Genomic DNA, 57,671 nt, shown 5'->3' with positions numbered 1-57,671 from the left:
ACTCCCTTCTTTCCTAAATGTAGAATACGGAATACTTCCTTTATTTTGCGTTTCAATAACATAAGCCTTAGCTTGATCATAGTATATATAATCACATACCGATGCAACCAATCGACCACTACCATGAGTTTTCTCAGGATTAGCTTCTAGCCACAAAAGAAATTCATTTACATTGTCCAATTTTCCATCAGATGTAAAAGTAGCTCTAAAAGGAATTTCAAGTTCTACATCAGTAACAGCACTTCTTACTCTACCTTTCCCGGGAGGAGTTATATATCTCCCAAAATCATAATACTCTGCAATACCAGTTTTATTCTCAATGAGCACAAAAGCTGCATGACCCGCCTTAATAATTCCGCCTTTTCCCAAGCCAAAAAACTGTAACACACCAGTAGATTTTTTTTCTTCGTCAGAAAAACGAACAAAGGTATCTGGAAAAGCTAGGGAAATTATTTTGCCCGTGTAATTCATCACACGTTTAAAATTTTAATTATACTTATTTTCAAAATGCAATTTAGATAACTTCAACTAAACGGTTATAGCCTCAAAAGCAACAATATTTACTTCTATATTCTGAAGATCCTCATATCGCATTGTAGACTCCTCATCATTTTTAACAATCTGAGTAATACTTCTTGTTTTTAAAAAACCTCTGTCAATCTGCAGATCTACATCCTTATCACCAATTCCGGCATTCTTATGAAAATCCAAAAGTGCATCTGAAGTTAATACATTTTCTTGCTCGAATGCACCAAACCAATCCTCTCTTGTCTTTTTCATCTTATTCGTATACAACGTAGACGAAGACCAAATATGAGTTTCTTTTTCTAAAACTTTAAAATGTTTTTGTTTACCATCCCAAACCAACTCAAAAAACTCAAGATCAGATTGCCAATGCGCAGCAACTATTGTAAAAGGTTCGATTCCTTTATAATCATATTCCAAAATTGCTTTTTGTAAATCATCTGCGGCTAAAAGATCTTTTACCACCACTCCTCTACTTTGTCTATATGACACAAGTCTTTCATGGATTTCAAAACCTCCATTAAGCAAACAAATCATAGTATTTTTATCGCTAAGCCCTATCCAAGTTCCTCCTGCAACAGCATCTTTTGGAAACAACATCCTAGTTTTATCCACCTGATAAAACTCAGGAACCAGGGTTTTTCGATTTATAGCCTCATCACGATTAGAGGTCAATATAAAACCGTTTTCTTGGGTGGGGATCAAAGTTACTGTACACATAGATTTTTGGGTCGGATAAATTTCGCACAACTTACAAAAAAAAATACACACTATACATGTTTATAAAAGGTTAAAATAAACATTGCCCTACATAATTTCCTATCTTTGCCGCTTGAAGTATTCTAACAAATCTTACAAATTAAACTAAATACACAAGATCATGGGAAAAGGTTTTTTTCAAGTTCCAACAGCAATAAATGAGCCTGTAAAATCATATGCTCCAGGAACTCCTGAAAGAGAAGAAGTTCTGGCGACATATAAATCTATGTATAATTCATCTGTTGATGTTCCTTTATTTATAAACGGAGAAGAAATCAGAACTGGAGATACTGGAACAATGTCACCTCCACACGACCATAAACATCTTTTAGGAACCTATCACAAAGCTGAGAAACAACATATTCAGAAGGCTATAGACACTGCTATTGAAGCACGTGGAAAATGGGCAGATCTAGCTTGGGAACAACGTGCAGCTATTTTCTTAAAAGCTGCAGAACTAATTGCTGGACCTTATAGAGCTAAGATTAATGCAGCTACAATGCTAGCACAATCTAAAAACATATATCAGGCAGAGATTGATGCTGCTTGTGAATTCATTGACTTCCTACGTTTTAATGTAGAGTTTATGACTCAGATTTATGAAGATCAACCAGATTCTACTTCTGGCGCTTGGAATAGACTAGAGTATAGACCATTAGAAGGTTTTGTTTACGCGATCACTCCATTTAACTTTACTGCAATTGCAGGAAACCTACCAGCTAGTGCTGCTTTGATGGGGAACACAGTAGTTTGGAAACCTAGTGATAGTCAGATCTATTCTGCAAAAGTAATCGTAGACATTTTTAAAGAAGCTGGTGTACCAGATGGAGTTATCAATGTAGTATACGGAGATCCAGTTATGATTACCGACACAGTATTAGCAAGTCCTGATTTTGCTGGAATTCACTTTACTGGTAGTACTCACGTATTTAAAGACATTTGGGCTAAAATTGGTGCAAACATCCATAATTACAAAACTTATCCAAGAATCGTAGGTGAAACAGGAGGAAAAGATTTTATTGTAGCGCATCCTAGCGCAAATGCTAAGCAAGTAGCTACAGGAATTTCTCGTGGAGCTTTTGAATTCCAAGGACAAAAATGTAGTGCTGCATCTAGAGCATATATCCCTAAAAGCTTATGGGCTGATGTTGAAAAATTCTTAAAAGCAGATATCAAATCCTTCAAAATGGGATCCCCTGAGGATATGGGTAATTTTATTACTGCTGTAATCCACGAAGGTTCTTTTGATAAACTTGCCAAATTCATTGATCAAGCAAAAGAAGATAATGGAGCTACTATTATTGCTGGTGGTGGACATGACAAATCTAAAGGATATTTCATCGAACCAACAGTAATTCTAGCAGAAGATCCTAAATACACTACAATGTGCACGGAGCTTTTTGGACCTGTTATCACTATCTATGTTTATGATGACAACAAATGGGAAGAAACATTAGCTTTAGTTGATGAGACTAGTGAGTATGCATTAACTGGTGCAATTTTCTCAACTGACAGATATGCTGCTGCTGAAGCTACCAAAGCATTACAAAATGCTGCTGGTAACTTCTATATCAATGATAAACCAACTGGTGCAGTTGTAGGACAACAACCGTTTGGTGGTGCTAGAGCATCTGGAACTAATGATAAAGCTGGATCATACCTTAACTTACTACGTTGGGTATCTCCTCGTACGATCAAAGAAACTTTTGTTACTCCAGCAGATTATAGATATCCTTTCTTAGGAGAGTAGTTTTTATAAAACCTATTAAAAAAAGCGCCAATTGGCGCTTTTTTTTGTTTGATTTGAAAAATAAAAACAACTAAATTCACACTAAAATATATACGAACACAAAAAATGAAGAAAATCTTAATTGTAGGAGGAGGAATAGCTGGGCTTACTTTACTAAGGCTCCTGCAAAACAAGGGGCATCACATACAACTCATTGAAAAACAACCAGCCTGGCAAATTTCTGGAACAGGTTTGTATATGCCATCTAACGGTGTAGTCGCTTTAGACAAAATAGGATTAGGAGATATTGTAAGACAAAAAGGATTCATAGTCAGTTCTCGACATATCATGAATGCTAAAGGAACCATGATATTAGATCTAGATCTGGAAAAAATATGGAATCGAAAAAAACCGTGTTTAGGAATTAACAGAAAAACACTTCATAACATTCTTCTTGAAGGCATAGACTCTAAAAATATTTCTTTAGGAGTAACAATTGACCAACTAAAAACGAATCCTGAACAGGTAGCTGTTACTTTTTCTGATGGAACTGCAGACAACTTCGATATAGTTATTGGCGCAGATGGATTACACTCTAAAACCAGAAAACTTACCTTAGGAGACATTCCTTTAAGAAAAGTTACGGCACAAGTATGTCGTTTCATTATCAAAAAGCCTGACCAAATTAATTCTTGGTCATTATTTATGAATTCGACAGGGCAATTTCTCATAATTCCAATGAACGCTGAAGAGGCCTATTGCTATGTCAATAGAAAAACAAAAGGTTTTAAAACATTCGACAAAGAGGAGTATATGAAGCCTTTTAAAAAATTCGCTTCACCCCTTCCAGAAATTTTGCGAAATTGGGATCCCGAAACTTCTCATTGGGATGATCTAGAAGAACTTGCTCCTCTATCAATAATGGGCAAAGATCGTATCGTTCTAATCGGAGATGCCGCTCACGGAATGCCTCCTTTTATGGCACAAGGTGGTGCACTTGCATTAGAAGATGCAATTATATTGTCAAAATTATTAGAAAATGAAGATTGGAACACTATAGCCACGAAGTTTTCCAAACACAGAATACACCGAGTAGAATGGACAAGAGCACGTAATCAAAACCGTGAAAAACTATCCAAACTACCCTTTTGGATCGCTAAACTTGGATTAAAAAAAGTAGGAGAAAAAAATTGGATCGAAGATTACAGACCACTAGCCGAGACTCCTGACTGGTGATTTTAAATTAATTATTAAAAACTCAAAACAATGATCATACGTTCTGCAACAATTGAAGATCTACCAACGCTACTTGATTTTGAACAAAAAATCATAGAAACAGAGATCCCTATGGATCCGACATTAATCACTTCAGAGAAAATAAACTACTATGATCTTGGTGACTACATAAAATCTGATCATACAGAAGTTATCGTAGCTGAAATCGATGGAAAAGTTGTAGGCAGCGGTTATGGTCAAATAAGAGATCGCAAAGAGTTTTTTAAACAAAGTAAGATGGGATATATTGGTTTTATGTATGTGATGCAAGAATACAGAGGCCAAGGAATCAGTCAGCAAATAATTCAGTATTTATCCGATTGGTTTGTAGCAAAGGATATCTACGAAGCACAACTTGATGTGTATGATCAAAACCCTAGAGCCATTAAAGCCTATGAAAAAGCAGGTTTTGAAAAATACTTGGTTCGCATGCGAATTGACCTAAAAGATAAGTCTTAATAACCTGAGTTGGATATAATAAAAGGTATAGATAAAGTCTAACTTCATATAATTATCGCTCTTATGTTTCCTCTCCTTCTGGGAGAGAATTAAGGTGAGGGTTTTTATTACGAAAACTCCTCATCCTAACTCCAACGCTCCTTCTCGTACATCGCTAAGCGTTGTCATCCAAGGAAAAGAAATCCTTTAGATTGTAAAACATTAAATAATAGCACCTTTTATATCTAACTCAGGTTAATAGCGTCTTGATCATATAGTCATCTTTCTTTATCCTATTTCTTTACTTACAATTCCGAATTCGCTACAATTGAAGCTCTTTTTTACTTTTATCTTTATTTTGGATTCCAGCCTACGCTGGAATGACAAAAAATGCCAAACCTTGTAATTCCGACGTAGGTCGGAATCTATTTTCTCAATACATAGAAGTATTCATTTTATTTCAAAAACAATTACAAACACTATCTTTAGACAAGTATTCGCATGCTTATGCGTAAAATATAATCCTATAAAACTCCATGAATCAAAAAAAAGCTCCCTGGTACTTTCTATTATTACTTATTTTGGCTGGAGAATCTGTATTTATTCTTCCCTTTGTACTCGCTAGGGTCTTTAGACCTACAGTGTTAGAAGCATTTGGTTTAGACAATCTTCAATTAGGACTTTGTTTTTCTGTTTATGGTATTGTTGCGTTACTATCATATCTCTTCGGAGGACCTATTGCGGATAAATTTCCTCCAAGGAAATTGATAGCCGCAGCATTATGGATGACCGCTTTAGGTGGATTGGTGTATGCTACATTTCCTGATTACACAGTATTGAAAATATTATATGGGTATTGGGGATTTACGACCATTTTTTTATTCTGGGCACCAATGATCAAGGCTACGCGGATATGGGGAGGATCTACATCACAAGGTAAGGCATTTGGATTTTTAGACGGCGGACGCGGATTAGTAGGTGCTCTGTTTGGTGCTATGGGTGTGTTCATTTTTTCATTATTTATAACTTCCGATATTACAGAAGCTACGGTCTTAGAAAGTAGAGCAGCTTTTAAGCAAGTGATACTCGTATCAGCTGGTATAGTAACATTGGTGGGACTATTGGTGTGGTTTTTCATGAAACTTGATAAGGAAACAGAACAAGAAATCATTTTAGAAAAAATCACAATATCACAAATCAAAGAAGTGTTGCGTTTACCATCTGTATGGTTACTGATGATCATAATTCTATGTGCGTATGTAGGGTACAAAATCACCGATGTATTTTCATTATACGCGCAAGAAGTGATGTTATATGATCAAGTAGAATCTGCGCAAGTAGGTACTTTTTTGTTATTTGTTCGCCCAGTTATTGGTATCCTAATCGGAGTATTGGCAGACCGCACGCAAACTACATTCTGGTTGGTTGTTAGTTTTGTAGTGTCATTTCTGGGAGCATTATTATTTGCTCTTGGTATTATTTCGGATTCAGCAACAGTCTTATTTTTTATCTCGATATTGGTTGTAGCAACGGGAGTTTATGCCGCACGTTCATTGTACTTTGCAGTAATGCAGAGAGGTCAAATCCCATTGATACTTACGGGAACTGCGGTTGGGCTTATTTCTTTAATCGGGTATACGCCAGATATATTTGCAGGTCCGGCGATGGGATATCTCTTAGAGAATTCGCCTGGTATCACAGGACATCAACACGTATTCTGGATGTTAGCATTATTTTCTTTTATAGGTGGTATTGCTGCGTGGTATTATTATCGATTGTACAACAAGAAAAAGCAAACCTGATTTTTTAATATCCAAACCAAAAACTACACATTCCTGCTTTCTTATTTTTTGAATTAAAGGGAAATTTATGTTTCTTTATGTCATAGTCGTTTATTATACATTTACACATACAAACGCTTATAAACGGATATATGGTTACTTTTAGTGACTATACACGCATGTTAGGCATTATTCGAAAAAGAATGACTGAAATTATATTAAATCTACTTTCAAAAAGGACAATAATCGATGGTATGGATTACCTTATCCCTCCTGAAAAAGGTTTAAAAAGGAAAATTTTCAATTTCTTTTCAAGGAAACTTTATGAAAAAAGAAATAAGCACATAGAAAAACTTGAAATTTATGAATTAAAAAACACATTAAGTCAGGCAATCGATTTATTTAAGGAAAAAAATTACTTATTTCAAATAGACATTAACCATAGTGATTGGGTTGAAATACAAATAGTTCATCCTCATATGGTTCAAGAAAAATTGACTGAAAATCATAAAGATTTTGGCTTTGTTGTTCATTGGGTTTTTGATTCTATGAAAGAGACGAATACAGAACTTGTGGAAAAAATGGACAACCTCTTTAAAACCTTTAATTACGTTCACTTTAAAAATGGGAAAACAATTGATTGTTTTGCTTTTTTTTGCGGAGAAAATATAGAAATGACATATAAAATAACTAAAACGATATTATATGAAATTTGTGGGTATAAAAACGGAGAAAAATACAGATTTTCAATATCTGACAATGGAAAAATTGAAGAAAACAATGCCTAACAAAGGCTATAATTAATACGGGGTTTGGTACTTAACCCAAAGTATAGGAACATTTACGAAGTCCGCCAAATCTTTTTGATTTGGCTTTATAAAGAAAAAGAGAAAACAAAATAAAAAGTTTTGGCTAAGTGCCTAATCGAAAGTTCACTACTTTTAATTCCCGCACTAATCATAGCCGAGACGTTGTAACCAATTCGAATGAATCTACCTAAATTTCATATATATAAGCTAATTAAGACTGAAAAGTCAGTATCTGAGTTAGCCGATTCTCTTAAAAAGTTTGATTGTAAAAAAATAGAACTGGAAAATAACAAAATACTGATTTTCGGAAAGGCTTTTTATGACTTTACTTGTGACCTAAATATTTCTGAAGTGAAACTGACTGTTAAACCGAAAAAAGTTATTCTGATTTTAGTATTGTTTTTTTTAACTATATGGACAATCGGATTTATATATGAGAACGGAATTTTATTTGGACTTCTTTCATCATTTTTATTTATAGTTTTTGGAGGATTTGTTCATAAAAAAATGATGGAATTAAATCTTGAAGAAATCTCTGAATTGATTAAAAAGTAAAATAGAACTGGTTACAACAAGATATATGAAATCAGAGTAAAGTTTAGTCCCAAATCGCAAAGTTATTTCCTTTTTGCTAAGGCGCTAGATTTTTATAAATTAACAAGAAATAAAAATGCGCAGATAGATCAATTGGTTAAGGCTTGTTTACCTTGCTTCGATTCATATATTTGGCGTTAGCACCAATTAAATAAAATGGACAACGAATTTCAAATAAAGGAAAACGGATTTGCGGAAATCAAAAAAACAATGATACTGAGAGCCATTCCAGTAGTAGTTCTAGCTGCTGGAACTGGATTAGCAATCAGTCATTTTAACTCCAATGGACAATCGAGTGATGTGAATGTACTTCCGTTTGTAATTCCAATCATAATTGGTGCAGTAGCTTTTGGTTTATTTAAAGGAATAAATAGACAAAAAGGATTATTTGAAAGTTACAGACTGATTATAAATGAAAACGAAATAATAAGAGAGCAATTAAATACTCAAAGAATTTCTATTCCGCATAATGAAATAAAATCAATAATTAGAAATCCGAAAGGAATTTTAACCATAATTGGAAATTCTACCACAGAAATTATTGGAATACCTTCTCAAATAAAAAACCCTGAAAAACTTGAACAGTTGTTAACCCAAATTCACCCTATTACTGAATCTGATAAAAAACCTCTAATCGAAAAATACAGAATAGTGTTTATTTTGATAGTGTTAGCAATGATGGTTTCTGTTTATATCTCGAATAATAAAATGATCGTAGGAATATCGGGAGCAATTTTGATTTTATTTTTAGGTTATTCTTTTTATGAAGTTCGCAGAAATAAGAATATAGACAAGAAAACCAAAAATGGAATGTGGTTATTGATTTTTGTTCTTTTTTCCGTGATTGGTACTATGTATTTAAAACTAACAGGTAAAATATAAAAGGTACTAACAATTTGCCCCTTCGGGAAGCAAACGCAACATACAATAAACGTTAGATACAATTATGAAAAAACTTAGCTTCATCATTTTTGGGTTACTTGTTGTCCTAAGCTGTTCCAAAGAAAAGAAATCAACAAATAAAGTATTCAACCCTTTCAAGGTGATTGAAAATAGTCAAAATCAAATCTTCAATATAGACACCATCCAATTTAAAAAAATAACTGGAAAATACGGTACAGAGATTTATTTTAACCGAGATTCGTTCGATGTTGATTCAGCCGACAAAATTTCCCTGGAACTAAAAGAATTTTATGACATTTCTGATTTAATAAAAAATAATATACCGACTATTACAAAGGATAATAAATTACTTGAATCATCTGGAGTTATTTTTTTGAATTTCAAAAAAAATGGAAAAAAAATTAATTTAAAAGATAGCTCTAGTATTACAATAAAATTCCCTGTTCATTTATCAGGGCAAGACAAAATATTTAATGGAGAAGTGGACTCCATTGGACAACTATCTTGGTCAAAAACAGATTCTTATTTCAGTATAATACGTTTTAATAAAAAAATTCACATAGATGAGCCATACGATATAACACTAGACTCTTTATCCTATTATCAAGATTTATGGAGAAAAAGAGATAGCATTTATGAATTAACAGCTAGTGATCAAGAAAAGATAGAATCTAGAGTTATCTCTAATTTATTAATAAACAAACTTGGATGGATAAATATTGACAGGTTTATCGAAGAGTCTATTAAAAAGGACTTTTCTGTTATGAATGACAAAGCATTAGATGGAATAATTTTTTATACTATATATGAAAACCTAAATTCTTTCACTAGCTATTACCCTGCCGAGACAGAAAATATACTTTTAACTGACATACCTATATTAGAAAATACTTTTTTAATCGCTGTTGGAATTAAAGATGGTGAGTTATTTGCTCAAAAAATACTGATGAATGACAAAAAATCAATTAAGCTATCTTTAAAAGCAATAAATCAGAACGAACTAAATGAATTATTAAAAAAATAACTATTTATAACACTATACATCATTAAGACGAAACTTTTTCTGAAACAAAGTAAAATATGAGAACAATTTTTCGTTCGATTCTGCCTTCAATAATTATGATTCCTTCTATCTTTTTTGGAATCTTCACAATGTATCATAATAACGTTTCCTCCAACTTATGGCTACAAAATTTTGCAGTATTATTATTAGTAAGTGCATCCTCATACCTAATCATTTCTCGAAAAATATTTTTAAAATTAAATAGCTTAATAATTATTATTGTTGGTATTCTATTATTACTCCTAACATTTACTGATAATGGTTTAAGTAATGTTTATAGGTGGCTATCAATCGGCATTATCAATTTAAATATTGGTAGTATTGTATTACCTCTATTATTAATTGAATTAGAAAAAAATCTGAATTTTAAAAATTGGTGGCTTATAACATTACTAGCATTTGGAATTATTGCAATATTATCATTTCAACCAGACGCCTCTAAAGCAACCGCATTTGCACTTGCATCACTTTTTTTTACACAAAAATATGTTACCAACAAAATACAATATGTAGTATTAGCTATACCTATAATGGCATCTGTTTGGACTTGGTATTTTTTAGATGATTTACCACCCGTAAATTATGTAGAGGAGATTCTCCAAATGACTAAGGGAATTGGAACAACTTGGTATATATTCAGCGTTCTTTCATTAATACTATTACCGATACCGTTTTTTATTTTTAAAACAGAAAAAAACAAATCAATTTGTATAAGTTTAGGAATATATTTTAGTGTCGTTTTACTATCCACTTTATTTGGAAACTTCCCTGTACCTCTTTTAGGTTATGGTATTTCTCCAATTATCGGATATTCCATAGCAATAACTTGGCTGATTAAAAATACTGATTTTAAATATGTAACTGAATAAAGGGTATATAAAAAAGAACTGAATTAAAAAACTTTTACTTCTGTTTGAATTTCTTATTAATTATTTTTCTTTTCCATTCTTCTCCAAAGAAGTTAAAAACATTAAGAGAATAAATTCCCAGTATTACACCTCAAGAAAGCAGCATCCATAAAAAAACAATCCAATTGGATGAATCATTAACTGCGATAATAAATGGAGCTACCAAACTCAAAAATGCAATTGCAAGAAGTTTATAAACTCCCTTTACATTTTGAACATATTCTTCTTCATTTCTAATCTGTTCCATTTCTTGGTTCTTATCTGAATCAGTAATGTTGATTTCAAATACCGCTGCTAAAGATTTCAATGATTCTAAACCTGCATTCTCTCCATTTTCAATTCGCTGAATAGTTCTTATACTTAATCCACTCATTTCTGACAATTGATCTTGCGACCAATGTCTTTCCAATCTCATTTTTTTAATATCTCTTAAATTAATTGTTTTAGGATTCATGCACTTAAAGGTTTCCAATATTATTTATTGTACAAAGATAGGTATTAACCATTCTTTAGTTTACAACCCATAAGACATCGGTATGACTGTAATACGACAGTAATATGACATTAATCTGACTCTAATAACAACTAGGCACAACAAAGAACTGAGTTAAAAAAAACAAATCTTTTTATACTGATTTAGAAACGAAGTTTTCATCGTATGGTTTTCCTGATTTTGTTGTAGCAAATACTTGTTTTAATAATTTATTTGTCACTCTTTCCTTTGCCTACTAATCGTTCATAAATCTCTCTCTCTACTAATTTACAGCTAGAGTACCTGACCTAGTTGCTCTCTCTTTTTCCAGCAACGCAAATTTACTCAACAATAGACGGGTTTGTGGTTTGTATCCATAGTACCTATCAGATCAAAAATTAACCTCTATTGAGTTTTAAAAGCACTGTTTATTCTTGAAAAAATTGTCGCTTTTAAAATAAATTATACTTTCACAAGCGATTACTCACTATTGTAATGACAGAGAAATAAAAAAGAAAATATAAGTAGATGACCAGAGAGAAAATTTTGGAAGAAATAATTGAAGGATACCGAAATACAATTTTTCAAAGATATCAATATCAAAACATCAAGGATAACTATAAAATTCCTGATTCAATAAATGAAGAAACAGTAAATCTACTTAGGAATTTCTTCCTGGATTATATGTATCCAGAATTTAATAAGCGAAAAAAATTAAACGAAGCATTCAAAAGTCTGGATGATTATATTACACATCCCCAAAAATTATTAAGAATATTATTGGATGCTTCTAAACTGGTCTTTAATTATGGAAGACATCTGCCCAAAATTTTGAATGCTGGTTTAAAAGCAATGAAATCCTTCAGAGCAGCAGCAAATTTTGAAAATACTTTTGTTGATGAAGCTATAAAAAACAAAACAGAACCCCCTTATACCCTATCAAAAATTGATACACTCATAAAATTATTACCTCGTGATGAAATAGAAATATTTATTGATAACTCCCAATCTTTATTTGAAACCTTACACGATAAAATCCTAATTAAGAAAATCAAAGAGGTTATTCAATATTTAATCACTTTAATGAGAAAAAAAGAAGATTCTTACTCATTATCCCAAATTGAAGGGCTTGAATTAGGTCTTGAAATGCTAAATGAAGGAGATAAACTTTTCAATCAATTAAAAAAAGAAGATCAACAAAATTTAGTCCACTTGATCGCAGAAATAGAAAAAGACATGTTAGATCGTGTATATTAGAAACAAAACAGATCTCCCCTTCAATGCAACCCTACAACTTATACTTTATTGGAAGATGTACTACTTTTTTTGTTTCAAAAAAATCTTCTTCAAAATAATCTGGTAAATTGTATTGCTTTGCTTTTGGAAACAACCCCAGTTCCTCTGTTAGATCACCTCCTTTAAGATATAAAATGCCATTTGGTAATTCATGATTTGACTTCTTAGTTACATTTTTACGTACCCACTTCACAAAATCAGGCATATTGGTTACTGCTCTACTGACTATAAAGTCAAAACGTCCATCAAATGTTCCTGCTCGCTTTTGTTCTGCTTTAACATTTGTTAACCCTAACGCGCTTGCAACCTCATTAACAACACGTATTTTTTTTGCGATTACATCTACCAAATAAAACTTAGTTTCAGGAAACAGTATCGCCAATGGTATTCCAGGAAAACCACCACCTGTACCAACGTCTAGCACAGTGGACCCTTCTTTAAACGCTTGAACCTTAGCAATCCCCAATGAGTGCAACACATGTCTCTCGTATAATAAATCAATATCTTTTCTAGAAATTACATTGATTTTAGCGTTCCAATCTTTATACAAATCACCCAGTTGACCGAACTTATGTATTTGGTCCTCTGTTAATTCGGGAAAATATTTAAGTAGAATATCCATTACGTATTTTTTAAAGCGCAAAAATACATGTAAACTTGGGATTCTATTCTATTTTTCCAAAAGAACCGACACCTACAAAATTACCTAAGATAAGATCACTTATAGTACTATGCTCCCAGTTATTACTTTTAACATAAGTTTCTTCTTGTTATTTTTTAATTTACTTCATATTTCAAAAAATTCAGAACCATTATAATCACAAAAAATAATTGATTAGACTGATATTTATCATATTTCATATTCTGCAATAGTAACTTTTTCTCAAAGAATAAATGTTAAAATTTTGATTGCAGTATTTTATTCAAAAGGCTTGCGCGAAATGATTTAACCATTTTATTTACAATAATTTACAAATATCATAAATGAAATAAAAAAAATAACGTGAGTAAGAAGTTAGAAAAATATAAATACCTAACTTTACCGAATAATTTATGACAAATAACGTTTAGTCATAAATACAGAAAGCCCATGACTACACCTAACGTAAAATTTAGCAGAGCAGATTCAGCAAAGTTCTTCAGGACACTGAACAAACGTGTGAATCAATATTTCAAAGAAAACAATATCAAACGAACTGGTAACTGGAGATTGCATTTCAAAACCATCGTAATGTTTTCTTTATTTCTAACCCCTTATTTTTTAATACTTACCCTTGATATTTCTCAATGGTGGATGTTATTACTGACCTTAATTATGGGTGTTGGTATGGCTGGTGTAGGAATGAATGTGATGCACGATGGAAATCACGGATCCTATTCTTCAAAAAAATGGATCAATAATTTAATGGGAAGTAGTCTCTATATTCTAGCCGGTAATGTATATAATTGGCAGGTACAACACAATGTTTTACACCACACCTATACGAATATCCATGGTCATGATGAGGATATGGATGCTGGAAGAATTATTCGTTTTACTAAACACGCAGAATGGAAACGTTTTCATAAATTCCAACATTACTATTCTGTATTCCTATATGGTTTATTGACTTTTAACTGGGCAATAACCACTGATTTTAAGCAAACCAGAAATTATTTAAAGCGTAAGCTTTCTTATGGAAAACTACCTAGTCCCTTAAAACAATGGAGTACCGTAGTTATAACCAAAGCAATCTATGTAATGATCTGGATTGTAATACCTATGCTCATCTTGTCTATAGCTTGGTGGAAAATTTTACTTGGTTTTTTCATCATGCATTATGTAGCAGGGCTGATCCTAAGCGTTGTATTTCAGTTAGCTCATATGGTGGAAGATGCGCAAATGCCATTACCAGATACTACAGGGACTATGAAGAACTCTTGGGCAATACATCAATTATTTACTACTGTAAATTTTTCTACTAAAAATAAATTGGTAAACTGGTTTACCGGAGGATTAAATCATCAGGTAGAACACCACATTTTCCCGAATATAAGTCATGTTCACTATACCAAAATTTCTAAAATAGTGAAGCAGACCGCTCAGGAATTTAATTTACCATATAACGAGTATAAAACCACCCGCAAAGCGATTATTGCACATTTCAAACATCTAAAAGAAATGGGAATAAAGCCCGCTATGCATTCATAACTTTTATTTACCAATTACCAAAATGAGCACACAAGTATCGGAAATGAGTATTCAATTATCAGACAAGATTAACAAGTTAAAAGCTTCTGCAACATTAGCCATGGCTGCAAAAGCAAGAGAATTAAGAGCAGAAGGAAAAGACATCATTGGACTAAGTTTAGGAGAACCGGATTTTAACACTCCGGATTTTATTAAAGATGCTGCCATACAAGCCGTTAATGACAATTACAATTCTTATACTCCGGTTGATGGGTATGTAGCATTAAAAGATGCCATTATCACCAAGTTTAAGAGAGACAATAACCTAACGTATGATCATTCTCAAATAGTTGTATCTACAGGTGCAAAACAATCACTGTATAATGTAGCACAAGTATACCTAAATCCAGGAGATGAAGTTATACTTCCTTGTCCATATTGGGTAAGTTATAGTGATATCATAAAACTAGCTGAAGGAGTTCCTGTAGAAGTAAAAACTTCTATAGATACCGATTTTAAAATGACTGCAGAGCAGTTAGAAAAGGCAATAACTCCAAAAACCAAAATGATTTGGTATAGCTCTCCTTGTAACCCAAGTGGTTCTATTTATAGTAAAGAAGAATTAAGAGCATTAGCAGATGTACTACAAAAATATCCAGATATTATTGTAGTAAGTGATGAAATCTATGAGCATATTAATTATGTTGGTGATCACGCTTCTATGGCACAATTTGATGATATGTACGATAGAACCGTAACGGTTAATGGAGTAGCAAAGGCTTTTGCTATGACAGGATGGAGAATCGGTTATATCGGAGCACCAAAAGCCATTGCCAGAGCTTGTAACAAAATGCAAGGCCAAGTAACTAGTGGAGCAAATTGTATTGCTCAGAGAGCAGTAATTACTGCTTTAGAGGCACCAGTTAGCAACATCCAATATATGGTAGATGAATTTAAAAATCGTAGAAAACTGATTTTAGATCTACTTGCTGATATCCCAGGATTTGAATGCAATGAACCTGAGGGTGCTTTCTACGTTTTTCCAGATGTTTCTTATTACTTCGGAAAAACTATTAACGGAAATACCATTGAAAATGCCTCAGATTTCTCTATGTTCTTGTTAGAACAAGCAAATGTGGCAACAGTAACTGGTGATGCTTTCGGAAATGGAAATTGTATTAGAATTTCTTATGCTGCCAGCACTGAGCAAATCAAAGAAGCTGTAAGTAGAATCAAAAAAGCACTACTGTAGCTTAACAGAATCATATAACTTCTATTAAAAAACCGATGATTTCATAAAAATCATCGGTTTTCTGTTTTTCTAAAAATAAATTGATGTTTTTGGAGTTATGGTCGTAATACTTTTAATTGTTTTGGGGAAAACACTTATAAGAAAGAGACAAATTGTGGTTTGAGTATCAATAACATTCTTAAAACCTACTTTTTGTATTTATGGACATTCTTGAAAAAGAACGTATCGTTCGAAAAAATGTGCTTGAAATTTTTAAAGAAAATTTTAAAAGCCCTTACTTAGAAGATGAAATTTTAAACTACACACCTTCTGATGTAGAAAACACTGTACCTTATTATGAATCTATTCTTGATATCTTTTTTATCGAACAAGAATACCTACAAAGCGTAAAAGGCTGTGTAAAAGACACCATCAAAAAAGTCGCAGAACTCTGGCATATTAACCCCTACGCTTTTGGGCCGTGGGAACAATCTTTCTAACGTATTTAAATTATCTATTTCTCCAGAAGAATGGAGTTAGTAGTATCAATACTGTAAACAATTCTAATCTTCCGATAAGCATTAGAAAAGAACACCACCATTTACCAAAAGCTGGTAACACATCAAAGTTATTTACTGGACTAAGTTTACCCAATGCTGGACCAACGTTTCCTAGAGATGATGCAGCGCCTCCAATAGCTGTTTCAAAATCTAGCCCCAACATTCCCAACACCAAAGACCCTATAATAAAAGACAACATATACAGTATAAAAAAAGCTAATACATTAAAAACTATCTCTTTAGAAACTGCTCTTTTATTATACCTTACTGGTAGAATCGCATGAGGATGCAATGTTCGTTTAAATTCCAAAATACCATTTTTTATAGTAATAAGATGTCTTACTATCTTCATTCCTCCAGCTGTTGACCCTGCAGAACCTCCTAAAAAGAATAACCCGAAGAAGACGATCTTTAAAAAAGGCGTCCACACCGTAAAATCCGCAGAAACAAATCCGGTAGTAGTTATAACCGCTAGTACTTGAAACAAAGCATGCCTAAAAGCACTCTCACCCTCTCCAAAAACCATTGGATGATCTATCACAGAACCAGCAGGATCTGCTTTTAAGTATATAATCAATGCTGATACTGCCGTAAAAACTACTATAAAAATTCCGTACCATTTAAACTCTTCATCTTTGACGAATTTTCCAAACCTACCTTTAAAGCCAAAATAACTCAATATAAAATTCATCCCAGCCAGAAACATAAATAGAATAATTATATATTGGATTAGAGGTTGATCATTCCAGTAAGCTACACTAGCATTTTTTGTTGAGAATCCTCCTGTGGACAATGTACTCAATGCATGGTTTATCGCATCAAAGAAATCCATACCCGCTAATTTGAGCAAAATAGTTTCTGCAGCAGTGTATCCAAAATAGATAAGCCATAATCTTTTTGCAGTATCGGTAATTCTTGGATGCAATTTATCTGCACTGGGGCCGGGAGCTTCTGCAGCAAATAACTGCATTCCTCCTATTCCTAATAATGGCAAAATAGCAACAGCAAGTACAATAATCCCCATACCACCAATCCAATGAGTAAGACTTCGCCAAAACAAAATTCCTTTTGGAACAACCTCTATATCATTAAGAATAGAAGCTCCAGTAGTAGTATACCCTGACATGGTCTCAAAAAAGGCATTTGTAAATGATGGAATAGCCTCAGAAAACAAATAAGGTAGCGTTCCACTTAGAGACATAAATATCCAACCGAAGGTAACCACGATATATCCTTCCCTTTTACTTAGCGATTTCTTATGCTCTCTAGTAAGAAACATTAAAATTATCCCTACAAACATTGTAGACAATGCTGCTAACATAACTTGCATGGTTACACCATCTTTGTAAACAAAACTTACAATAGTTGCTATAAGCATAAAACCACCGTTACAGAGCAATAAAAGCCCCATAATGTGAGTAATAATTTTAAAGTTTAGTTTGGACATGTTATAAGAAAAGATTTTCTATTTTCTTAATAGATTTCGGCAAACAACAAACTACAACACGATCACCAGCCTTGATATAAAAATTACCAAGAGGAATCATACCTTCGCCATCTCTTATCACACCTGCAATAATAGCAGAACGAGGAAAATCCAAATCCTTAATCAAGTTATCACTTACCTCAGATGTTGGTTTCACAACAAATTCTAAAAGTTCGGCGTTCATATTATTAAGTTTGGTCATCGCCACTACCTCACCTTTTCTAATAAATCTAAATATATTATTAGCTGCTAATAATTTTTTATTAATCAAAGTGTCAATCCCAATAGAGTGAGACAACTGAAAATAATCCATATTTTCTACTAGAGCTATCGTTTTACGAACCCCTTTTGACTTAGCAACTAAACAAGACATTATATTGGTTTCAGAATTACCCGTTACCGCAATAAAAGCATCCATGTCATCTATATTTTCTTCCTCTAACAATTCTACATTACGCCCATCACCATTTATTATCAATGCATTTGGAAGATCATCTGCCAGATCAAAAGCTTTCTCCCTATCGGTTTCGATAAGTTTCACTCTAAATTTATGGTCACATAGATCACAGGTAGTTTTATAACCAATTTTACTACCTCCCAAGATCATTACCTTTTTGATTTGCTCTTTAACCTTACCCGTTAATTTATAAAGCTCTTCTACACCACCTTTTGAGGTAACGAAATATACCTGATCACCTTCCTTAAACTTGGTATCTCCTCTGGGAATAATCGTATACTGTGTCCCAGACCGTTGAATAGCAATTGGCATAAAATGAAGTTCAGGAAATATTTCAGCTGCTTCTCTAACCGTTTTATCTACAAACAACGCTGTACTAGATAAGGTTGTACCCACCATAGTTAGCGCACCATCTTCAAATTCATAACTATCACTAAAAGCGGATTGATTTAACAACAATTCTATTTCACTGGCAGCCAAAGCTTCTGGAGAAATCAATTCATCAATTCCAAATTTGATAAAACCAACCTCCTCTTTGTTTTCAATAAATTCTGTGTTAGAAATCCTTGCAATGGTACGTTTAGCACCAAGCTGTTTTGCAAGCACGCATACTGTAATATTAGTTGTCTCACTAGAAGTAACACTAATTACCATATCCACGTTCTGAACTCGCGCATCTTTTAGAATACTTATAGAAGTTGCGTCTCCTTTAATTACTCTAATATCCAGATGACTATCTGCATAATTCAAGCATTCCTTATTAGGATCAATAAGTGTAATATCCTGAGATTCAAATGAAAGTAATTTTGCCAAATGAAATCCAACTTCACCAGCTCCGGCAATAATAATTTTCATCTGTGTTTTTTATTATTCATTATCAAAAAATAAAATTTACTTCGGCAAAAAAATCCCCATTGATTAGGTGAAAGTTTATTGCTAAAAAATAAAAGCCTACAAAGATAGTGGAATTTCATAAACTTGTGAAATTATTAGTGAATCACAACTAAATAGTATTCTATTCTTAGGATCCATATCAAAAATGTATATTTGCCTAAATTTTTTTGAATGTCAGAAAAAATAACTCCATACAAGGACAAAAACACAACCAAAAAACAGCAGGTTACTGAAATGTTTGATACCATTTCTGGTAATTATGATGGTTTAAACAGAGTGATTTCCTTTGGGATTGATGTAAAATGGCGTAAGAAGGTTGTAAACATTGTTGCTAAGACCAAACCAAATAGAGTTCTTGATGTTGCAACCGGCACAGGAGATCTGGCAATTAATCTGGTTAAAAGCGGGGCTTCAGAAATTATTGGTTTAGATATTTCTGCTGGAATGCTAGAAGTAGGTAAAGACAAGGTCAAAGCAAAGAAATTGGATCATATTATCTCTATGGTAAAAGGAGATGGAGAAAGCCTACCTTATGAAGAAAATTACTTTGATGCAATTACAGTAGCCTTTGGAGTAAGAAATTTTGAAGATTTAGAACAAGGTCTTTCTGAAATTTATAGAGTCCTTAAACCTGGAGGTATTTTTATTGTATTAGAAACCTCAATTCCAACCAAAACCCCTTATAAACAAGGATTTAAACTATATTCTTCTACGATTCTACCGTTAATTGGTAAAATCTTTTCCAAAGATAGATCTGCATATTCATACCTTAGTGAAAGTGCTGCTGCATTTCCTTATGGAGATGCTTTCAACAATATTTTGAGAAAAATCGGGTTTATAGAAGTCGAGGACAATCCGCAAACTTTTGGTGTTGCCACAATTTATACAGCCACAAAATAATATGAAAAGAGTTTTTATAGCAATAGCTGTTATCGTATGTACTCAAAGTGTGAGTGCACAATTATTTTCTAAAGAACGGGTTAGAAACCTTCAGAACTATGACAAACCTCGATTAAGTTGGGGGTACATTCTTGGTTTTAACAGCTACGATTTCAATTTTGATTATAAAGCCACTCCTGAAGGAGAGGAACCTATTCTGGATGGAGATGTACAGGTTGCTAAATCCATAGGATTTAATGTAGGTCTATTAGGTAATATGAGAATCAATGATTATTTAGATCTAAGACTAGAACCTCAAGTATCGTTTGTACGAAGAGACCTTACCTTTTCAGGACCAGATTTTGAAGAAAATCAAAGATTCAGAGAAGTTACATCTACTTATGTACATATTCCATTATTACTAAAAGTTTCTACTAAAAGGCTTAACAACTTTAAACCGTTTATTGTTGGAGGAGTTTCGACTTCTATTAATTTATCGAGTAATGAGGATAATCCTGATGACAATAGTGTAGGTCAGTTTAGAAGTAAAACTAACACCAATTATTTTGAACTTGGATTTGGAGTAGATTTCTATATGTTCTACTTTAAATTCACGCCTTCAATACGTGGAGTATTCGCTATGTCTGATGAATTAGTAGCTGATGCGGATCCTAATAGTCCGTACACTTCTGCAATTGACAAGATGTCTTCCAGAGGAATTTTTATCAACTTTACTTTTCAATAGATTTAGCCTCGTCTAAACTCATTTAAGATAATAGCTGTAGCTGTGGCGACATTAAGGCTTTCAGTTTTTTGGGTTTTGCCAAATCTAGGTATTGCGATTCTTTTAGTAACCAGTTCCTCTATTTCTGGAGATATCCCATTAGCTTCATTGCCCATCACAATAATTCCGCTTTCAGGTAATTGCTCTTGATAAATACTATCGCCATCCATAAATGTCCCGTAAACAGGTATTTCTTTATTTTGAGAAGATAAAAAATCTTGTAGATTAGTGTAGATAATATTCACTCTGGTAACAGATCCCATAGTAGCCTGAATCACCTTTGGATTAAAACAATCCACAGTTTGCTCTGAGCAAACTAAATCAGTGATCCCGAACCAATCACATAAACGAATAATAGTTCCCAGGTTACCTGGATCACGCACATCATCCAGTGCCAAAACCAACCCCTGATAATTAACCGCATTAACTTCAGGAATATGAAATATCGCTATCGCTACCTGTGGAGTCGTTAAGAAACTAATACTTTTCAGCTCTGTTTCAGTAACGATATAGGTATTATCCGGTGATGTTTCAAAATAAGAAGCATCTAATGTGAAAATAGAATGAAGCCTCAAATCAGCCTCTATCAATTCATTAATCACCTTTTTTCCTTCGGCAACAAACAATCCGTGCTGTTTTCGGTACTTTTTTTGATGTAAACTATTTATTAATTTCTTTTGGTTTTTGCTAACCATACAAATAATGTATTTTTGACACAATAATGAATCTCGATTGAAACACCTGCACACAAAAATAGTATTTGTTGTATTAACTACAATTTTTTTAATTTCATGTAATGCAATTAAAAGAGTTCCGAAGGAAGAATATCTTTTAACCAAAAATGAAATCTTTGTTGATAGCACTAAAAGCAATGATGTTAAATTATCTAATCAGCTATACCAAAAACCCAATGCTAAACTAGCCTGGACTCCATTTAGACTTCATATTTATAATCTTGCCAAAGTAAATCCCGATTCCTCTTATCAAAATTGGCTTCATAAGAAACCTAATAGAGAAAGAAGATTAAATAATTTTTTATCTAAGAAACAGGTAAACCGATTAGGTGTGGGATACACCGGTGTCAATAATTGGTTAAAAAAAACAGGAGAAGCCCCAGTAATTGTCGATGAATCAAAAGCTAAACGTTCTGTTAATAGGTTACAATCTTATTATTGGAATAATGGTTGGTTTAATGTGGAGACAGACTACAAAATTAACCCGGAAGAGAACCAAAGAGCATCTGTATCCTATTATGTTAAACCGCATAAGCCTTATTTTATAGATTCTTTAGATACCAAAATAGAATCCAAAGCTGCAGATTCAATTTATAAACTAAACCAAACTAAATCCACTATAATTCCAGGAAAACAATATAAAACACTAGATATAGATGCAGAGATGGAAAGACTTACTAGTTTGTATCGAAATTCTGGATTATATCATTTTGAAAAAGAATTTATAAAATTTGATGCGGATACTGTAGATACAGATCAAAAAATAAAACTCAATCTTCTTATAAATAATAGACAGATTACTGAAGGGGAAGAGAAAAAAAGGGTTCCTTTTCGAGTTCATAAAATAAGTAAAGTAAATGTATTTACTGATTATTCTTATCAAAACAGGAATGAGCAACCTAAAGATAGTGTATCATATAACGGATACAACATATATAGTTATGACAAACTTAGATATACTCGCAAAGCAATTGCAAATTCTATCTTAATAACACCAGGAGAAATTTTTAGGGATAAGGATCGAACACTTACCTACAACCAAATCAATAATTTAAAAACATTTAAATACCCTAATATAAGATACAGTATTGATCCTGATAACCCTAATGGAACTGACCTTATCGCAAGTGTTTTATTAACGCCAAGAAAAAAATACAGTACGAATGTAGAATTCGATGTATCTACCTCTAATATCCAAGTATTTGGAATTGGTTTTAGCGGATCTTTCTTAACTAGGAATGTTTTTGGAGGTGCAGAGATTTTTGAGATCTCAGCAAGAGGAAGTGTGGGCTCATCAAAAGATCCCGTAGATCCAGATGGACAGTTTTTTGATATTTCGGAAATTGGTGTAGATCTTAAATTATCATTCCCTAAAATAATTTTCCCTTTACAAACAAGAAAGATTATTCCAAAATATATGTCCCCAACAACTAATCTTATTTTTGGTATCAATTCACAACAAAATATAGGTCTTGACAAACAAAATGCGTCTGGGATATTTAATTATCAATGGAAACCAAGTACAAAACTCACGAATCAGGTTGATTTAGTAAATGTACAATACGTTCGTAATCTTAATACTGGTAATTATTTCAATGTATACTCTAATTCATTCACTAGACTTAACAATATTGCGACAGAAGTACTTGACTCCAACTCGCCTTTCTTTAATCAGGATAACATACTATCCATCCCTTCTGGTGCAAATAGCTTTATAGCTCAATCTCTGGACACAACACCAGACCCTGATCTAACCACGGACCAACTACAAGAAATCAGAAATATTAATGAACGAAAAGAAAGACTAACAGAAGACAACCTTATTTTTGCATCCAGCTACACCTATTTAAGAAACAATCGAGAAAACCTTTATGATGAAGATTTTTCTAGATTTAGAGCTAAAATCGAATTTGCCGGTAATGTGTTAAGTACCGTTTCTAACCTAGCGGGATTAAAGGAAAACTCAAGTAATCGTTTTGAAGTATTCGGAGTGGAATTTTCGCAATACGCCAAAACAGAATTAGACTACATAAAACATTGGGATCTTGGAAGGAAAAGGGTATTGGCCATCAGAGCATTTGGAGGTATTGCTCTACCCTATGGAAATGCTAATAGCATTCCATTTGCACGAAGTTTTTTTGGTGGCGGACCAAATGATAATCGCGCATGGTTACCTTATGATTTAGGACCAGGAAGCAGTGGTGGTAGAAATGAGTTTAATGAAGCAAATATGAAATTAGCATTGAATGCAGAATATCGATACAATATTTTAGGATCTCTCAACGGAGCTTTTTTTATTGATGCAGGAAATATTTGGAATGTATTAGACAGTGTAGAAGAAAAAGACGCCGTTTTTTCTAGATGGGATGATCTTCAAGAAATTGCTGTAGGTAGCGGTCTAGGCCTTCGGTATGATTTTGACTTTTTTGTTGTAAGATTAGATTTAGGTTTCAAAACATTTAATCCCGCTAGTATCGAGGATCAAAGATGGTTTAAAGGTTATAATTTTTCTGAAGGAGTTTACAATGTTGGGATTAATTATCCTTTCTAAAAACAATCCCTATTTTCATCTTTAAATATAAAATTCATTACGTATTATTTTACTATTTTTGTAGGCTTATTAACTAAAAGTAAATTATGAGTCACAACATCAAACCAGGAGTTGCTACAGGAGACGAAGTACAGGCTATTTTTAATTATGCCAAAGAAAAAGCTTTTGCCTTACCAGCTGTAAATGTAATCGGATCCAATTCGATTAATGCTGTATTGGAAACTGCTGCAGAATTAAACTCGCCTGTAATTATTCAGTTCTCCAATGGAGGAGCACAATTTAATGCAGGAAAAGGGCTTTCTAATGAAGATCAAAAGGCCGCGATTGTAGGAGCAACTGCAGGAGCCAGACATGTTCATTTAATGGCCGAAGCCTATGGAGTACCAGTTATTTTGCATACTGACCACTGTGCAAAAAAACTACTTCCTTGGATAGACGGATTATTAGATGCTGGAGAAGCATTTTATAAAGAAACAGGAAAACCTCTTTATAGTTCACACATGATTGATCTATCAGAGGAGCCTATTGAAGAAAACATAGAAATTTGTAAAGAGTACCTTGCTCGTATGAGTAAAATGGGTATGACTTTAGAAATTGAACTTGGAATTACCGGAGGTGAAGAAGATGGAGTTGATAACAGCGATGTTGATGATTCTAAACTATACACACAACCAGAAGAAGTTGCTTATGCTTATGAAGAATTGAGTAAAGTAAGTGATAAATTCACGGTTGCTGCTGCTTTTGGTAATGTACACGGTGTTTACAAACCTGGTAATGTTAAATTAACTCCAAAAATTCTTAAAAATTCTCAAGAATTTATTTCTAAAAAATACAATGTAGAACATAACCACATTGACTTCGTATTTCACGGAGGAAGCGGTTCTACTTTAGAAGAAATCAGAGAAGCTATTGGATATGGAGTTATCAAAATGAACATTGATACAGATCTTCAATTTGCATTTTGTGAAGGTATCAGAGATTACATGACTGGTAAGATTGAATATCTAAAAACACAGATCGGCAATCCTGATGGAGCTGAGGAACCTAATAAAAAATATTACGATCCTAGAAAATGGCTAAGAGAAGGTGAAAGCACCTTTAAAAACCGTCTTAAAAAGGCTTTTGAAGATTTAAATAATGTAAACACATTATAACAAGATAAAAACCAAGCTGAAACTCTTAATAGTAAAGAGTTTCAGCTTTTTTAATACAGATAATTTATGGCTTGGTTTAAGAGAACTCAAAAAGGTATACAGACTGCTACTGAGGATAAAAAAGATGTTCCAAAGGGACTCTGGTATAAATCCCCTACTGGAAAAATAGTAGATGCAGAACAACTGGAAAAAAACTTCTATGTGAGTCCAGAAGATGGATACCATGTAAGAATCGGTAGTAAAGAATATTTTGAAATTCTTTTTGATGATACATTTAAAGAATTAGATAAAAATCTAACTTCTAAAGATCCTCTTAAATTCGAAGACAAAAAGAAGTACACTGATCGTCTTAAAGATGCTCAGGAAAAAACAAACTTAAAAGATGCGGTTAGAACTGCTGTAGGAAAATCCAATGGTAATGATTTAGTTATTGCCTGTATGGATTTTTCATTTATTGGAGGTTCTATGGGAAGTGTTGTTGGAGAAAAAATTGCAAGAGCAGCTGACCACGCTCTTAAGAACAAAATTCCTTTTATGATTATCTCTAAATCTGGAGGTGCCCGAATGATGGAAGCAGCATTATCATTAATGCAGTTAGCAAAAACCTCTGCGAAACTAGCTCAATTAGCTGACGCAGGAATTCCATATATCTCTTTATGTACAGATCCAACCACAGGAGGTACTACAGCATCTTTCGCTATGCTCGGAGACATCAATATTGCTGAACCAGGAGCATTAATTGGATTTGCAGGCCCTCGTGTTGTTAGAGATACAACAGGAAAAGAACTTCCTGAAGGTTTCCAGACAGCAGAATTTCTTAAAGAACATGGTTTTCTTGATTTTATTACTCCAAGACAAAACCTAAAAGAAAGAATAAATCTATATCTAGATCTAATTATGAATAGGCCACTTTCTTCTATTTAGATTAACACATATTTTAGAACAAAATTTACAACCCGGTTTTTACCGGGTTTTGTTTTTAAATTCGATTTAGAACAGGTCATATAACCCCAACAAAAAGGGGTTTTTCATATAACAATTTTCTAAATCATTTTAATAGATTTACCAAATATCCCACTTCCCTTTCACATAAAAACTAATACTTTAAGCATGTTAGCATGAAACTTAGAATCGCAGTTTATAATGTCAATTGGATGCGGAAACTATTCCACACAGACGGAACACCAATTACCACTGGAGATATTGGTAAAAGAAGCCAACAACTAGCTTCTATAACAAAAACAATTAACCCTGATTTTATTGGAATTATTGAAGGACCAGATACATTAGTAGATGGCAGCAAAACAGCATCTATACAATTAGAAAAATGGGCATCACATTATGCGCTCAACAATAATTTCAAGGGAATTCACGGGCATCCATCTAGTGGGCAACAGGAATTATGCGCCCTATACGACAGTTCCAAGATAAAGGTAGCCTTCACCCCTACAACAGATTCCAAAAATCAATTTAATGAGCCCTTTCTGGTAGACACCACCAATAAACTTATCAAAGAACAATATAAACATTACAGACCTCCTTTAGAACTTACTATTAATAATCTGGCAGATGAACATTTTAGCAAGATCATTATCGCTCACACAAAATCTAAAGGAATTTTTGCACCTGTAGACTACGCCAAGTTTGAACAAATATCAGAAAGAGATCGAATGAGATTGTATGCAGAATGCATGTCTATTAGAAAAAAATGTAATGATTACATTGAAGAAGGGCACAATGTAATTGTTATGGGAGATATCAATGATGGTATTGGAATGGATTTTTACGAAAATAGATTCAACAAAAGTGCTTTAGAAATATTATTAGGAGATGTATGGGAACAGGAAATGATATTAACATCTGTACTACCAAAACCAAAATGGACCAGCAATGGATGGGAACCATCTTCAAGCAGATATAGAGACCGAATAACGGAAGATTATATCAATGTATTAATCGATCATATCTTGATCAGTAACAAACTAAAACTAGCAGAAGCCAAAGTCTGGAATCCTTATCTAGAAAAAGAAGATAATATCATACAATCTATAAGCAAAGATTTAAAAGCAGCTTCAGATCATTTTCCAGTTGTTGCAGAAATTGAAACCACCTAAGTAACTACCTCTAAAAATAACTTTATAATATCTATATGCTATAAAATCTTAATACCCATTCCATATTATGGCTAGATTATAAGTACCGTAAATTTTTATACCTTTAGTAAAAAAAGCTACATGACTACCCCTTTGCCTAATGAAAAAGGTGCTTTTGTTTCTTTTCTCTCAAAGAATGACCAAAACACCAAAACCATTCTGTTTATGCACGGAAATTCACTTAACAAAGAATGTTTTGCGAATCAATTAGATGATAACACCTTATCCAAATATAGATTAGTTGCTTTTGATATTTCTGGACATGGAGAATCATCAAAAATCGATAACTACTCTATTCTTAGGTTAAAAACAATAATTTTAGAATTCATAAAAATTCAAAACCTTGACAACTTTATTATTGTTGGTCACTCCTTAGGTGGACATTTAGGCATTCAGACACTCCCTGCCATATCAGATAAGTGCAAAGGTATTTTCGTTTTTGGAACTCCGCCACTTAAAGAAAGCCTAAACATCAATGAAGCTTTTTTGCCTAATGAAAACATTCCTTTTTTACTACAAAGGAATTTACAACCAAACGAGATTGATAGTTTATCAAAAGCTATATACAATTCTGAAGACGAAAATTTTCAGAAGATCAAAAAGTCGATTTCTAATACGGATGGAAAATTCAGAGAAGATTTCGGAAGTTCTTTAAATGCCGGAGACTTACAGGATGAAGTAAAAATATTATCTAATTATTCAGGATATACAACTATTTTACATGGCAATGATGACGTTTTTGTCAATATCGAGTATTTATCTAATTTAAAAAAAGAAGAACTACCTAATGCTGACCTCATCACAATAGATAATTCGGGGCATTGTCCGCATATTGATGCTTCAGATCTATTTAACTCTCATGTATTAAATTTTGCTAATAAAACATTGAAAAGTGTTTAATGAATTTTAATGAACAAAATATCATTCAGTTCAAAGAAAGTGTAGCGCGTCATTTAGATACTGTTTCTTCTCAATCTAATGAGCGAACAACAGCTAACGACTTTGGGTCTTTTCCTTTAATACGCGGAAAACAATGCCTGTATATTATGGATTGGAAACAATCTAAGCTTACGTACACAAGGCATATCGAAGATATGTTAGGATATACAGAAGAAGAATTTTCTATGGATATAGCGCTTAATTATTTTCATCCTGATGATAATGATTTTGTAAAAAGAGTAGTGAAGGCAATTGTAATATATTGTATTGATCGTACAAATATACATGATGAACCTTACCTATTATTAACCTTTAGATTACAAAGAAAAGACGGTTCTTATATTAAAGTATTACGACAGTCATTTGTACTGGAAAAAGATAGTGATGGAAAAATGATTAGCAACTTATCCTTACTCACAGATATTTCATTTATAGATGACGGAGATAGAGTATCCTGGGATATTTACGGTAACAATATTGACCAAACACTTTTCAAAAAACAAATTCACGAAGCATTTGATGATTTTTTTACCAATCGGGAGAAAGAAATAATTCAATTAATTGAAGCGGAACTTTCTAATGCTGAAATTGCAAAAAAACTATTTATCAGTAAGCATACCGTTGCCACGCATCGGAAAAATATTTTCAAAAAAAGCCAATCACATAATACCAAACAACTCATTCAGTTTTGTAAAAAAAATGGAGTTTTGTGATTTCCTACAAAGATTTTCATAAAAAATACCCTCATAAGGGTATTTACTTGTCATAGATAATTCTATAAATTCAGTTTGGAAAACAAAAACCTGTGTATTATGAAAAAATTTTTACGGACTACCCTAAAATTATCTTTACTATTAACCTTAACTTTTTTTTATTCTTGTGATGAAGATGAGTTTTCTTCTGACGATGATCTGACTTCTATTTTACCAGAAGAGTTGTTTAGTTATCAAATTACTTTTTTTAATACGACCACTGTTTCTAATCCAGGCAACCTTGCTGTAGCCAGTCAAGTAACGTATCGGTTTATAAGTTCTAGTGTAGTACAAGGATCTTCAGAACTCAACACACTACCAACAGAAAGCTGGACATATACTAATAATAGTACTGGAGGAGTTTTTGATGCTGCAAGTATCTTTTTGAACTACGGTTCTGCACTTGGTACAGAGCAATATGAAATTGAGTTTGATGGAACCAAAGAAGATCCTATCGAAAGATTGACCTTTACTTATTTTGGAAATTTACAAGGAAATCCTACTGTTCAGACTACCGGACATTTCGAAATCCAGCAAATAAATTAACCTATAATTATTGGAATGCCAAAAAGCCCGATATTAAAAAAAATATCGGGCTTTTTAATGTATCCTCTAATATGTTCTATAAGAAAATCTCTCTTTCTTCTCCTTCTGTATTCGTAAATACAGCTTTATTATCACAAGATTCATCTCCATAATCTAATGCTCCACTAAAGCTAGTTCTTACCAACTCTACTACACCACTAACCAAAAACCTACAGCTAGCTTCACGTCGTAAAGGCGTAGTAATAGTAGTACTATGCATAGTACCATTAGCAAAATTAGTTTCCCAGGAACCTGTAATCAAGAAAACATTGTCTCCCCAATTACCATTGAATGCTCCTTCTATCCATTCACGAGTTTTGGAGCCGGTTCTAGAAGCTTGCGTACCATCTGCAAATGTTACCATAAAATCTAGATTCATTGAATACTGAGGATTACCATTATCATTAGCTTTAAGCCTAGTGATTGTCCTGGAACCAGCAAATTGCAAATCATCAATAAAGAAATCTTCCAGACTATAGTTAATCACCAAAGACATCGCTTCTACATTTAACTCATATGACATAAGAATCTTTCCTTTTACGATATGACCGCTTCTTATCTCACAACCTTCTGTACCAAAATCAATAGTTACATTTTTTGAAGTATTCGTTAATTCTATCGTTACTGTAGCACAATCAGGTAAAAAACGATTGTTACCAACTTTAGCTAAACCTTCTTCATCTTCAAAACCTTGTAATGTAAGATCACTTAGTACCTCAGAACCATCGTCAATCTTCGCTGTAAGGACTGCTTCTTCACTATCAATATCATCTATAGATACTTGATCCGTTAACTCTTCACTATTACATCCTACTAAAACTACTGAACAGAATGCAATCAAACCAAATTTTAAAATGTTGTTCTTCATTATCTTAATTTTTAATGTTACTCTTCTAGGACTTACTTATTTAGAAAAGGTTTAATGCAAAATGTTTTTTTCGTAAAAAGCATTTCTAACCTAAAAAATACTATATTTGCACGCTGATAGCAGAATGCTATTTATACATAAAAATCATTTAAATAATATTGGAATGTATTTAACAAAAGAAGTTAAAGAAGAAATCTTCGCAAAACACGGAAAAGGAAAAAACGATTCCGGTTCAGCAGAAGGACAAATTGCATTGTTTACTCACAGAATTACACACTTAACTGAACACTTAAAGAAGAATCGTAAGGATTACAATACAGAGCGTTCATTGGTAAAGCTTGTTGGTAAGCGCAGAGATCTTTTAGATTATCTTACTAAAAAAGATATTATGAGATATCGTGCAATTGTAAAAGAATTAGGATTAAGAAAATAATCAAAAAAGAGAGGCCGTGTGCCTCTCTTTTTAATTATACTTATTTCATATTTAGTGAAATTATAAATAAAACATTTTGACTTGTAGAAGGTTAAAATGAATGCCTTAGTTTTTCATTGGTCGCACAACAACTACAACAACACAACCTTGTCCGTCCGAGTAAGACGGAAACCAATGTTTAATAAAACCTATAGGTAGGTAATTAACGTATGCAATGTTAGTTACTCCAATAGGATTAGAATCAAAAAAAAATATGATTCCAAAAGTTTATAGAGAGGTCATAGACCTCGGTGATGGTAGAGAAATTTCTATCGAAACCGGAAAATTAGCAAAACAGGCACATGGATCTGTTGTTGTACAATCAGGTAAATGTATGCTACTATGTACGGTAGTGTCTAATTACAAACAAAGTCCTGTAGACTTTTTACCATTAACGGTAGATTACAGAGAAAAATTTGCTGCTGCTGGACGTTACCCTGGTGGTTTCTTTAAAAGAGAAGCAAGACCAAGTGATGGTGAAGTATTGACGATGCGTTTAGTGGATCGTGTATTACGTCCATTATTCCCAAAAGATTATCATTCTGAAACTCAGGTGATGATTCAATTAATGTCTCATGATGAAGACGTAATGCCAGATGCAATGGCAGGTTTAGCAGCTTCTGCTGCTATTCAACTATCAGATTTTCCTTTTGAATGCCCAATCTCTGAAGCAAGAGTTGGTCGTGTAAATGGTGAGTTTGTTATCAACCCAACACGTGCTCAATTATTAGAATCTGATCTTGATATGATGATTGGAGCTTCTGCTGATTCAGTAATGATGGTAGAAGGTGAAATGGATGAGATTTCTGAAGAAGAAATGGCCGATGCAATTAAATTTGCTCATGAAGCTATTAAAGTACAATGTGCTGCTCAAGTAAAATTAGCAGAAGCATTTGGAAAGAAAGAAGTTCGTGAATATGAAGGTGAAAGAGAAGAAGAAGATTTAGCCAAAAAAATTCATGACATGGCTTATGATAAAGTGTATGCAATTGCAAAAGCTGGATCTGCCAAGCATGAAAGAAGTGCTGCATTTGAAGAAATAAAAGAAGAAATAAAAGCTACGTTTTCTGAAGAAGAATTAGAAGACTTTGGTGATTTAGTATCTAAATATTACCGCAAAGCTGAAAAAGCTGCCATTCGTGATTTAACCTTAAATCAAGGATTACGTTTAGATGGTCGTAAGACAGATGAAATTAGACCTATTTGGTGTGAAATAGATTACTTACCATCAACTCATGGTTCTTCTATCTTTACACGTGGAGAAACTCAAGCTTTAGCCACAGTAACTTTAGGAACATCTAGAGATTCAAACCAAATAGATATGCCATCTCACGAAGGTGAAGAACGTTTCTATTTACACTATAACTTCCCTCCTTTTTGTACTGGTGAAGCACGCCCAATTAGAGGAACATCACGAAGAGAAGTTGGACATGGTAACTTAGCACAACGTGCATTAAAAGGAATGATTCCTGAGGATTGTCCTTATACTGTAAGAATTGTATCTGAAGTATTAGAATCTAACGGTTCATCTTCTATGGCAACAGTTTGTTCTGGTACCATGGCATTAATGGATGCTGGTGTGCAAATGATAAAACCTGTTTCTGGTATTGCAATGGGATTAATTTCTGACGCAGAATCTGGAAAGTATGCTGTTTTATCTGATATTTTAGGTGATGAAGATCACTTAGGAGATATGGATTTCAAAGTTACAGGTACTGCAGATGGTATTACGGCTTGCCAAATGGATATCAAAGTAAAAGGATTATCATATGAAATTTTAGTGAATGCACTAAAACAAGCTCGTGATGGTCGTTTACATATTTTAGAGAAATTAACGGACACTATCGCGGCTCCTGCTGCAGATGTGAAACCACATTCTCCGAAAATGGTTACAAGACGTATTCCAAATGAATTTATTGGAGCACTAATTGGACCTGGTGGAAAAGTAATACAAGAAATGCAAAAAGAAACTGGAACTACCATTGTAATTAATGAAGATCCAGTAACAGAAGAAGGTATTGTAGAAATTTTAGGTGTTGGTAATGAAGGTATCGCCGCTGTAGAAGCAAAAATAGATGCTATATTATTCAAACCAGTTGTGGGTAGTATATACGAAGTGAAGGTAGTAAAAATGTTAGATTTTGGTGCTGTAGTAGAATATATGGATGCTCCTGGTAACGAAGTATTACTGCACGTATCTGAATTAGCCTGGGAACGTACTGAAAATGTTAGTGATGTTGTTAATATGGGCGACGTTATGGATGTAAAATATTTCGGTATAGACTCTAGAACTCGTAAAGAGAAGGTTTCTAGAAAAGCGTTATTGCCTAGACCTCCAAGACCAGAAGGTGATAAGTCAAGAGATGACAAGCCTAGAGGTGATAGAAAACCAAGAAATAATGATAAAAGAGATTAGTAATATACTCTTATAATTACAGTAAAAACGCCTTCAATATATTTGAAGGCGTTTTTGTTTTTTATAAAAAATATGGATTTTACAAAAATGAATAGTATATTTGTTTGGTTGACCAATTTGGTTAACCAATTTAAAATAAAGAGTAAAGCCCTAAATCATGAAAAAAAAGTACCTAAATCTTTTCAACCTAGTATTGTGGATATTTTTCTTCGGCAGCGCCTACGCACAGACCGTAAATAATAACACTGAACTACAAAATGCAATTGCAAATGCATCCGCTGGCACGACCATAACCCTTTCCAATGGAACCTGGACAAACGTTGATATTGATATAAATAAGAATGGAACTCAATCAAATCCCATTACAATTAAAGCGCAAACTGTGGGATCTGTATTTTTTGAAGGTAATTCACATGTCAAAATGGGAGGTTCTTATATTGTTTTTGAAGGTGTAGTTTTCCAAAACCCTTCTAACCTACCAGATGATGGAGATGATTTGGATCCTATACTACAATTCAGAGATTCTAATAAAGATGAATGTGATCATTGTACGATTACTAATATCAAAATTGACAGCTATAACGGCACTTCTTCTCAAGAGACCTTAACTTTTAAGTGGATTCTTGTCTATGGGCAATATAACGAAATTAGTTATAGTTCTTTTATTGGTAAACACGGTATAGGAAGTATCATTAATGATAATAGAAATTCCACGTCTACAGAGTTTGCTGAACCTGATTTCACTAAAATACACCATAATTACTTTGCCGATCGTACCCCAATACGCGAAGTAAATCAAGATAACGATCAAGATGCAATAAGAATTGGAAATAGTAGCACCTCTTTACATCCATCAAACACAGAAGTATATGACAACTTCTTTTATAATTGGTCGGGAGAAGTGGAGATTATTTCTAATAAAAGTGGTGAAAACAAATACTACAACAATACTTTTAAAAACTATCAAGGGACGCTTACACTAAGACATGGCGATAACTGCGAAGTTTATAACAATTATTTTTTTGCTGATAATAGACAATTTTCAGGAGGAGTTAGAGTAATTGGTGAAGGTCATAAAATTTACAATAATTATATTGAAGGAGTAAATTCTGAAAAACCAACAGGAGGTACTACTAAGACAGCTGGAGCAATTAATGTTTCTAATGGACGCCCTAATTCTGCCCTCAATGGATACTATCAGGTAATCGATGCAACTATTGTCAATAATACTTTTGTAAATTGTGACTACGGATTTAGAATAGGAACAAACGTAGGTAATGATTTAACTTTAGCACCTGAAAATCTTGTTATCGCTAATAATATTATGATCAACACCAGCGAAAATGCAGTTGACGAACAAACAAATCCTATCGGAGCTACATCCAAATATGAAGGTAATATTACACAAAACGGATCTTGGGATCTAACAAACGGAGTTGATAATAATCAAACAGTATCTTCAGGCTTATTAATTAGTGGAACTGATTTTTATAGACTAGCAACCGGAAGTCCGGCAATTAATGCAGGAATAGGAACCTATTCATTTTTAGACAAAGACATATTAGACGGAAACAGATCCTCTAATTATGATGCTGGTGCTGAAGAGTTTGGAGCAAATGGAACAAGGCTACCTTATACCATAGATGATGTTGGCAAAAAAGTTGGGTTTGCTGCTCCCGAATTTATTCTAAATATAGAAGAAAACACTTTCACCAGCAAAGGAATAATTATGTATCCTATCCCTTCAAAAAATCAACATATTACGATCCAATCAAATGATATTATTGGCACTATAGAAGTACGTGACCTAAGAGGAAGAGTTGTTCTTAAAAAACAGATTGATAGTAAGCTTGGTCAAATAGAAACTGACAACTTGAGCAGCGGAACATATATTGCAAAAGTACAAGGAGTCTATGGACGTTTTGTGATTCAGTAGAAATAACAACTTGATTTTATACTTTTAAAAGAGGAGTTATCAAAAAAGGATAACTCCTCTTTTGTTAGACACCTATCTTTTAGATATATCGACAATAACACCTATTGTTCCTCCATAATAATCATACTTAAAAAAATTATAAAATCCGCTAATCTCAATTCCAATTCTCTTTTTGGTTTTATAAACAAAGGACAGTTTAGTAGGTAATCCGATAGAACTAAAACTATCATCATTATATTCTTCGCATATTGTACTATTATTGAATCTTTGACTACAATCATCTCGATATTTTCCAAAAGAGTATAATATTCCAGTACTTACCACAAGGTTATACCTATTACTTTTCAAAAAATCATACCCATAAAGCAAGGAGAAATCTGTAATATAAAAAAAGGTATTCTCTCCTATACTATTTAAAAAAAAGTTAGGTTCATCTGTTTCAAAAATATTCTCTCCATTACTAAATCTTAATTGGAATACATTCCTTTTGTATTCAATCTGACCTAACAAATAAATTCCCTGAACATTTTCTGTAATTGACAAACCTCCTCCTAAATTAAATCTGGCATTTTTTTCTTGAGAATACGAATCAATAGAGGTAATACATAATAAGATTAATATAACTAGTTGTAATCTTCTATTCATAATTAAATTATTTAAAATTGTTCAGTGATTTAAACATACATTCAATTCGTAAAGCTCAATTGTTAAAAAAATTTACATTTACGATAACCGAAATTAAAAATTTAATCCTCCACAAACATTTATTATATTCTAAAACTTACTATAAACTACGAAAACAATTTTCTAAAGTTTTTTTGTCCGCAAAAAAATAAATAGTTTCTTTATCACATACGAGTTCTTTATACACATCAAAACCCACGTGTTTATAAAAACGTATTAATCTAATATCTGAGGTCTCAAAAAGAATGGGTAATTTGGTTGTGCTAGAGAGCTTAAAAAGCATTTGGTTAATTTCATGTAATCCATCTAATTTACCATAGCCTTCTTCCTGTGCAATGAACCAAACATATATATAATTGTCTAATTTTAATTTATGTTTTTTTATTTCTTTTTCATTACTCAATATATTTTTCAAATTTAAAATTGAAATCCCTTTAATTACATTAAAGTATCGACAATAATCACTAAAAGTCTTTTTTAGTTTATTATTCTGATAAAACAGTACAATTGTTTTCTTGTTCTTAGCAACATAAACACCATTCACTCTTAAAGCTACATGGAAACAGTAATTAACTAAGTTAAAAATGTTCTTTTTAAAACTTTTTTTATCCTTATTAAACAACAAAGACATTCTTGGGTTTTCAACAAATCTATTACTAATTAACTTTTTGTAATGTAATATTTCAGCATCAGAAAATTGCAGTTTATTTTTTTCCATTGTTTTTTAATAAATTATAATGTGATACATATGCACGCAAAGCACTACTTTCATGATTGTATCCTAGTTCATATTTTTGGGCCAATCGCTTTATAATCGGAGTCATTTTAGGATAATGAACATGAGAAAAATTTGGAAAAAGATGATGAGCAATATGGTGGTTAAAGCCTCCTAATATCCATGTTGTCATGTAACTGTTTGTAGCAAAATCTGTCGTCGTTTTTACTTGATGATGTGCCCAAGAATAAGGCATTTTACCATTGTAATCTGGCGTTACAAAAACTGAATTTTCTGAAACATGAGAAGGCACCAGTGCTAACGTTAAAAAGTAACTTGCGGAAACATGCAACAATAAATTACCAAACAATACTTGGGTTATTGATAACGATGTAAAAAAAAGTGGAAATAGAATAAAAATAGTAATATATAATAATTTAAAAGCTACAAGCTTTATATACTCTTTAATAGGAATATTTTTTATTAAGGATTTTTTTGAAAAAAAATCGGTAAAATCCCGAATATATATCCAATTTATCGTGTATAAAGAGTACAAAAAGGGCACATATATATGCTGAAACCGATGATAAAATCTATGTACTGCTTTCGGCAGAATTTTAACTATCTCTGTTTGTGTTAAATCGGGATCCTTTCCTAAAGTGTTAGGAAATGTATGATGTCCAAATTGGTGTCTCTTTTTCCAAACATATGAATTTGCACCAATTAAATCCATTTGTATCATAAAATATGAGTTAATTAGTTTATTAGAATGTGCTACACCATGAATGGCATCATGAGAAATATTTATTGCCAGAATAATACTTAAAGGACCTAGAACAACAAAACATAAAAACAAACTATAACCATTCTGAAAATAAAAAATCAGTAAATAACAAATGATAAATATGATTTTTAACAGTAAATACTTCCATATAAGAGAACCATTACCATACTTATTAATATTATTAGCCTCAAAATAATCTCTAATCTCTTCACAAACATCTTTATAAAAGAAATCTGGTTCTTTAGGAAACGTTACTTTTGTTTTCATTTTATTTACTATTTAAATACAGCATCATACGATTTCAGTGTATGATCAACATCTTCTCTTGTATGCAAGCTAGTTGGGGTTAAACGAAAAATAACATCTCCCTTAGGTACAACAGGATAAATAATTACAGAGCAAAAAACTCCATGATCATAAACCAATTCTTTCTGAAGATTAAGTACATCTTCCAATTTTATATTAAAATAAATAGGTGTAATATAACTATCAACCTCATTAGAAAGAAGGTTTCTATTTTTTAAACCTTCTTGCATCAGGTCTGTTATTTCAAATAATTTTTTTCTTTTATCATGAGCTCTTTTAATAATTTCTAATCTTTTATTTAACCCATAAACTATCGGCATTGGTAATGATTTAGAAAACATTTGAGAACGTAAATTATATTTGAAATAGTTCACAATCTCTTTCTTACCGGCTATAACTGCCCCAAAAGATGCCATGGACTTCGTAAAAGTTGTAAAATATAGGTCAACTTTTTCTTCTAAACCATGCGCACAAACGGTCCCATTACCTTGCGGACCCATTACTCCAAATCCGTGAGCGTCATCTACCAAGAGTCTAAAATCGTATTTAGATTTCAAAGAACAGATCTCTTTCAGTTTACCTTGTGCACCAGACATGCTAAATACACCCTCGGTAATAACAAGGATACCTCCTTTTGTTTTTTGTACAATTTTTTCGGCTACCTTTAGTTTCTGTTCTAAGTTATCAATATCATTATGTTCAAAAATTAACCTTTCTCCTCGGTGTAATCTTATTCCATCAATTATACAAGCATGACATTGTTTATCAGAAATAACTACATCATTTGGAGACAATAATGAATCAATAACAGATAGCATTCCTTGATATCCGAAATTAAGCAGTAATGCTTTTTCCATATGTATAAAGTCAGCGATATTGCTTTCAAACTCATCATGTAAAGAGGTGTCACCAGTCATCATTCTAGATCCCATAGGATAGGTCATTCCCCATTTTTGCTGTGCAAAAGCATCTATTTCATTAATCTCGCTCGAACCTGCTAATCCCAAATAATTGTTATAACTCCAACAAATTAACTTCTTGTTATTAAAAAAAATATGATTAGAGATTTGTCCTTCAAGTTTAGGAAACACAAAGTTACCTTCTGCCATACTTTGAAATTTCCCTATAGGTCCAATATCGAGTTGTATTCTGTCAAAAATATCCATTATAAAGTTTTAAAAAACTAATTGTGAATCGTCACTAGCTAACTCTATTTGTATTTAAAAATCCCAATCATTTTTCTTCGATTCACTTAATAGTATTGTTTAGTAGCCTAAACATACAAGCAATGCATCGACTCTAATTGTCAAAAACGCAAAGATGAAAATTTATCATTGTGATAATTGCAAAATCAGAATTCCTACTACTTCCCTAACTGCTTTAAATGGGATAGATGTGATATAACTCCGCCTAAATAAGTAGTTTGATTGGGTTTTATATCGTTTCCAATCAACATTTTATATAGAATTTTATTAAGTTTCGGGTAGTATATATGATGGATATGAGGAAAAAGATGGTGTGCTATATGATTATTGAATCCTCCAAAAATGAAATTAGCTAAACTACTAAAAGGATAAAAATCATTAGAACTTTGTATTTGATTCATTAACCAAGAGGTTCTTATAAACCCAAAACTATCTGTTTTTGGATACATTACACCTTCAATATGATGTGTCATAAAAAACGTAAATAATAAAAACAATGATTGCACTGCATGCATTATCAAAAACCCCATCAAAATTATATCCCAAGTATGATCTATGAATATCAATGGTAATATCACTAAGTATAGGATATAAAAGATCTTTTGAACCCAAAAAGAAAATTTATATCGAATAGTATTAGTTTTACCAGTTATAGTTTTATCGAAGAAAATTTTAAAATCTTTGATAAATACCCAAAATAAAGAATAGGTGATGTATAAAAATGGCGCATACCAATGTTGAAACCTATGAAACCATTTTACAGGGCTTCCAGGGACTACTCGAATTAAATTTGTTATTTCTAGATCCGTATCATACCCCTCTACATTAGGAGCGTGGTGATGAGATTTTACATGTCTATCTTTCCAAGCTTCCGCATGTGCTCCTACTATAGTATATAATAACACAAAACAATTATGATTAAGTTTCTTACTTCTAAAAATAGTATTATGCGAAAAGTCATGAGCAAAATTAAATGCAAATAATAAGGAAATCAGCCCATACATAACATAAGTTACTATCAACAGGTATGGATGACTTATAGTATACAAACCTATATAAGTAATCAACGTTAAAATCAGGTAAACCATACCTTTAGAAATAATCCTATTTCGAAACCGATTAGGACAGAAATTTAGTTTACTGTTAATCTCATTCTGAATGGAAAGAAACAATGCCGCATGAGATTTATTATAAATATGTTTAGATTTCATAAGTAACGGATTTAAATTCTATTTGCGTTCCCATTTTCTTTAGAAATCTAAAATGCGATTTCAAGGCTTGATCATATGACATCTCCATATATGTCACGCCATATTTTTTCGCCACTTCTCTAAATATGGGTAGTAATTTGATATAGTGTATATGACAGATATTAGGCAGCAAATGATGCAATGCGTGTGCATTAAAACCACCTAACGTCCAATTCAAAAAAGTACTATCCACATTATAATCTACAGAAGTACACATTTGTAACTTGGGCCAGCTCATATTAAGTCTTCCTTCAGCATCTGGTTCAGGATGTGCTACGTAATCTGATAAATGTGACACTCCTAATACCGCTGTAAATAGTATGGATACTAAAAAATGATTTAACAGAAACGCAATCAAAATATACTCCCAACCAAATGGTAATAAGATACTAGGAACAACAATCATATAGATCACATAAGCTATCTTAAAAAACACCAGTTTAACGATTTCCCAAGTAGGAATAGTCACCTTAATAGTTCTGCTAGAGCGATTAAAAATCATTAAAAACTCTCTAAACAAAAACCAATTAAGCGAATAAAACAGGTATAAAAACGGAACATACAAGTATTGAAATTTATGATACCATCTTAAATTTTGTCCTGTTGTCATTCTTACTAAAGGGTTATTTAGAACGTCTATATCACTTCCTTCTATATTAGTATATAAATGGTGAGATTCATTATGATTTTTGCCCCATACATATGCATTGTTTCCTTGTAAATTAAAGCTTAGTTGAAATAATAGTTTATTCCAGAATTTACTTTTTACAGCAACTCCATGTGCAGCGTCATGAGAAACATTAAATGCATTTAACAGCACAGATACCCCAAGACTAATATAGAAAGTAAAGAATGTAGTTAGGCTCGATGAAGTAAGCATCAAAAAATAAAACAAAGCGACCAATGTAAAATACATAGTTATTTTAAAAACCATCTTTCTATTTCCCGTTTTATCTATACCATTATCTTCAAAATAATTTCTAATTCGCTCATTAAGTTCTTTATAAAACGCTGAACCCTCATCCTTTGAAAATTTTATTTTTTTCATAATTATTCATTTAAAATTTGACATATCAATAGTAGCGTGATGACCAAAAATATTTGATTTGGTATCTCGATTGTAATACTTATTTGTTGGTATGATTAGTTAGATAAACAAATAATCCAACTCGAAGATTAAGATTGTGTTTCTTCGAGTTAGTATCATTCTTTGAATATTATTTTTTCTTAGACGAAGTAAGATCTCTAAAAACTCCTAATTGTACACTTCCTGTTTTCGATAAAAAAATCAACAGTTGTTCTTTTCCAGAACGTACACTTATTTTTTGAGTCCGCCAATGTTTAATAAATGACAGTATCGAAATTACCCTATTACTAGATGATATACTAAAAATCCCATCCCGAAGAGATCCTTTTATACATTTTGTAATTTTTTGAGTTTCCGATTTCATTAAACTAATTTTTAAGGTTTTATTATCCAATAGTTTAATACGTGTATATAGTTTTTCTTTTACTGGAATAAGACCAACCAAGTCTCCAGTAAGTACATAAAATGCCTCGAATCCATAATCCCCTTCGATGCTTAAGTTGCTCGTGATTTTCATAATTAAGATGTTTTTGATTTCACTTTCTTTTTAGAAAATTGCCAGTTGATAAAAGGCAATGATCTTCTTGCGTTTCTATTCCAAAGACCAAATTGAAAACCTCGTTGATCAACAGTCTTGTTAAAAACACCTATTTGGATTCCTTTTAAATTTTCAGATACATTGGATATCCCTAATTGCATCCCTTTTCCGGTATCCGAAAAATTTGCTAAAGCCGAAATTTGAAGCCCATTAAAAACTTTAGAAGTGTTGATAACAGGAGCTATTGAAACTCCATTAGCTTCATTAGTCATAGATCCTAAAGAAATATTTAAACCATTCAGATTGGCTCCCCCAATAAAACCTCCAACGCTGAGATTAAAGCCATTCATTGATAGATATGTATCTCGCTCATAATCCTCAAGAAAGTAAAAATCTGATCGCTCATTATAGATTAGTCCCATATATATTGAATTGATAGGAATATCAATTCGAAGTGGCACAATCAACAACGGCATTATGTGCAAAGCCTCTACATTAACACCGTTAATTCTTTGATGTTCTATCTTTTTATTTTCGTAATGACCAATTCCAACTACCAACCCATTGACTTGCGACACATTAGAATGAATAGGAGAAAAACTAAATGACTTCACTTTTCCTGAAATAGCATCTGACTTATGCTCCTGTCCAATAGCTATTATCGAAAATAACAACATTACTAATACTACTATTTTGTTTTTCATTTTTCTTGTTTTTAAAAAATTCAACAAGTCAAAACTATTGCGATAATAGCAACACAAAAGGCAATAATCGCGAATAGAAAATTATTTTTTTGCGATAAACGCAAAACCAAACAGTTTGCTTTACTTGAAAAGAATTTATTTTTCTTCAGTACGCAACCTTTTATATGTATCCAGTCTAATTGGGTGAATCCATATAAAAACATAGTCATGAAAAAAATACGAAAAATAATCCTCGTACTTTGTATATTATTTGCATCCTGCGAAAATGAATCTTTTGAATTATCAGTTGAAAAAATTGATGTAAACTCTGAGCTATACAGTGATCTTAAAGCTATTTCTGAAGCTTCTCCAGAAAATTCTGAAGTAGTATGCTTAACTTTTATTTATCCATTTAACGTATACCTATATAATAATAACAATGAAATCACAGAAAGTATATTAATAGGTAACAATCGAGAGTTTGTTTCGCTTTTAGGTGGAATGGAAGATGAGAGTGCAATAGGATTAAGCTACCCCATTTCTGGAACCACCGATGATGGCACTCTAAATATTAATAATAATCTAGAGTTAAAAGAGGCAATAGAGGCTTGTATTGAAAATCAAATAATTTCATATTGCAATAGCTTATTAGAAAGCGATTGTATCTGGAATATTGAATCAATTTCTCCAGAAAACCAATATAATGACTCCAAGTTTGATTTTTATTCCGACGGAACGGGTATATTTTACCACGATGGAAATGCCTACAGAACCTCTTGGATACCCTTTTATATTGAAGAACAATTACACTTAAATATTCACTTAGAAGAAAATTCTGATATTGGAGAGAACTGGAATTTTGATTGGGAAGCAACTATCATAGATGAAAACACTATCCAAATAGACAATCAAGAACATAGTTTCATTATACAAAAGAACTGTACTATTGAAAACAACTGCGATTATGTAGAATTCAGAGAGTGTATCTCTGAAAACGGCAGTGAAACTCAATTTGTCTTTGACAATTATATAGATTGTATAATATCATTTAGAGAAACTACGGAAATCCCAGACCTCCAATTATCATTCTATGAAACTATAGATAATGTAGAACAACAAATAAATCCACTACCAACATCCGGTTATAATACTAGTATGAACCCTCAGATCATTTTTGTATTAATCAATAATACTGTAACAGGAACCTCCGAAATCACAAGAATCGTATTACTCAAAGAATCCTGTGATGACAACTAAATCATTAAAATAAGTATCATCCCGTTAAGCGCATGCATGATGCATACTTAAATCAAATTTTAAAAATAATTTAAACATTTATATACCATGAAAAATATCAGCTCATTCATCTTAGTTTTAATATTGATAATTACCTCTTGTTCTAATGATGACGATTCTAATAATGATCCAGTGATTGAAAGTATGAATAATTTTGTTTTAACAAATTTCGACGTCTCGACCACTCCGAATACAAGAATAGACTCTACATATTATCAACTAGCTAATAATAGAATTGATTATTCCGAAGGGATTAATTTTCAAACAAATGAAACTAGCTCGGGAACTTATATTTATGATAATGATAAGATATCAGAAATAAGAAGATATTCTCAATCCAATTTAATTGAGAAATTAACCTTTGAATATAGCAATTCAAATACCTTGACAGAGTTTTTACACGAAACAACACAAGAACAATCTATCTATAACAAGCATACTTTTACATATAGTTCAGATAGTATTTATGTAAATTGGAAAAGAAGTTTTGATGGAATAAATTTTGATATTGATGTAGCACATTCTAAAATAGTCTTAGATTCAAACAACAATAGAGTTTATTTCGAAAACTTTAATTTTTTAAACAATACAACGAAAGCAGTTATTACCCAATATGATTCTAATAACAATCCTATTAAAGAAGAATTTTTACATGATTCTGGTACGGGTCTTGAGCTAGATTTTACGAATACTATCACATTCGAAAATTCAATAAATACGTTGTATGAAGTAAATGAAACAACATTTAGCAGACATACACTTATGTTGCTATACCACATAGATAGTGGAGAAGTTAATAACTTCAATTTCAAGTCAATATCCCCTAATAACATCAAAACTTTTGAGTCCGATTTTGGCAGCCTGTTTACGTATTCAGTTCTCCATGTAATTAATGAAGAAAGATATTCGGAATTAACCGAATTCGCAACATTCTCTAATTCAGATTTATTTTCTGCATTCTCATATGAATTTTTTGAATAAAGCTATACAGATAATCTAGACAATAGGACATTGAATTATTATAGAATTAGCCATATAGTTTCTATAATAAAGGGTGAAACGTTAGGTAATCTTGGCAAACGTCTAATTACCTAATGTTTAACCCATTGAAAAAAGAATAAAAAAAATGGTTGACTTTAAGTCATTTTCAAAAAAAAACATGATTTAACGCAACCTTTTCTTTTCTTTCAGTCTATTAGGTTAAAGATGCTAAAAAAACTTACAACACACATAATCCTTTGGACGACAGAGAACTCATAAAAAAATGTAAGAAGAATAACAGGAAAGCACAGAGTGAATTGTTTTATACGTATAAGGATAAACTTTTTGCATTATGTTTAAAATACTGTAAAAACCATGCGGAGGCAGAAGATATTTTGCACGACTCATTCCTGACTATATATAAAAAAATTAAACAATATAAACACAAGGGATCTTTTGAAGGATGGATGAAAAGAATCACTATTAATAAGGCTATTGACAGATATAATGACAATTTTTTTCTAGATACTCCAATAAAAGAAAATCTTATCTATGACACAAAAATTGATTCTGAGTTATTTAGCTTCTCAATAGATGAATTACTAGAATTCATACGAAAATTACCTGATCAATACAGGTTGGTTTTCAACTTATACGAATTGGATAATTACTCTCATAAAGAAATAGCAGAAATGCTTAAAATATCAGAAGGAACCTCAAAATCCAATTTACATAGGGCAAAATCACAATTGAAGATGGTTATTTTATCTAAAGTTTATGATCAAAAAAAAATAGCAGTGAGTAATGGATACTAAAAAAGATATAGGGAAACTGGTTAAGGAACAATTAGATGGTTTGCAGCAGTCTCCAGAAACTCTTATTTGGAAAAACTTAGAAAGTCAATTAAATAAACAGGATGTACAACGAAAAAGATATCTTGTTACTATAATTGGCATTGCATCGGTAGTTTTTTTAGGTATCTTGATTACCTTTTGGCCTCAATCTAATGGACATAAAAATACTCCTAACAACTTTTATGAATACCAAACGACACATATCGATTGCATCGATAATCCAGAAGTAATCTCAGAAATTTGTATCGATGATCTTGACACTATAGCAATTAATAAGAAAAGAATATTCAATAGTAGTAGTAGTAGTAGTAGTAGTAGTAGTAGTAGTAGTAGTAGTCCAGATCTGATTAAAATTTATCCTCACAAGACAAATAGCAATACTATATCTAATAAAACCAATAAAGCATCAGGGATTAAGAACACTAATCTTTTAGCCAAGAACACTAAAAACACAAAAAATCAATCGCTTAAACAATCAGCTAAAAAACAAGATATAGAGAAAACCTCACCTGCTAAACTTAGTTTCACTAATATATCAAAAGACAGTATCAAACTTGCTTCAGACGAGACACCCACGATAGAAGGTATTTCTAAGAATAATGATGAAAAAAAATTAATTCAAAATAATAGTGACACCTTGATATCAATACCTTCACCACCTGTAAAGGCTTTCGAGAATTTTATGTTATCTGTTTATGCTACACCTATCTATTCCGTGGGTTCAAGCGGCTCTTTAATTAGTGACAGAAACGCTAATCGCAGCAAATCAGGAAATATAACAGTAGGCTATGGTGCTACTATGAGTACCAATCTAAATAAAAAGATAGATCTAAGAATAGGATATAACAAACTAAAGGTAAGCCTAACGGAAAAAGGCATTAATAGTTCAGAGGTATCTGGTATTCTAGGAGATGCCTCTATATTACTGGATGGTGCAACACAACAAATAGTAGACAGTACTCAAACAGTAAATCTAACACAAACTGCTAATTATGATGAGTTTTCAATTGGATTGGGTTATCAATTTATCAACAAAAAAGTCAAGGCATCCATTGTTATGGATGCTAGTTTCTTAATATTAGGTAAAGACAACATTACACTCAATACTAACATCAGTGATATTGAATTAGGTAAAAACAATAATTTATCTTCTACCAGCTCAAGTTTAAATTTAGGAATGAATGTGAAATATGAACTTTTCAAAGACATATATATCCATGCGGAGCCTATGATTAAATATCAACTGGAAAATGCGAGTATGAATTCCCAAAGTTATAATCCCTTTCACTTTGGATTACAGGTAGGCTTTTCTTTTAAATTCTAAGGTTTATTTTACGAGCCAAATTATCTTCTGCTAACAATAACACGGATTTATTATTTGTGATAAAAGTAATAATCACAAGTCATGAAATACTTTTTTGTGAAAATCGCAAAAATTAACTTACTTTTCTATTTTACTTTGCTTCGGTTAAATAACATCATCATCAAAAAAAGGCTTAACATGATACAAGAAAAATTTTTAGAACTTATCAAAAAACAAATCAGTTCTAAAACTTCATTAATCGATGAAGTTGCCACTGCTTTGGATATAAGCTATGATGCAGCACATAGAAGAATTAGCAAGAAAAGTAAAATATCTTTAGAAGAAGGAGTCACATTAGCCAAATATTTTAGTTTGTCAATAGATCAACTATTCTCAAGCGAAGATGAACATATTGTGGCTGTAAAAAAGACGGCTCCAGTTCAGGATATGGAAAGTCTACTTGCTTATTATGAGAATTCATATAATTCGTTATCACCCCTAGTCAATAATAAGGATGTAGAAATGATTTACTCTGCCAAAGATTTGCCAATCTTCTATACATCAGATGATAACTTGCTTTCAAAATTTAAAATGTATGTCTGGTTAAAAATAATGGATTCTGAACTTGGGGATGTGAAGTTTACAGGATTTAACCCATCACTTTCACTCATCGAAGCAGCAAAACGCTTAGGTAATATGTATAATAATCTTAATTCTATAGAAATATGGGATATTACTACTATAAATAGTACATTAAAACAAATACACTTTTATTTCGAATCGAATTCACTTTCTTCTAAGGATGCTCTTGAGATATGCGATGATCTTCAGGGATTGATAAATCAGATTTCTAAAAAAATAATTGACCAAAAAGATAATTTTAAATTCTACTATAACGAACTATTACTCATGAATAATCGGGTTTTAGTAAAAACACCTACCGAAAGATCTCTATATGTTCCTTTTACAATTCTTTCTTACTACAGAACTAATGATGTTACTACCTGTGATCAAGCAGAAAAATTCTTAAACATCCAGATGGATGGATCTAAATTATTAAGTACTGCAGGAGAAAAAGAAAGAAATTTATTTTTTAATAAAATGCATAAGAAAATTGATGCCTTAAGGTCCCTTATTATAGCGAAAAACGTATTAGAGTTTGAATAAATGTGTAATCAAATAGTTAATTATACGACTAATAGATAAAGAATTAAGGTCTAAAAAATAGGTGATCGAAAAAATAATTTTACTTTTTTGTAACATTTTATTAATTCTGTACGTATAATAAATAAAAAGCAACGCCCTAAAATATTCACAAATAAAATTTCAAGGATAACATAGATGAGACAACTTAAGATTACGAAGCAGGTAACGAATCGTGAAACTGCATCGCTGGATAAGTATTTGCAGGAAATAGGTAAAGTAGATCTTATTACCGCAGATGAAGAGGTAGAATTAGCTCAGCGAATAAAAGCTGGTGATGAAAGAGCCCTTGAAAAATTAACAAAAGCGAATTTACGATTTGTGGTATCTGTTGCAAAACAATATCAAAACCAAGGACTTACTTTACCGGATTTAATTAATGAAGGTAATTTAGGATTGATTAAAGCAGCAAAACGTTTTGATGAAACCAGAGGTTTTAAGTTTATCTCGTATGCAGTATGGTGGATTCGTCAATCTATCCTACAAGCTTTAGCAGAACAGTCACGTATTGTTCGTTTACCATTAAATAAAATTGGATCTATTAACAAGATCAATAAAACATATGCATTCTTAGAGCAATCTCACGAACGTCCGCCAAGTGCAGAGGAAATTGCAAAAGAGCTAGATATGACTATAAATGACGTAAAAGAGTCTATGAAAAACTCTGGTCGTCATGTAAGTATGGATGCTCCTTTAGTAGAAGGAGAAGACTCTAACCTTTATGATGTTTTGAATTCTGGTGAGTCTCCTAATCCTGACAGATCTTTATTGCACGAATCTCTTCGTACTGAGATCGAGAGAGCTTTAGAAACACTTACGCCAAGAGAAGCGGATGTGATTCGTTTGTATTTTGGTCTTGGAGATCAACATCCAATGACTCTAGAAGAAATTGGAGAAACTTTTGATTTAACTCGTGAACGAGTTCGTCAAATTAAAGAAAAGGCTATTCGTAGATTAAAACATACATCTCGTAGTAAAATATTAAAAACTTATTTAGGATAACTTTTAATTTCCTAAATTGCGATTACAAACAGTTTATAACATAACTGTTCGTTTTTTGATTGATGAATGACCTCCGGCTGATTACCGGAGGTTTTTTCATGCGGTATTTCTCCTATTTAATTACAGAAAAACATTAACACTTATATTTTTAGATTATTAAAATCTTAAAATTATTTTTTTTGTACTAAAAAACTGTACCTTTAAGTTAGAACCAATCAACATGTGGCAAACCATTAGTTACGTAAGTACTGCTAATCCATCCTTAACAAATTCTGAGGTAAATGAATTATTCGAATTTGTTAAGCTAACTAACAATAGTCAAAAAATAACAGGAATATTGATGTATTCTGACGGTAATTTCTTTCAAGTTCTAGAAGGGCAAAAAGATATGATACAGAGTCTTTATAAAAAAATACAACTCGATTCCAGACATCATAATGTTATTAAAATTTTTGACAAAGAAATAACCAATTGCTCATTCTCTCAGTACCATTCTTCTTTTAAAGTTTTAGGTGATAATAAGTATGATCATAAGGAGTTACAACAATTTTTAAACGAAGAAAAAACTCATAATCCTGATAACTATAAAAATATTTTTTATTTGGCTAATAAATTCATGAAACTTTCCTAAAACCTCCTGATTCACCTTTCTCTTTTTAGCATTTACAGGATAATTTAAACATTTATGAAAACAAACGTTAAATAATGATTTTAACACAAATATTCCCTTAAATTAAGTTAAATTTAAGATAAAAAGCTATGTGGCATACGATATCTTATGTAAGCTCTTCTTTGAAGTTATCTGACTTTCAGATCAATGATTTAATGCACTGTTCTAAATTAAAAAATGAATATGCAGGTATTAACGGTATTTTAATGCATTCTGGTCAAAATTTCTTTCAAATAATTGAAGGAGAAAAAAAAATCATTCAAGAACTTTATTCAAAAATAGAGAAAGATTCAAGACACTCTAATTTAATTAAAATATTTGATAGACAAATTAGAGTCCCCTCTTTTAAAATTTTTCATAATTCGTACGTAACTGTTCATAGAGAAAAAGATTATTCAGAATTACAACAATTCTTAGAAAAGGAAAGATCCAATAATCCAGATACTTTTAACAGTGTATCTTATTTGACAAACAAATTTATGCAGCTTCCCTAGTATACCATTTAAAACTTTAATAGTATTTTTGCCGAAAACAATACAATTTTATGGCTTCAAAATTAATTGCACCTTCGGTATTAGCTGCGGATTTCGCTAACCTACAACGTGATGTAGAAATGATCAATAACAGCGATGCTGATTGGTTTCATATTGATATTATGGATGGAGTATTTGTTCCTAATATCTCTTTTGGGATGCCAGTATTAAGAGATATTGCAAAACATGCTACAAAAACTATCGATGTACATTTAATGATCGTAGATCCTGATAGATACATAAAGACTTTTGCTGATTTAGGAAGTAATATCCTTACCGTTCACTATGAAGCTTGCACGCATCTTCATAGAACCTTACAAGCCATAAAAGCTGAAGGTATGAAAGCAGGTGTTGCTTTAAACCCGCATACCAATGTAAGTTTACTTGAAGACACTATTAATGATATTGATTTGGTATGTATAATGAGTGTAAATCCTGGTTTCGGTGGTCAGTCTTTTATCGAAAACACTTATAAAAAGGTACAACAACTTAAAGAAATCATTGAACGCAATAACGCCTCTACGATAATTGAAATTGATGGAGGAGTTACTAACAAGAATGCCAAACAATTAGTTGATGCAGGAGCAGATGTTTTGGTAGCAGGAAGTTATGTTTTTAAAAGTGAGAACCCAATCCAAACCATAAAAGGACTAAAAGAGATGATTTCTTAATGAAACATATCGATCTCATAATAATTGGCGGAGGACCTATAGGTATTGCTTGCGGCTTGGAAGCTAAAAAAAAAGGAATAGAATATCTTATTATTGAAAAGGGTCCTATAGTAAACTCTCTTTTTAATTACCCCATAAATATGCAGTTCTTCTCTTCTTCAGAAAAACTGGAGATCGATGAAATTCCATTTATTAGTAATGAGGCAAAACCTAAAAGGAATGAGGCGCTCGAGTATTATCGTAGAATTGTCACTTCTAATGATTTAAATATTCATCTTTTTGAAAAAGTAATTGCTGCTAAGAAAGAAGAAAACACTTTTTTTGTACAAACAGAAAAACACGATTATACAGCATCACATATTATCGTTGCTACAGGATTTTATGACATCCCAAATACCATAAATGTTCCTGGAGAAACGTTATCAAAAGTATCGCATTACTATAAAGACCCCCATTTTTTTGCCAAACAAAAACTAGCTGTTATTGGAGCCAGTAACTCATCTGTTGATGCTGCACTAGAGTGCTATAGAAAAGGAGCAGATGTAACCATGATTATTAGATCTTCAGAAATAGGAAAGAGAGTAAAATATTGGGTAAGACCGGATATCGAAAATAGAATCTCTGAAGGCAGTATCAAAGCATATTATAATGCTACTGTAAAAGAAATACAGTCTCATCAAATTATAATAAATACACCTAATGGCGAAGTTACTATAGAAAACGATTATGTACTAGCCTTAACAGGATATACTCCTAATTTTGATTTTCTAAAAAAAATTGGGATTCAGTTATCTGATGATGAAAAAAAGCACCCAAAATATGATGAAGATACGATGGAATCAAATATTAGTAATTTATACTTAGCAGGTGTAATTTGCGGTGGTATGGATACTCATATATGGTTTATAGAAAATTCCAGAATACACGCAAAAACAATTATTAAACATATCATTTCTAAAAAATAAGATGTTTAGTAAAGATCCGATAGCTACTTTTAAAAAACGATCTGAAAAATGGTATAGAGATCTTCAAAATTACGATCAGGAAAGTTTGTATCATAAACCCTCTTCTAACCAATGGTCTCTTGCTGAATTATATGATCATATTATTCGTGTTGCTAAAACGTACCAACTTCCCAATTTTCACAAGTGCACCGAAAATGACACTAAAAAGGGAAAATCTAAAAACAGTATAGCATACTTAATATTCAATCTGAACATTGTTCCATCACGTTCTATCAAAATGGAGTCTTTTCCACCTAAAATTGTGTCCAATTTTACTCCAGAAATAGTAGAAAGAAGTCTGCTAGAAAACAACTTCAAAGAATTTATATTAGAAATCTTATCTAACGAGGTATTAATTAAGCAATGTGATAAGGCAATAAGGCACAACCATCCATTCTTTGGGATGATTAATGCAGTAGAATGGTTTTCTCTAATCGAAATACATATGAGGCACCACGAACGTCAAAAGAAACGCTTAGAAGCGGTAAATAATTAGATACAGCAAAGGCTATCATATTAAGACAGCCTTTTGTGTTTTTTTTTATATTTATGACACCCTATTCAGGTAATTTTTTTAATCATTAGATAAAATACTAAGTATATACCAAAACAGTAGCATTAGAGAAGCAAACAACCCTAAAGAAGCACCTACATATTGATCCTCTGAATATTTATGAACCATATTGGATGTTTGATATAATATAGAACCAGAAGCCAAAACTACCATTCCCACACTAAACCACAATCCTAAATTAAATCCAAATAATAATCCGGCGGCAATTAGACCTAATGCAATAAAAAAACCAATCGTTAGCATTGACTTAAGAAAAGAGAAATCTTTCTTAGTTAATAAAACCACTCCCGATAATCCTGTAAACAAAGCCAATGTCAATATAGCAGCTTGATTCAGAATATTAGCTCCTCCACTCTCTGCAATCATCATTGCAATTCCTATCAAAGGAATAAAAATAAAAGCCTCAGCTACAACGTATAAAAGAAGTCCTAAATACTGCTTATTAATATCATGGGTTTTATGTGCCATTTTCTCTGCATAATTTGTTATAAACATAAAACCTCCCAACATGATTAACCATCTCCATCCTTGCGTCATCGAAAATGCGAAATTAACTAAAGGTTCAATCTGAAAAAACACCCATTCCACAATCACAAATAGCAACACTGCCATTGCCAAATGAGTATACGTTTTTTTATAAAAAGCTACTCTTTTTTCATCAGTAAGTGAACTTACTACAGGTGCTACTTGCTGAAATTCTTCCATGTTATTTCTTTTATATTAAAATTGTTTAGTGCGATAAATATAGTTCTAATAATATTCTTATATCTTAAAATATTTAAAATTTAACATACGACTGACATATGTGTAAATATCAGGAAATTGTCCCTTAAGTTTTTCCGGAGATTCCATAAACACTTCTACTAACACCGCAATAAACTCGAACTTATCAGTAAAGGCATATTCCCTTAATATCTTGCTTTCAATTATCCTATTACGAAGCTCTACAGAAGACAAATGTTTTTCTAATTCTAAAAAGGTATCGTGAAATATTTCTGAACTAATATTGTTACTTTTTAGTGAACAATAATGAATAGCATGAGTAATTTCATGTATTCCTAGGTTTACTCCATCTTCCTGATGTAAGTTTCCGATACTAAAATGTTCCCAGGACAATACTAAAGCTTTTGATCTTGGATTGAACTCTCCATTATTTTCTGTTTTATTGAGGATAGAGTAATATGAAGAAGGGTATAAAATAATAGTTTCCACATATTCAAGCAAATAATTACGCATCCCGAAGGTCAACTGAATCACCATCATCGTGATTTGCATACGCTTATCATCATCAACTATAAGCCCCTCTCTACCAACAAATTTAGTCATCTCTAAAAATCGCACGACTCTATGCTCAAAATATCGTTTTCTTCTCTTATCTAATTGATTATATAACGTGTTTGTATTTAAAAAAGAAATTAAATAAATCGGCAATTTTTTAGGAGCTAAATAAAAATGCACAAAAAAAGGCTTCTTATGAATCTTTGCATAAACTGTTTCCAGATATCGAGACACATAATATAAGCATATGGAAACAATACCAATAGTTACTATGATTCCAAGAATTTTTGGAATCCCAGGTTCAGGTGTTTCCTGAAGGGATATTACGTATAAAAAATTAAGATTCAAACGGGTAAAGTAGGTTTATAAAGTTACAAAATAGTGGTTTTGAAATAAAAACCCTGTTAAATAAACTATTAAAACGCTAATCTTAGCTACATAGTATTAAAATTCGTTTAGGCTTATTTTTCCCAACACCTAATTCGAATAATTATTTTTTTTGAGAAAAGTCAGATTTCGGAAATCACACATAGTATTCTTTAAATCAAAAACTCACTAAAAAATGAGTTAAATTATCATCAGAACCTAGATTCAATTTTTTTCTTAGCTTATGTCTATTGACATCAACACTTTGCGGACTTATTCCTAATAAAGGTGCTATTTCTTTTGAGGATAAGTTCATTTTAAGATAGGCACATAACCTAAGATCTTTTGAAGTTAAATTTGGATATTTTTTTGATAATCTTTCATAAAATTCTTGATGAGACTTATCGAAATTTATTTTGAATAATTTACTCTCTTTATCTGTTATATAATATTCTACAAGCCTCTTTAAGTCCATATAATTACTCTCATGAGATCGTGAATTTGGAGAACCTTGGATTCTTACAATTTTATCTCTAATCTTTTTTAAGACTTTATTTTTATTCAGGTTTACGTAGGCTATCTGAGTCAGCTCTCTACTTTTTGCTTTTATTTCATCCTCTAGCTTAGAATTTTTGAGTTCAATAATTTTACGTTCCTGTTCTAATTTCTGCGCTTTATATTCTTCTTCCTGTTTATTTAATTTCTCTTCTTTTAATTTAAGTAATCGAATTTTCTGTTTCTTCATGTTGTAACGACTAATTGCAATTGCAATTAAGACTAACCCACCAAAAAACAATAAATACACCACATAAGCCAAAGGTGTTCTGTATAACGGTGGAGTTATAATAAAAGAGAAAGTAGATTCTTTTATGATTCCATCATATTTAGATCTTATATAAAATTTGTAATCTCCTTCATTCAGGTTATATAATGTACGCTCCGTAGAAGTTGTCCAATCACCCCATTCATCATCATTTACTTTAGATTGATATGTTACTCTTTTACCATATATAGGGAGAGAATACCTTATTTTAAGATCATTATCCTGGAAAGGTATTTTAGATTTTTCGGGATAGGACACTTTACTATTCACAGACACAAAATCCCGAATCAACACCTCATCTCTCAAGTTTTCTACAGATATCAAATTATCCCTTACATATACCGAAAAACCGCTATACATAGGAATAAGTTCATGGGTATTATCTAATGTGAAAGATTTTAAAACATCAGGAACTAATTGACCTTGTAGTTCTTGTAAGCTCATTAACTCTTTTTCATATTCTATAACGACGCTTTCATTATCCATATACCAGGTTTCATCTCCTTTCTCAATAATCCGTGGTGCGTATCCTTTTTCAACTCCTAATTCTTTTTTAACAAAAGAATTATTCTTCGAAACATATGTGTATGAATAAAAATTAGAAGTAATCACTATTTGTTTTCTTAACTTAGATAGTGATAAAACCGCTCCTTCAAAATCACTTAACGGAAAAAAAGCTTCTTTTATAAGTTTACTGTTCTTATGATCCAACCTGAATTTAAAAACACCTTCCGATCTTAATGCAAGCCATATATAATTATCCTCATCCACTTCCAGGTATCTAACCGATTTATTAAATCCCTTAAGTTGATATTCGTTCCAATCATTATCAACCTTTTGATATAATGAAACTCCATTATAATTAGGAGAGAGTATAAAATCTTTATCGTCATAGATAAATTCTCTAAAATCCCAAGCACCTTTGCTAGCACCCATTCTTTTTAGGGTTCTTCCGTTCAAAGTATATGCTCCAGTATCGTGTCCCACAAACACCACATCATTGATTGAAGCAATATTCCAGACTTGACCATTCAATAATTGTTCAAAACCTTCTTCTTTTTCATAAGATTTTTCATCTAAAAGATATAAACCTTGATTGGTACCTATATAACAAAAATCACCATTTCTTATAGCAGCATAGGTTGTTCCCAATTTACCGTAATAGTCATAAAAATACTTTAAAGAAGAATTCAATTTTATATAATCAACTCCATAATCCAAAGCTAACCATAGATTATGCTCATCATCCTGGAACATTGACAAAACCGTATTGTTTTGTAAACCTTTTAATTTATTAATATTATCAATTTTACCATTCGTAAGATCTAGTATATACAATCCATTAGAAACCGTTCCTAATGCAATCCTACCATCCTTAAGTTTTAAAAAAGAAAAAATCTGTGCTTTTTTCACCTCATCTGACAAGGGGAAATCTAATGGAATAACTTTACCATCATTAAATGTATACAATCCTTTTGTATCACTTATAAGAATTAAATCTTCTCCTACATTAGTAACTCCAATAATATTGGCATTTAATTCATCATTATCATATACGGGTACTAAACTTGTTCCTGACAATTTAAAAACGCCATATTCATGATCATTTACATAAAGGTCTTCATTTATTTTATAGCTCCATCTAAAACAACAAGGCGCTGGTATTTTAGTAATGATATTACCTTGATTGATATATAAATTACTCAACGTTTGGAAAACTATTTCATCATCCACTTCATGTATCCTCCAATACTCTTCTGCACCATCCGAAACACTTCTATCAACACGATTTAATAATGAAATTTCATAAGCATTATATCCTTCATTAATTAACAATCCAAAACGACCATCTGCACCAAAATAAATAGAGTCTTTATTCTTAACATATAAGCTTCTATTCGCCATAGCATTATTAGTAGCTACAGCATTCCATTCGCTTCCATCAAAAATTAAAATTCTATTTTCATTTGCTATATATATAACTCCATTTTCGTCTTGTTCAATATCCCAAGACTGTGCTCCAAATCCCATATTTTTGGTATCATAGTGAACAATTTCTGGTAAAATCTTATTTTCAATTGATTGTGAGAAAGAAAAGAAATGGAATAGAAGAAATAAAATAGAAATACGATTCATCAAATGCTTTCTTTAAGCTAAGGTAGCTTCTCAAATATACAGAAAAAAATCTTAACAATAATGATAAAATCATCCTTAAAAAGAATTCAATAAATTTCCTTAATTTTTAAGAATCTTTTCAAAAATAAAAATACCACTACAAATAATGGCAT

At 32.0% G+C, this 57,671-nt stretch carries 55 protein-coding genes (1 of these 55 only partly in view); 36 read left to right on the top strand and 19 right to left on the bottom strand.

Annotated features, from left to right (window positions below):
- Together Q0975_RS23615 and Q0975_RS23610 are read right to left on the bottom strand one after the other, a co-directional pair.
- A protein-coding gene (locus Q0975_RS23615; protein ID WP_299441731.1) for a DUF6695 family protein crosses the window boundary here: on the bottom strand, positions 1 to 471 show its 5' portion. The gene continues 540 nt to the left of window position 1, outside the view; the window shows 471 of its 1,011 coding nt (coding positions 1–471); its start codon is at positions 469 to 471; its stop codon lies off the left edge, out of view.
- 57 nt (positions 472 to 528) lie between these two features.
- On the bottom strand, positions 529 to 1,245 hold the full coding sequence (locus Q0975_RS23610) for an NRDE family protein (protein ID WP_299441640.1): 717 nt from the start codon (positions 1,243 to 1,245) through the stop codon (positions 529 to 531).
- Between the two features lie 160 nt (positions 1,246 to 1,405).
- On the opposite strand from Q0975_RS23610, the gene pruA reads away from it, so the two are divergent.
- The 9 genes from pruA to Q0975_RS23565 all read left to right on the top strand — a co-directional run bounded on the left by pruA (position 1,406) and on the right by Q0975_RS23565 (position 10,745).
- Positions 1,406 to 3,034: an L-glutamate gamma-semialdehyde dehydrogenase gene (gene pruA, locus Q0975_RS23605; RefSeq protein WP_299441637.1), complete on the top strand. Its 1,629-nt coding sequence runs from the start codon at positions 1,406 to 1,408 to the stop codon at positions 3,032 to 3,034.
- A gap of 105 nt (positions 3,035 to 3,139) precedes the next feature.
- On the top strand, positions 3,140 to 4,249 hold the full coding sequence (locus tag Q0975_RS23600; protein ID WP_299441634.1) for an FAD-dependent monooxygenase: 1,110 nt from the start codon (positions 3,140 to 3,142) through the stop codon (positions 4,247 to 4,249).
- 30 nt (positions 4,250 to 4,279) lie between these two features.
- Positions 4,280 to 4,747, top strand: a complete 468-nt coding sequence (locus tag Q0975_RS23595) for a GNAT family N-acetyltransferase (protein ID WP_299441631.1) — start codon at positions 4,280 to 4,282, stop codon at positions 4,745 to 4,747.
- A 515-nt stretch (positions 4,748 to 5,262) separates the two neighbouring features.
- Positions 5,263 to 6,528 (top strand): MFS transporter, encoded by a 1,266-nt coding sequence (locus tag Q0975_RS23590; RefSeq protein WP_299441628.1) that lies wholly within the window; start codon positions 5,263 to 5,265, stop codon positions 6,526 to 6,528.
- 182 nt (positions 6,529 to 6,710) lie between these two features.
- Positions 6,711 to 7,295, top strand: a complete 585-nt coding sequence (locus tag Q0975_RS23585; RefSeq protein WP_299441625.1) for a hypothetical protein — start codon at positions 6,711 to 6,713, stop codon at positions 7,293 to 7,295.
- Between the two features lie 198 nt (positions 7,296 to 7,493).
- Entirely contained in the window at positions 7,494 to 7,871 is a 378-nt protein-coding gene (locus Q0975_RS23580) for a hypothetical protein (RefSeq protein ID WP_299441623.1), read from the top strand.
- A gap of 195 nt (positions 7,872 to 8,066) precedes the next feature.
- Positions 8,067 to 8,792, top strand: a complete 726-nt coding sequence (locus Q0975_RS23575; protein WP_299441621.1) for a hypothetical protein — start codon at positions 8,067 to 8,069, stop codon at positions 8,790 to 8,792.
- Between the two features lie 64 nt (positions 8,793 to 8,856).
- On the top strand, positions 8,857 to 9,837 hold the full coding sequence (locus Q0975_RS23570; protein ID WP_299441619.1) for a hypothetical protein: 981 nt from the start codon (positions 8,857 to 8,859) through the stop codon (positions 9,835 to 9,837).
- A gap of 56 nt (positions 9,838 to 9,893) precedes the next feature.
- A complete protein-coding gene (locus Q0975_RS23565; RefSeq protein ID WP_299441617.1) occupies positions 9,894 to 10,745 on the top strand; it encodes a hypothetical protein in 852 nt (283 codons plus the stop codon).
- 130 nt (positions 10,746 to 10,875) lie between these two features.
- Here the strand turns inward: Q0975_RS23565 and Q0975_RS23560 are convergent, their stop codons facing one another.
- Positions 10,876 to 11,238 (bottom strand): helix-turn-helix transcriptional regulator, encoded by a 363-nt coding sequence (locus Q0975_RS23560; protein WP_299441615.1) that lies wholly within the window; start codon positions 11,236 to 11,238, stop codon positions 10,876 to 10,878.
- 546 nt (positions 11,239 to 11,784) lie between these two features.
- Here Q0975_RS23560 and Q0975_RS23550 point away from each other — a divergent pair.
- Positions 11,785 to 12,513, top strand: coding sequence for a hypothetical protein (locus Q0975_RS23550; protein ID WP_299441613.1), 729 nt, complete (start codon positions 11,785 to 11,787; stop codon positions 12,511 to 12,513).
- A 31-nt stretch (positions 12,514 to 12,544) separates the two neighbouring features.
- On the opposite strand, the gene rsmG is transcribed toward Q0975_RS23550, so the two are convergent.
- Entirely contained in the window at positions 12,545 to 13,174 is a 630-nt protein-coding gene (gene rsmG / locus Q0975_RS23545) for a 16S rRNA (guanine(527)-N(7))-methyltransferase RsmG (protein WP_299441610.1), read from the bottom strand.
- 468 nt (positions 13,175 to 13,642) lie between these two features.
- On the opposite strand from rsmG, the gene Q0975_RS23540 reads away from it, so the two are divergent.
- The 3 genes from Q0975_RS23540 to Q0975_RS23530 all read left to right on the top strand — a co-directional run bounded on the left by Q0975_RS23540 (position 13,643) and on the right by Q0975_RS23530 (position 16,453).
- Entirely contained in the window at positions 13,643 to 14,743 is a 1,101-nt protein-coding gene (locus tag Q0975_RS23540; protein WP_299441607.1) for an acyl-CoA desaturase, read from the top strand.
- A 43-nt stretch (positions 14,744 to 14,786) separates the two neighbouring features.
- The gene (locus tag Q0975_RS23535; protein WP_299441728.1) at positions 14,787 to 15,974 is read left to right on the top strand and encodes a pyridoxal phosphate-dependent aminotransferase; all 1,188 of its coding nucleotides are present in this window, start codon (positions 14,787 to 14,789) and stop codon (positions 15,972 to 15,974) included.
- Positions 15,975 to 16,174: 200 nt separating this feature from the next.
- Positions 16,175 to 16,453 (top strand): hypothetical protein, encoded by a 279-nt coding sequence (locus Q0975_RS23530; RefSeq protein WP_299441604.1) that lies wholly within the window; start codon positions 16,175 to 16,177, stop codon positions 16,451 to 16,453.
- 10 nt (positions 16,454 to 16,463) lie between these two features.
- Here Q0975_RS23530 and Q0975_RS23525 read toward each other — a convergent pair whose 3' ends face one another.
- On the bottom strand, positions 16,464 to 17,960 hold the full coding sequence (locus tag Q0975_RS23525) for a potassium transporter TrkG (protein ID WP_299441601.1): 1,497 nt from the start codon (positions 17,958 to 17,960) through the stop codon (positions 16,464 to 16,466).
- A gap of 1 nt (position 17,961) precedes the next feature.
- Positions 17,962 to 19,311: a Trk system potassium transporter TrkA gene (trkA, locus tag Q0975_RS23520; protein ID WP_299441598.1), complete on the bottom strand. Its 1,350-nt coding sequence runs from the start codon at positions 19,309 to 19,311 to the stop codon at positions 17,962 to 17,964.
- A gap of 210 nt (positions 19,312 to 19,521) precedes the next feature.
- Between trkA and ubiE the strand changes: the two genes are divergently transcribed.
- Positions 19,522 to 20,250 carry a bifunctional demethylmenaquinone methyltransferase/2-methoxy-6-polyprenyl-1,4-benzoquinol methylase UbiE gene (gene ubiE, locus Q0975_RS23515; RefSeq protein WP_299441595.1) on the top strand — a complete coding sequence of 243 codons (729 nt, stop codon included), beginning with the start codon at positions 19,522 to 19,524 and terminating at the stop codon, positions 20,248 to 20,250.
- Position 20,251: 1 nt separating this feature from the next.
- Positions 20,252 to 20,974 (top strand): porin family protein, encoded by a 723-nt coding sequence (locus Q0975_RS23510; RefSeq protein ID WP_299441592.1) that lies wholly within the window; start codon positions 20,252 to 20,254, stop codon positions 20,972 to 20,974.
- A gap of 2 nt (positions 20,975 to 20,976) precedes the next feature.
- Here Q0975_RS23510 and Q0975_RS23505 read toward each other — a convergent pair whose 3' ends face one another.
- Positions 20,977 to 21,708: an RNA methyltransferase gene (locus tag Q0975_RS23505; RefSeq protein WP_299441589.1), complete on the bottom strand. Its 732-nt coding sequence runs from the start codon at positions 21,706 to 21,708 to the stop codon at positions 20,977 to 20,979.
- A gap of 37 nt (positions 21,709 to 21,745) precedes the next feature.
- Between Q0975_RS23505 and Q0975_RS23500 the strand changes: the two genes are divergently transcribed.
- The 7 genes from Q0975_RS23500 (at position 21,746) to Q0975_RS23470 (ending at position 29,842) form a co-directional block, all read left to right on the top strand.
- Positions 21,746 to 24,298 (top strand): POTRA domain-containing protein, encoded by a 2,553-nt coding sequence (locus tag Q0975_RS23500; protein WP_299441586.1) that lies wholly within the window; start codon positions 21,746 to 21,748, stop codon positions 24,296 to 24,298.
- A gap of 86 nt (positions 24,299 to 24,384) precedes the next feature.
- The gene (gene fbaA, locus Q0975_RS23495; protein ID WP_299441583.1) at positions 24,385 to 25,452 is read left to right on the top strand and encodes a class II fructose-bisphosphate aldolase; all 1,068 of its coding nucleotides are present in this window, start codon (positions 24,385 to 24,387) and stop codon (positions 25,450 to 25,452) included.
- A 66-nt stretch (positions 25,453 to 25,518) separates the two neighbouring features.
- Positions 25,519 to 26,376, top strand: a complete 858-nt coding sequence (gene accD / locus Q0975_RS23490; protein ID WP_299441581.1) for an acetyl-CoA carboxylase, carboxyltransferase subunit beta — start codon at positions 25,519 to 25,521, stop codon at positions 26,374 to 26,376.
- A 194-nt stretch (positions 26,377 to 26,570) separates the two neighbouring features.
- Positions 26,571 to 27,566: an endonuclease/exonuclease/phosphatase family protein gene (locus Q0975_RS23485; RefSeq protein WP_299441578.1), complete on the top strand. Its 996-nt coding sequence runs from the start codon at positions 26,571 to 26,573 to the stop codon at positions 27,564 to 27,566.
- Positions 27,567 to 27,686: 120 nt separating this feature from the next.
- Positions 27,687 to 28,505 (top strand): alpha/beta hydrolase, encoded by an 819-nt coding sequence (locus tag Q0975_RS23480; protein WP_299441575.1) that lies wholly within the window; start codon positions 27,687 to 27,689, stop codon positions 28,503 to 28,505.
- On the top strand, positions 28,505 to 29,257 hold the full coding sequence (locus tag Q0975_RS23475; RefSeq protein ID WP_299441572.1) for a LuxR C-terminal-related transcriptional regulator: 753 nt from the start codon (positions 28,505 to 28,507) through the stop codon (positions 29,255 to 29,257). The genes Q0975_RS23480 and Q0975_RS23475 overlap by 1 nt, the downstream gene beginning before the upstream one ends.
- 99 nt (positions 29,258 to 29,356) lie before the next feature.
- Positions 29,357 to 29,842 carry a hypothetical protein gene (locus tag Q0975_RS23470; RefSeq protein ID WP_299441569.1) on the top strand — a complete coding sequence of 162 codons (486 nt, stop codon included), beginning with the start codon at positions 29,357 to 29,359 and terminating at the stop codon, positions 29,840 to 29,842.
- A gap of 76 nt (positions 29,843 to 29,918) precedes the next feature.
- On the opposite strand, the gene Q0975_RS23465 is transcribed toward Q0975_RS23470, so the two are convergent.
- Positions 29,919 to 30,749 (bottom strand): hypothetical protein, encoded by an 831-nt coding sequence (locus Q0975_RS23465; protein WP_299441566.1) that lies wholly within the window; start codon positions 30,747 to 30,749, stop codon positions 29,919 to 29,921.
- A 163-nt stretch (positions 30,750 to 30,912) separates the two neighbouring features.
- On the opposite strand from Q0975_RS23465, the gene rpsO reads away from it, so the two are divergent.
- From rpsO to Q0975_RS23450, 3 genes are all read left to right on the top strand, one after another.
- Positions 30,913 to 31,182, top strand: coding sequence for a 30S ribosomal protein S15 (rpsO, locus tag Q0975_RS23460; protein WP_299441563.1), 270 nt, complete (start codon positions 30,913 to 30,915; stop codon positions 31,180 to 31,182).
- A gap of 253 nt (positions 31,183 to 31,435) precedes the next feature.
- Positions 31,436 to 33,637, top strand: coding sequence for a polyribonucleotide nucleotidyltransferase (locus Q0975_RS23455; RefSeq protein WP_299441560.1), 2,202 nt, complete (start codon positions 31,436 to 31,438; stop codon positions 33,635 to 33,637).
- A gap of 157 nt (positions 33,638 to 33,794) precedes the next feature.
- Positions 33,795 to 35,573, top strand: coding sequence for a chondroitinase-B domain-containing protein (locus Q0975_RS23450; protein ID WP_299441557.1), 1,779 nt, complete (start codon positions 33,795 to 33,797; stop codon positions 35,571 to 35,573).
- Between the two features lie 72 nt (positions 35,574 to 35,645).
- Here Q0975_RS23450 and Q0975_RS23445 read toward each other — a convergent pair whose 3' ends face one another.
- From Q0975_RS23445 to Q0975_RS23410, 8 genes are all read right to left on the bottom strand, one after another.
- On the bottom strand, positions 35,646 to 36,218 hold the full coding sequence (locus tag Q0975_RS23445) for a hypothetical protein (RefSeq protein ID WP_299441554.1): 573 nt from the start codon (positions 36,216 to 36,218) through the stop codon (positions 35,646 to 35,648).
- A gap of 139 nt (positions 36,219 to 36,357) precedes the next feature.
- A complete protein-coding gene (locus tag Q0975_RS23440) occupies positions 36,358 to 36,975 on the bottom strand; it encodes a hypothetical protein (protein WP_299441551.1) in 618 nt (205 codons plus the stop codon).
- Positions 36,962 to 38,023 (bottom strand): acyl-CoA desaturase, encoded by a 1,062-nt coding sequence (locus Q0975_RS23435; RefSeq protein WP_299441548.1) that lies wholly within the window; start codon positions 38,021 to 38,023, stop codon positions 36,962 to 36,964. Before Q0975_RS23435 ends, Q0975_RS23440 begins: the two co-directional genes overlap by 14 nt.
- Before the next feature lie 8 nt (positions 38,024 to 38,031).
- A complete protein-coding gene (locus Q0975_RS23430) occupies positions 38,032 to 39,228 on the bottom strand; it encodes an aminotransferase class I/II-fold pyridoxal phosphate-dependent enzyme (RefSeq protein ID WP_299441545.1) in 1,197 nt (398 codons plus the stop codon).
- A gap of 197 nt (positions 39,229 to 39,425) precedes the next feature.
- A complete protein-coding gene (locus Q0975_RS23425; RefSeq protein ID WP_299441542.1) occupies positions 39,426 to 40,478 on the bottom strand; it encodes a fatty acid desaturase in 1,053 nt (350 codons plus the stop codon).
- The gene (locus tag Q0975_RS23420) at positions 40,468 to 41,565 is read right to left on the bottom strand and encodes an acyl-CoA desaturase (RefSeq protein WP_299441540.1); all 1,098 of its coding nucleotides are present in this window, start codon (positions 41,563 to 41,565) and stop codon (positions 40,468 to 40,470) included. The genes Q0975_RS23425 and Q0975_RS23420 overlap by 11 nt, the downstream gene beginning before the upstream one ends.
- A 169-nt stretch (positions 41,566 to 41,734) precedes the next feature.
- Positions 41,735 to 42,121: a hypothetical protein gene (locus Q0975_RS23415; protein ID WP_299441537.1), complete on the bottom strand. Its 387-nt coding sequence runs from the start codon at positions 42,119 to 42,121 to the stop codon at positions 41,735 to 41,737.
- Positions 42,122 to 42,123: 2 nt separating this feature from the next.
- Complete coding sequence (locus Q0975_RS23410) at positions 42,124 to 42,846, bottom strand: hypothetical protein (RefSeq protein WP_299441534.1); 723 nt, start codon at positions 42,844 to 42,846, stop codon at positions 42,124 to 42,126.
- Positions 42,847 to 43,053: 207 nt separating this feature from the next.
- Between Q0975_RS23410 and Q0975_RS23405 the strand changes: the two genes are divergently transcribed.
- The 11 genes from Q0975_RS23405 to Q0975_RS23355 all read left to right on the top strand — a co-directional run bounded on the left by Q0975_RS23405 (position 43,054) and on the right by Q0975_RS23355 (position 52,838).
- Positions 43,054 to 44,082: a hypothetical protein gene (locus Q0975_RS23405; protein ID WP_299441532.1), complete on the top strand. Its 1,029-nt coding sequence runs from the start codon at positions 43,054 to 43,056 to the stop codon at positions 44,080 to 44,082.
- Positions 44,083 to 44,169: 87 nt separating this feature from the next.
- On the top strand, positions 44,170 to 45,102 hold the full coding sequence (locus tag Q0975_RS23400) for a hypothetical protein (RefSeq protein WP_299441529.1): 933 nt from the start codon (positions 44,170 to 44,172) through the stop codon (positions 45,100 to 45,102).
- 257 nt (positions 45,103 to 45,359) lie between these two features.
- On the top strand, positions 45,360 to 45,917 hold the full coding sequence (locus tag Q0975_RS23395) for an RNA polymerase sigma factor (protein WP_299441526.1): 558 nt from the start codon (positions 45,360 to 45,362) through the stop codon (positions 45,915 to 45,917).
- The gene (locus tag Q0975_RS23390) at positions 45,907 to 47,280 is read left to right on the top strand and encodes a hypothetical protein (protein WP_299441523.1); all 1,374 of its coding nucleotides are present in this window, start codon (positions 45,907 to 45,909) and stop codon (positions 47,278 to 47,280) included. Before Q0975_RS23395 ends, Q0975_RS23390 begins: the two co-directional genes overlap by 11 nt.
- Positions 47,281 to 47,457: 177 nt before the next feature.
- Positions 47,458 to 48,426, top strand: coding sequence for a hypothetical protein (locus Q0975_RS23385; RefSeq protein ID WP_299441521.1), 969 nt, complete (start codon positions 47,458 to 47,460; stop codon positions 48,424 to 48,426).
- Positions 48,427 to 48,600: 174 nt separating this feature from the next.
- Entirely contained in the window at positions 48,601 to 49,464 is an 864-nt protein-coding gene (locus tag Q0975_RS23380; protein WP_027395748.1) for a sigma-70 family RNA polymerase sigma factor, read from the top strand.
- Between the two features lie 220 nt (positions 49,465 to 49,684).
- On the top strand, positions 49,685 to 50,095 hold the full coding sequence (locus Q0975_RS23375) for a BLUF domain-containing protein (protein WP_299441518.1): 411 nt from the start codon (positions 49,685 to 49,687) through the stop codon (positions 50,093 to 50,095).
- A gap of 128 nt (positions 50,096 to 50,223) precedes the next feature.
- Positions 50,224 to 50,628: a BLUF domain-containing protein gene (locus Q0975_RS23370; RefSeq protein ID WP_299441515.1), complete on the top strand. Its 405-nt coding sequence runs from the start codon at positions 50,224 to 50,226 to the stop codon at positions 50,626 to 50,628.
- 50 nt (positions 50,629 to 50,678) lie between these two features.
- The gene (gene rpe, locus Q0975_RS23365; protein ID WP_299441512.1) at positions 50,679 to 51,338 is read left to right on the top strand and encodes a ribulose-phosphate 3-epimerase; all 660 of its coding nucleotides are present in this window, start codon (positions 50,679 to 50,681) and stop codon (positions 51,336 to 51,338) included.
- Positions 51,338 to 52,303: a YpdA family putative bacillithiol disulfide reductase gene (locus Q0975_RS23360; protein WP_299441509.1), complete on the top strand. Its 966-nt coding sequence runs from the start codon at positions 51,338 to 51,340 to the stop codon at positions 52,301 to 52,303. The genes rpe and Q0975_RS23360 overlap by 1 nt, the downstream gene beginning before the upstream one ends.
- Before the next feature lies 1 nt (position 52,304).
- Positions 52,305 to 52,838: a hypothetical protein gene (locus Q0975_RS23355; protein WP_299441506.1), complete on the top strand. Its 534-nt coding sequence runs from the start codon at positions 52,305 to 52,307 to the stop codon at positions 52,836 to 52,838.
- Positions 52,839 to 52,916: 78 nt separating this feature from the next.
- On the opposite strand, the gene Q0975_RS23350 is transcribed toward Q0975_RS23355, so the two are convergent.
- The 3 genes from Q0975_RS23350 to Q0975_RS23340 all read right to left on the bottom strand — a co-directional run bounded on the left by Q0975_RS23350 (position 52,917) and on the right by Q0975_RS23340 (position 57,519).
- Complete coding sequence (locus tag Q0975_RS23350) at positions 52,917 to 53,621, bottom strand: Bax inhibitor-1 family protein (protein ID WP_299441503.1); 705 nt, start codon at positions 53,619 to 53,621, stop codon at positions 52,917 to 52,919.
- A gap of 57 nt (positions 53,622 to 53,678) precedes the next feature.
- Positions 53,679 to 54,542: a zinc-dependent peptidase gene (locus Q0975_RS23345; RefSeq protein ID WP_299441500.1), complete on the bottom strand. Its 864-nt coding sequence runs from the start codon at positions 54,540 to 54,542 to the stop codon at positions 53,679 to 53,681.
- A gap of 196 nt (positions 54,543 to 54,738) precedes the next feature.
- Positions 54,739 to 57,519 carry a LuxR C-terminal-related transcriptional regulator gene (locus Q0975_RS23340; protein ID WP_299441497.1) on the bottom strand — a complete coding sequence of 927 codons (2,781 nt, stop codon included), beginning with the start codon at positions 57,517 to 57,519 and terminating at the stop codon, positions 54,739 to 54,741.
- Positions 57,520 to 57,671 lie beyond the last annotated feature (152 nt).

This window comes from uncultured Aquimarina sp. (genome assembly GCF_947500065.1).
Classification (GTDB): domain Bacteria; phylum Bacteroidota; class Bacteroidia; order Flavobacteriales; family Flavobacteriaceae; genus Aquimarina.
Note: the sequence above shows the minus strand (reverse complement) of the source record. Positions and strands in the feature narration are given on the sequence as shown.

Coding starts and splice junctions, on each gene's coding strand:
- Q0975_RS23610 (WP_299441640.1), bottom strand. CDS start 1,245: ATGTGTACAGTAACTTTGATCCCCACCCAAGAAAACGGTTTTATATTG.
- pruA (WP_299441637.1), top strand. CDS start 1,406: ATGGGAAAAGGTTTTTTTCAAGTTCCAACAGCAATAAATGAGCCTGTA.
- Q0975_RS23600 (WP_299441634.1), top strand. CDS start 3,140: ATGAAGAAAATCTTAATTGTAGGAGGAGGAATAGCTGGGCTTACTTTA.
- Q0975_RS23595 (WP_299441631.1), top strand. CDS start 4,280: ATGATCATACGTTCTGCAACAATTGAAGATCTACCAACGCTACTTGAT.
- Q0975_RS23590 (WP_299441628.1), top strand. CDS start 5,263: ATGAATCAAAAAAAAGCTCCCTGGTACTTTCTATTATTACTTATTTTG.
- Q0975_RS23585 (WP_299441625.1), top strand. CDS start 6,711: ATGACTGAAATTATATTAAATCTACTTTCAAAAAGGACAATAATCGAT.
- Q0975_RS23580 (WP_299441623.1), top strand. CDS start 7,494: ATGAATCTACCTAAATTTCATATATATAAGCTAATTAAGACTGAAAAG.
- Q0975_RS23575 (WP_299441621.1), top strand. CDS start 8,067: ATGGACAACGAATTTCAAATAAAGGAAAACGGATTTGCGGAAATCAAA.
- Q0975_RS23570 (WP_299441619.1), top strand. CDS start 8,857: ATGAAAAAACTTAGCTTCATCATTTTTGGGTTACTTGTTGTCCTAAGC.
- Q0975_RS23565 (WP_299441617.1), top strand. CDS start 9,894: ATGAGAACAATTTTTCGTTCGATTCTGCCTTCAATAATTATGATTCCT.
- Q0975_RS23560 (WP_299441615.1), bottom strand. CDS start 11,238: ATGAATCCTAAAACAATTAATTTAAGAGATATTAAAAAAATGAGATTG.
- Q0975_RS23550 (WP_299441613.1), top strand. CDS start 11,785: ATGACCAGAGAGAAAATTTTGGAAGAAATAATTGAAGGATACCGAAAT.
- rsmG (WP_299441610.1), bottom strand. CDS start 13,174: ATGGATATTCTACTTAAATATTTTCCCGAATTAACAGAGGACCAAATA.
- Q0975_RS23540 (WP_299441607.1), top strand. CDS start 13,643: ATGACTACACCTAACGTAAAATTTAGCAGAGCAGATTCAGCAAAGTTC.
- Q0975_RS23535 (WP_299441728.1), top strand. CDS start 14,787: ATGAGTATTCAATTATCAGACAAGATTAACAAGTTAAAAGCTTCTGCA.
- Q0975_RS23530 (WP_299441604.1), top strand. CDS start 16,175: ATGGACATTCTTGAAAAAGAACGTATCGTTCGAAAAAATGTGCTTGAA.
- Q0975_RS23525 (WP_299441601.1), bottom strand. CDS start 17,960: ATGTCCAAACTAAACTTTAAAATTATTACTCACATTATGGGGCTTTTA.
- trkA (WP_299441598.1), bottom strand. CDS start 19,311: ATGAAAATTATTATTGCCGGAGCTGGTGAAGTTGGATTTCATTTGGCA.
- ubiE (WP_299441595.1), top strand. CDS start 19,522: ATGTCAGAAAAAATAACTCCATACAAGGACAAAAACACAACCAAAAAA.
- Q0975_RS23510 (WP_299441592.1), top strand. CDS start 20,252: ATGAAAAGAGTTTTTATAGCAATAGCTGTTATCGTATGTACTCAAAGT.
- Q0975_RS23505 (WP_299441589.1), bottom strand. CDS start 21,708: ATGGTTAGCAAAAACCAAAAGAAATTAATAAATAGTTTACATCAAAAA.
- fbaA (WP_299441583.1), top strand. CDS start 24,385: ATGAGTCACAACATCAAACCAGGAGTTGCTACAGGAGACGAAGTACAG.
- accD (WP_299441581.1), top strand. CDS start 25,519: ATGGCTTGGTTTAAGAGAACTCAAAAAGGTATACAGACTGCTACTGAG.
- Q0975_RS23485 (WP_299441578.1), top strand. CDS start 26,571: ATGAAACTTAGAATCGCAGTTTATAATGTCAATTGGATGCGGAAACTA.
- Q0975_RS23480 (WP_299441575.1), top strand. CDS start 27,687: ATGACTACCCCTTTGCCTAATGAAAAAGGTGCTTTTGTTTCTTTTCTC.
- Q0975_RS23475 (WP_299441572.1), top strand. CDS start 28,505: ATGAATTTTAATGAACAAAATATCATTCAGTTCAAAGAAAGTGTAGCG.
- Q0975_RS23470 (WP_299441569.1), top strand. CDS start 29,357: ATGAAAAAATTTTTACGGACTACCCTAAAATTATCTTTACTATTAACC.
- Q0975_RS23465 (WP_299441566.1), bottom strand. CDS start 30,749: ATGAAGAACAACATTTTAAAATTTGGTTTGATTGCATTCTGTTCAGTA.
- rpsO (WP_299441563.1), top strand. CDS start 30,913: ATGTATTTAACAAAAGAAGTTAAAGAAGAAATCTTCGCAAAACACGGA.
- Q0975_RS23455 (WP_299441560.1), top strand. CDS start 31,436: ATGATTCCAAAAGTTTATAGAGAGGTCATAGACCTCGGTGATGGTAGA.
- Q0975_RS23450 (WP_299441557.1), top strand. CDS start 33,795: ATGAAAAAAAAGTACCTAAATCTTTTCAACCTAGTATTGTGGATATTT.
- Q0975_RS23445 (WP_299441554.1), bottom strand. CDS start 36,218: ATGAATAGAAGATTACAACTAGTTATATTAATCTTATTATGTATTACC.
- Q0975_RS23440 (WP_299441551.1), bottom strand. CDS start 36,975: ATGGAAAAAAATAAACTGCAATTTTCTGATGCTGAAATATTACATTAC.
- Q0975_RS23435 (WP_299441548.1), bottom strand. CDS start 38,023: ATGAAAACAAAAGTAACGTTTCCTAAAGAACCAGATTTCTTTTATAAA.
- Q0975_RS23430 (WP_299441545.1), bottom strand. CDS start 39,228: ATGGATATTTTTGACAGAATACAACTCGATATTGGACCTATAGGGAAA.
- Q0975_RS23425 (WP_299441542.1), bottom strand. CDS start 40,478: ATGAAATCTAAACATATTTATAATAAATCTCATGCGGCATTGTTTCTT.
- Q0975_RS23420 (WP_299441540.1), bottom strand. CDS start 41,565: ATGAAAAAAATAAAATTTTCAAAGGATGAGGGTTCAGCGTTTTATAAA.
- Q0975_RS23415 (WP_299441537.1), bottom strand. CDS start 42,121: ATGAAAATCACGAGCAACTTAAGCATCGAAGGGGATTATGGATTCGAG.
- Q0975_RS23410 (WP_299441534.1), bottom strand. CDS start 42,846: ATGAAAAACAAAATAGTAGTATTAGTAATGTTGTTATTTTCGATAATA.
- Q0975_RS23405 (WP_299441532.1), top strand. CDS start 43,054: ATGAAAAAAATACGAAAAATAATCCTCGTACTTTGTATATTATTTGCA.
- Q0975_RS23400 (WP_299441529.1), top strand. CDS start 44,170: ATGAAAAATATCAGCTCATTCATCTTAGTTTTAATATTGATAATTACC.
- Q0975_RS23390 (WP_299441523.1), top strand. CDS start 45,907: ATGGATACTAAAAAAGATATAGGGAAACTGGTTAAGGAACAATTAGAT.
- Q0975_RS23385 (WP_299441521.1), top strand. CDS start 47,458: ATGATACAAGAAAAATTTTTAGAACTTATCAAAAAACAAATCAGTTCT.
- Q0975_RS23380 (WP_027395748.1), top strand. CDS start 48,601: ATGAGACAACTTAAGATTACGAAGCAGGTAACGAATCGTGAAACTGCA.
- Q0975_RS23375 (WP_299441518.1), top strand. CDS start 49,685: ATGTGGCAAACCATTAGTTACGTAAGTACTGCTAATCCATCCTTAACA.
- Q0975_RS23370 (WP_299441515.1), top strand. CDS start 50,224: ATGTGGCATACGATATCTTATGTAAGCTCTTCTTTGAAGTTATCTGAC.
- rpe (WP_299441512.1), top strand. CDS start 50,679: ATGGCTTCAAAATTAATTGCACCTTCGGTATTAGCTGCGGATTTCGCT.
- Q0975_RS23360 (WP_299441509.1), top strand. CDS start 51,338: ATGAAACATATCGATCTCATAATAATTGGCGGAGGACCTATAGGTATT.
- Q0975_RS23355 (WP_299441506.1), top strand. CDS start 52,305: ATGTTTAGTAAAGATCCGATAGCTACTTTTAAAAAACGATCTGAAAAA.
- Q0975_RS23350 (WP_299441503.1), bottom strand. CDS start 53,621: ATGGAAGAATTTCAGCAAGTAGCACCTGTAGTAAGTTCACTTACTGAT.
- Q0975_RS23340 (WP_299441497.1), bottom strand. CDS start 57,519: ATGAATCGTATTTCTATTTTATTTCTTCTATTCCATTTCTTTTCTTTC.